This is a genomic window from Rheinheimera baltica DSM 14885 (genome assembly GCF_000425345.1).
Taxonomy (GTDB): Bacteria; Pseudomonadota; Gammaproteobacteria; order Enterobacterales; family Alteromonadaceae; genus Alishewanella; species Alishewanella baltica.
The window spans coordinates 1-56,526 of the sequence record NZ_AUDG01000026.1 but is presented as its reverse complement, the minus strand read 5'-3'; the positions used below and the strand labels follow the sequence as shown (position 1 = coordinate 56,526).

The 56,526-nt window shown below is 43.8% G+C and carries 59 protein-coding genes, 1 tRNA gene and 1 riboswitch; of the genes, 33 read left to right on the top strand and 27 right to left on the bottom strand.

From position 1 onward, the window contains the following. The first annotated feature begins 157 nt into the window (after positions 1-157). The 4 genes from H595_RS0110430 (at position 158) to H595_RS0110415 (ending at position 4,246) form a co-directional block, all read left to right on the top strand. The gene (locus H595_RS0110430; RefSeq protein ID WP_027671169.1) at positions 158-523 is read left to right on the top strand and encodes a glyoxalase superfamily protein; all 366 of its coding nucleotides are present in this window, start codon (positions 158-160) and stop codon (positions 521-523) included. Between the two features lie 107 nt (positions 524-630). Continuing rightward, complete coding sequence (locus tag H595_RS22055) at positions 631-2,001, top strand: serine hydrolase domain-containing protein (RefSeq protein WP_051219832.1); 1,371 nt, start codon at positions 631-633, stop codon at positions 1,999-2,001. 161 nt (positions 2,002-2,162) lie between these two features. Further along, positions 2,163-2,393 (top strand): RNA polymerase sigma factor, encoded by a 231-nt coding sequence (locus H595_RS0110420; RefSeq protein ID WP_027671168.1) that lies wholly within the window; start codon positions 2,163-2,165, stop codon positions 2,391-2,393. Positions 2,394-2,785: 392 nt separating this feature from the next. Continuing rightward, positions 2,786-4,246 (top strand): carbon starvation CstA family protein, encoded by a 1,461-nt coding sequence (locus H595_RS0110415; protein ID WP_027671167.1) that lies wholly within the window; start codon positions 2,786-2,788, stop codon positions 4,244-4,246. A 68-nt stretch (positions 4,247-4,314) separates the two neighbouring features. On the opposite strand, the gene H595_RS0110410 is transcribed toward H595_RS0110415, so the two are convergent. From H595_RS0110410 to H595_RS0110385, 6 genes are all read right to left on the bottom strand, one after another. After that, positions 4,315-6,264, bottom strand: coding sequence for a tetratricopeptide repeat-containing diguanylate cyclase (locus tag H595_RS0110410; RefSeq protein WP_027671166.1), 1,950 nt, complete (start codon positions 6,262-6,264; stop codon positions 4,315-4,317). Positions 6,265-6,273: 9 nt separating this feature from the next. Further along, a complete protein-coding gene (locus tag H595_RS0110405) occupies positions 6,274-6,627 on the bottom strand; it encodes a YdbL family probable chaperone protein (RefSeq protein ID WP_027671165.1) in 354 nt (117 codons plus the stop codon). Between the two features lie 10 nt (positions 6,628-6,637). Next, positions 6,638-6,826 carry a YnbE family lipoprotein gene (locus H595_RS0110400; RefSeq protein WP_027671164.1) on the bottom strand — a complete coding sequence of 63 codons (189 nt, stop codon included), beginning with the start codon at positions 6,824-6,826 and terminating at the stop codon, positions 6,638-6,640. Next, the gene (locus H595_RS0110395; protein WP_027671163.1) at positions 6,823-9,381 is read right to left on the bottom strand and encodes an intermembrane phospholipid transport YdbH family protein; all 2,559 of its coding nucleotides are present in this window, start codon (positions 9,379-9,381) and stop codon (positions 6,823-6,825) included. The genes H595_RS0110400 and H595_RS0110395 overlap by 4 nt, the downstream gene beginning before the upstream one ends. 171 nt (positions 9,382-9,552) lie before the next feature. After that, positions 9,553-11,271 (bottom strand): M28 family metallopeptidase, encoded by a 1,719-nt coding sequence (locus H595_RS0110390; RefSeq protein ID WP_027671162.1) that lies wholly within the window; start codon positions 11,269-11,271, stop codon positions 9,553-9,555. A 121-nt stretch (positions 11,272-11,392) separates the two neighbouring features. Continuing rightward, positions 11,393-11,995 (bottom strand): hypothetical protein, encoded by a 603-nt coding sequence (locus H595_RS0110385; RefSeq protein WP_027671161.1) that lies wholly within the window; start codon positions 11,993-11,995, stop codon positions 11,393-11,395. 97 nt (positions 11,996-12,092) lie between these two features. On the opposite strand from H595_RS0110385, the gene H595_RS0110380 reads away from it, so the two are divergent. Then, complete coding sequence (locus H595_RS0110380) at positions 12,093-12,362, top strand: DUF3081 family protein (RefSeq protein ID WP_027671160.1); 270 nt, start codon at positions 12,093-12,095, stop codon at positions 12,360-12,362. Positions 12,363-12,539: 177 nt separating this feature from the next. Further along, a riboswitch (Lysine riboswitch) is annotated at positions 12,540-12,712 on the top strand. A 105-nt stretch (positions 12,713-12,817) separates the two neighbouring features. Next, positions 12,818-14,170: a lysine-sensitive aspartokinase 3 gene (lysC, locus tag H595_RS0110375; protein ID WP_027671159.1), complete on the top strand. Its 1,353-nt coding sequence runs from the start codon at positions 12,818-12,820 to the stop codon at positions 14,168-14,170. A gap of 172 nt (positions 14,171-14,342) precedes the next feature. Here the strand turns inward: lysC and queC are convergent, their stop codons facing one another. Then, complete coding sequence (gene queC, locus H595_RS0110370; RefSeq protein ID WP_027671158.1) at positions 14,343-14,999, bottom strand: 7-cyano-7-deazaguanine synthase QueC; 657 nt, start codon at positions 14,997-14,999, stop codon at positions 14,343-14,345. A 115-nt stretch (positions 15,000-15,114) separates the two neighbouring features. On the opposite strand from queC, the gene queE reads away from it, so the two are divergent. Further along, positions 15,115-15,780 (top strand): 7-carboxy-7-deazaguanine synthase QueE, encoded by a 666-nt coding sequence (gene queE / locus H595_RS0110365; protein ID WP_027671157.1) that lies wholly within the window; start codon positions 15,115-15,117, stop codon positions 15,778-15,780. Further along, positions 15,781-16,188, top strand: coding sequence for a hypothetical protein (locus H595_RS0110360; RefSeq protein WP_027671156.1), 408 nt, complete (start codon positions 15,781-15,783; stop codon positions 16,186-16,188). Here the strand turns inward: H595_RS0110360 and H595_RS0110355 are convergent. Beyond that, positions 16,185-16,793, bottom strand: coding sequence for an LON peptidase substrate-binding domain-containing protein (locus H595_RS0110355; protein ID WP_240474872.1), 609 nt, complete (start codon positions 16,791-16,793; stop codon positions 16,185-16,187). The two genes, H595_RS0110360 and H595_RS0110355, sit on opposite strands and share 4 nt — an antisense overlap. A gap of 46 nt (positions 16,794-16,839) precedes the next feature. On the opposite strand from H595_RS0110355, the gene H595_RS0110350 reads away from it, so the two are divergent. Next, positions 16,840-18,039, top strand: a complete 1,200-nt coding sequence (locus H595_RS0110350) for a DNA recombination protein RmuC (protein ID WP_027671154.1) — start codon at positions 16,840-16,842, stop codon at positions 18,037-18,039. Positions 18,040-18,083: 44 nt separating this feature from the next. After that, the gene (locus tag H595_RS0110345; RefSeq protein WP_037054408.1) at positions 18,084-18,848 is read left to right on the top strand and encodes a substrate-binding periplasmic protein; all 765 of its coding nucleotides are present in this window, start codon (positions 18,084-18,086) and stop codon (positions 18,846-18,848) included. A gap of 4 nt (positions 18,849-18,852) precedes the next feature. Here H595_RS0110345 and H595_RS0110340 read toward each other — a convergent pair whose 3' ends face one another. The 4 genes from H595_RS0110340 to bepA are packed head-to-tail and all read right to left on the bottom strand — an operon-like array spanning position 18,853 to position 21,680. After that, positions 18,853-19,272 (bottom strand): DUF2069 domain-containing protein, encoded by a 420-nt coding sequence (locus H595_RS0110340; protein WP_027671152.1) that lies wholly within the window; start codon positions 19,270-19,272, stop codon positions 18,853-18,855. A gap of 2 nt (positions 19,273-19,274) precedes the next feature. Next, the gene (gene wrbA / locus H595_RS0110335; RefSeq protein WP_027671151.1) at positions 19,275-19,853 is read right to left on the bottom strand and encodes an NAD(P)H:quinone oxidoreductase; all 579 of its coding nucleotides are present in this window, start codon (positions 19,851-19,853) and stop codon (positions 19,275-19,277) included. Then, positions 19,850-20,197, bottom strand: coding sequence for an arsenate reductase (glutaredoxin) (gene arsC, locus H595_RS0110330; RefSeq protein ID WP_027671150.1), 348 nt, complete (start codon positions 20,195-20,197; stop codon positions 19,850-19,852). Before arsC ends, wrbA begins: the two co-directional genes overlap by 4 nt. Positions 20,198-20,231: 34 nt before the next feature. Further along, positions 20,232-21,680, bottom strand: a complete 1,449-nt coding sequence (gene bepA, locus H595_RS0110325; RefSeq protein ID WP_027671149.1) for a beta-barrel assembly-enhancing protease — start codon at positions 21,678-21,680, stop codon at positions 20,232-20,234. A gap of 212 nt (positions 21,681-21,892) precedes the next feature. Here bepA and H595_RS0110320 point away from each other — a divergent pair, with 212 nt between their 5' ends. After that, complete coding sequence (locus H595_RS0110320; RefSeq protein WP_027671148.1) at positions 21,893-22,966, top strand: AI-2E family transporter; 1,074 nt, start codon at positions 21,893-21,895, stop codon at positions 22,964-22,966. A 71-nt stretch (positions 22,967-23,037) separates the two neighbouring features. Here H595_RS0110320 and H595_RS0110315 read toward each other — a convergent pair whose 3' ends face one another. The 3 genes from H595_RS0110315 to H595_RS0110305 form a co-directional block, all read right to left on the bottom strand. Then, positions 23,038-24,147 (bottom strand): PQQ-dependent sugar dehydrogenase, encoded by a 1,110-nt coding sequence (locus H595_RS0110315; RefSeq protein WP_027671147.1) that lies wholly within the window; start codon positions 24,145-24,147, stop codon positions 23,038-23,040. Between the two features lie 108 nt (positions 24,148-24,255). Further along, the gene (gene bcp / locus H595_RS0110310; RefSeq protein WP_027671146.1) at positions 24,256-24,720 is read right to left on the bottom strand and encodes a thioredoxin-dependent thiol peroxidase; all 465 of its coding nucleotides are present in this window, start codon (positions 24,718-24,720) and stop codon (positions 24,256-24,258) included. A gap of 12 nt (positions 24,721-24,732) precedes the next feature. Beyond that, positions 24,733-25,257, bottom strand: coding sequence for a glycine cleavage system transcriptional repressor (locus H595_RS0110305; RefSeq protein WP_027671145.1), 525 nt, complete (start codon positions 25,255-25,257; stop codon positions 24,733-24,735). A 183-nt stretch (positions 25,258-25,440) separates the two neighbouring features. On the opposite strand from H595_RS0110305, the gene dapA reads away from it, so the two are divergent. The 14 genes from dapA to H595_RS0110230 all read left to right on the top strand — a co-directional run bounded on the left by dapA (position 25,441) and on the right by H595_RS0110230 (position 40,063). After that, positions 25,441-26,322 carry a 4-hydroxy-tetrahydrodipicolinate synthase gene (gene dapA / locus H595_RS0110300; protein ID WP_027671144.1) on the top strand — a complete coding sequence of 294 codons (882 nt, stop codon included), beginning with the start codon at positions 25,441-25,443 and terminating at the stop codon, positions 26,320-26,322. 41 nt (positions 26,323-26,363) lie between these two features. After that, on the top strand, positions 26,364-27,419 hold the full coding sequence (gene bamC, locus H595_RS0110295) for an outer membrane protein assembly factor BamC (RefSeq protein WP_027671143.1): 1,056 nt from the start codon (positions 26,364-26,366) through the stop codon (positions 27,417-27,419). A 222-nt stretch (positions 27,420-27,641) separates the two neighbouring features. Then, complete coding sequence (locus H595_RS0110285; RefSeq protein ID WP_027671142.1) at positions 27,642-28,274, top strand: YchE family NAAT transporter; 633 nt, start codon at positions 27,642-27,644, stop codon at positions 28,272-28,274. A gap of 8 nt (positions 28,275-28,282) precedes the next feature. Beyond that, complete coding sequence (locus tag H595_RS22050) at positions 28,283-29,353, top strand: DUF2066 domain-containing protein (protein ID WP_051219831.1); 1,071 nt, start codon at positions 28,283-28,285, stop codon at positions 29,351-29,353. Continuing rightward, positions 29,353-30,048 carry a DnaA regulatory inactivator Hda gene (hda, locus tag H595_RS0110275; protein ID WP_027671141.1) on the top strand — a complete coding sequence of 232 codons (696 nt, stop codon included), beginning with the start codon at positions 29,353-29,355 and terminating at the stop codon, positions 30,046-30,048. The genes H595_RS22050 and hda overlap by 1 nt, the downstream gene beginning before the upstream one ends. A 110-nt stretch (positions 30,049-30,158) precedes the next feature. Continuing rightward, the gene (gene pheS / locus H595_RS0110270; RefSeq protein ID WP_037054404.1) at positions 30,159-31,139 is read left to right on the top strand and encodes a phenylalanine--tRNA ligase subunit alpha; all 981 of its coding nucleotides are present in this window, start codon (positions 30,159-30,161) and stop codon (positions 31,137-31,139) included. Positions 31,140-31,154: 15 nt separating this feature from the next. Beyond that, positions 31,155-33,542 carry a phenylalanine--tRNA ligase subunit beta gene (gene pheT / locus H595_RS0110265; protein ID WP_027671139.1) on the top strand — a complete coding sequence of 796 codons (2,388 nt, stop codon included), beginning with the start codon at positions 31,155-31,157 and terminating at the stop codon, positions 33,540-33,542. 2 nt (positions 33,543-33,544) lie between these two features. Continuing rightward, a complete protein-coding gene (locus H595_RS0110260) occupies positions 33,545-33,841 on the top strand; it encodes an integration host factor subunit alpha (protein WP_027671138.1) in 297 nt (98 codons plus the stop codon). A 145-nt stretch (positions 33,842-33,986) separates the two neighbouring features. Then, the gene (locus H595_RS0110255) at positions 33,987-34,928 is read left to right on the top strand and encodes a YbgA family protein (protein WP_027671137.1); all 942 of its coding nucleotides are present in this window, start codon (positions 33,987-33,989) and stop codon (positions 34,926-34,928) included. Between the two features lies 1 nt (position 34,929). After that, the gene (gene phrB / locus H595_RS0110250; protein WP_027671136.1) at positions 34,930-36,351 is read left to right on the top strand and encodes a deoxyribodipyrimidine photo-lyase; all 1,422 of its coding nucleotides are present in this window, start codon (positions 34,930-34,932) and stop codon (positions 36,349-36,351) included. Next, the gene (locus tag H595_RS0110245) at positions 36,348-36,788 is read left to right on the top strand and encodes a nuclear transport factor 2 family protein (protein ID WP_027671135.1); all 441 of its coding nucleotides are present in this window, start codon (positions 36,348-36,350) and stop codon (positions 36,786-36,788) included. Before phrB ends, H595_RS0110245 begins: the two co-directional genes overlap by 4 nt. A gap of 28 nt (positions 36,789-36,816) precedes the next feature. After that, positions 36,817-38,073, top strand: coding sequence for an NAD(P)/FAD-dependent oxidoreductase (locus H595_RS0110240; protein WP_027671134.1), 1,257 nt, complete (start codon positions 36,817-36,819; stop codon positions 38,071-38,073). After that, entirely contained in the window at positions 38,073-38,822 is a 750-nt protein-coding gene (locus tag H595_RS0110235; RefSeq protein ID WP_027671133.1) for a DUF1365 domain-containing protein, read from the top strand. Before H595_RS0110240 ends, H595_RS0110235 begins: the two co-directional genes overlap by 1 nt. Next, positions 38,819-40,063 (top strand): SAM-dependent methyltransferase, encoded by a 1,245-nt coding sequence (locus tag H595_RS0110230; RefSeq protein ID WP_027671132.1) that lies wholly within the window; start codon positions 38,819-38,821, stop codon positions 40,061-40,063. The genes H595_RS0110235 and H595_RS0110230 overlap by 4 nt, the downstream gene beginning before the upstream one ends. Before the next feature lie 146 nt (positions 40,064-40,209). On the opposite strand, the gene H595_RS0110225 is transcribed toward H595_RS0110230, so the two are convergent. Further along, complete coding sequence (locus tag H595_RS0110225; protein ID WP_027671131.1) at positions 40,210-41,046, bottom strand: CvfB family protein; 837 nt, start codon at positions 41,044-41,046, stop codon at positions 40,210-40,212. 135 nt (positions 41,047-41,181) lie between these two features. Between H595_RS0110225 and rlmF the strand changes: the two genes are divergently transcribed. Then, positions 41,182-42,123, top strand: coding sequence for a 23S rRNA (adenine(1618)-N(6))-methyltransferase RlmF (rlmF, locus tag H595_RS0110220; RefSeq protein WP_027671130.1), 942 nt, complete (start codon positions 41,182-41,184; stop codon positions 42,121-42,123). 191 nt (positions 42,124-42,314) lie between these two features. After that, entirely contained in the window at positions 42,315-42,602 is a 288-nt protein-coding gene (locus tag H595_RS0110215) for a hypothetical protein (protein ID WP_027671129.1), read from the top strand. Positions 42,603-42,637: 35 nt separating this feature from the next. On the opposite strand, the gene H595_RS0110210 is transcribed toward H595_RS0110215, so the two are convergent. Both H595_RS0110210 and H595_RS0110205 read right to left on the bottom strand, forming a co-directional pair. Further along, positions 42,638-44,119, bottom strand: coding sequence for a DUF3413 domain-containing protein (locus tag H595_RS0110210; RefSeq protein ID WP_240474871.1), 1,482 nt, complete (start codon positions 44,117-44,119; stop codon positions 42,638-42,640). A 42-nt stretch (positions 44,120-44,161) separates the two neighbouring features. Beyond that, positions 44,162-44,386, bottom strand: a complete 225-nt coding sequence (locus H595_RS0110205) for a YejL family protein (protein WP_027671127.1) — start codon at positions 44,384-44,386, stop codon at positions 44,162-44,164. A gap of 70 nt (positions 44,387-44,456) precedes the next feature. Here H595_RS0110205 and yejK point away from each other — a divergent pair, with 70 nt between their 5' ends. After that, positions 44,457-45,503 (top strand): nucleoid-associated protein YejK, encoded by a 1,047-nt coding sequence (yejK, locus tag H595_RS0110200; protein WP_027671126.1) that lies wholly within the window; start codon positions 44,457-44,459, stop codon positions 45,501-45,503. Positions 45,504-45,506: 3 nt separating this feature from the next. On the opposite strand, the gene H595_RS0110195 is transcribed toward yejK, so the two are convergent. From H595_RS0110195 to H595_RS0110180, 4 genes are read right to left on the bottom strand one after another with little or no spacing between them, the layout of a single operon-like run. Beyond that, positions 45,507-46,184 carry a M15 family metallopeptidase gene (locus H595_RS0110195; RefSeq protein WP_027671125.1) on the bottom strand — a complete coding sequence of 226 codons (678 nt, stop codon included), beginning with the start codon at positions 46,182-46,184 and terminating at the stop codon, positions 45,507-45,509. After that, positions 46,181-47,323, bottom strand: a complete 1,143-nt coding sequence (gene dapE, locus H595_RS0110190; RefSeq protein ID WP_037054401.1) for a succinyl-diaminopimelate desuccinylase — start codon at positions 47,321-47,323, stop codon at positions 46,181-46,183. Before dapE ends, H595_RS0110195 begins: the two co-directional genes overlap by 4 nt. A gap of 2 nt (positions 47,324-47,325) precedes the next feature. Then, complete coding sequence (locus H595_RS0110185) at positions 47,326-47,673, bottom strand: ArsC family reductase (protein WP_027671123.1); 348 nt, start codon at positions 47,671-47,673, stop codon at positions 47,326-47,328. Continuing rightward, positions 47,670-48,170 (bottom strand): PTS glucose transporter subunit IIA, encoded by a 501-nt coding sequence (locus H595_RS0110180; RefSeq protein WP_027671122.1) that lies wholly within the window; start codon positions 48,168-48,170, stop codon positions 47,670-47,672. Before H595_RS0110180 ends, H595_RS0110185 begins: the two co-directional genes overlap by 4 nt. Before the next feature lie 581 nt (positions 48,171-48,751). Here H595_RS0110180 and yfbV point away from each other — a divergent pair. Further along, positions 48,752-49,198 carry a terminus macrodomain insulation protein YfbV gene (gene yfbV / locus H595_RS0110175; RefSeq protein ID WP_027671121.1) on the top strand — a complete coding sequence of 149 codons (447 nt, stop codon included), beginning with the start codon at positions 48,752-48,754 and terminating at the stop codon, positions 49,196-49,198. Between the two features lie 26 nt (positions 49,199-49,224). Here yfbV and xthA read toward each other — a convergent pair whose 3' ends face one another. Beyond that, on the bottom strand, positions 49,225-50,031 hold the full coding sequence (gene xthA, locus H595_RS0110170; protein ID WP_027671120.1) for an exodeoxyribonuclease III: 807 nt from the start codon (positions 50,029-50,031) through the stop codon (positions 49,225-49,227). A gap of 122 nt (positions 50,032-50,153) precedes the next feature. On the opposite strand from xthA, the gene H595_RS0110165 reads away from it, so the two are divergent. Together H595_RS0110165 and deoC are read left to right on the top strand one after the other, a co-directional pair. After that, entirely contained in the window at positions 50,154-50,861 is a 708-nt protein-coding gene (locus tag H595_RS0110165; RefSeq protein ID WP_169338551.1) for a M48 family metallopeptidase, read from the top strand. 242 nt (positions 50,862-51,103) lie between these two features. Further along, positions 51,104-51,829 carry a deoxyribose-phosphate aldolase gene (deoC, locus tag H595_RS0110160; protein ID WP_027671118.1) on the top strand — a complete coding sequence of 242 codons (726 nt, stop codon included), beginning with the start codon at positions 51,104-51,106 and terminating at the stop codon, positions 51,827-51,829. Here deoC and H595_RS0110155 read toward each other — a convergent pair whose 3' ends face one another. After that, on the bottom strand, positions 51,830-53,461 hold the full coding sequence (locus H595_RS0110155) for a tetratricopeptide repeat-containing response regulator (RefSeq protein ID WP_027671117.1): 1,632 nt from the start codon (positions 53,459-53,461) through the stop codon (positions 51,830-51,832). Between the two features lie 116 nt (positions 53,462-53,577). Then, positions 53,578-53,662 (bottom strand) — tRNA-Tyr (locus H595_RS0110150). A gap of 124 nt (positions 53,663-53,786) precedes the next feature. Between H595_RS0110150 and H595_RS0110145 the strand changes: the two genes are divergently transcribed. Continuing rightward, a complete protein-coding gene (locus tag H595_RS0110145; protein WP_027671116.1) occupies positions 53,787-54,254 on the top strand; it encodes a VC2046/SO_2500 family protein in 468 nt (155 codons plus the stop codon). A gap of 14 nt (positions 54,255-54,268) precedes the next feature. Here the strand turns inward: H595_RS0110145 and H595_RS23825 are convergent, their stop codons facing one another. Then, entirely contained in the window at positions 54,269-54,658 is a 390-nt protein-coding gene (locus H595_RS23825) for a YchJ family metal-binding protein (protein ID WP_240474870.1), read from the bottom strand. Between the two features lie 164 nt (positions 54,659-54,822). After that, complete coding sequence (locus H595_RS0110140; RefSeq protein ID WP_156885958.1) at positions 54,823-55,269, bottom strand: hypothetical protein; 447 nt, start codon at positions 55,267-55,269, stop codon at positions 54,823-54,825. A 165-nt stretch (positions 55,270-55,434) separates the two neighbouring features. Here H595_RS0110140 and H595_RS0110135 point away from each other — a divergent pair, with 165 nt between their 5' ends. Beyond that, complete coding sequence (locus tag H595_RS0110135) at positions 55,435-56,133, top strand: DUF3581 family protein (RefSeq protein WP_027671114.1); 699 nt, start codon at positions 55,435-55,437, stop codon at positions 56,131-56,133. Positions 56,134-56,526: the final 393 nt, after the last annotated feature.

The following is a 56,526-nucleotide window of genomic DNA, read 5'->3' as shown; positions in this document are numbered from 1 at the left end:
AAGCGAATTATCCATGTTGACTGGTATTAAGGGCGTGTTTTACACGAGTGAATATATAACTGAAGAGCCGGATGCGGTAATTCCGCACGTCCGGATCTGTGTGGGGGCGGCTCAGTAATGGGTCGTTCTACCACGATTGTGTAATGGAGTAGATGGCATGGAGTTTCAGACGATCCCGATTATGCGAATTTTCGACGAAGATAAAGCCAAAGAGTTTTACCTTGGCTTTCTCGGTATGGAGTTAGATTGGGAGCATCGCTTTGAGGATGGCTACCCAATTTACATGCAAGTATCGCTTGGCGATTTCGTTCTACACCTAAGTGAGCATTCTGGAGACTGCACGCCAGGCAGTAAAGTTTTCGTCAATGTAAGCGATCTTGATAAACTCTTTGTTCAAATTACTACTAAGCCATATAAATACAATAAGCTAAGCATTGAGAATGCACCTTGGGGAGCAAGATGTTTCACAGTAACAGATCCGTTTTCAAACAGGATATTGTTTAATGACTCAGCAGACTCATAACAATCAAACTTTACCGTCAGCAACAAGCGCTGGCTAGGATGTCAAATCGCTTTACCAAGTGACTAAGCACTAAGCACAAGGCCAAGTGACCTAATACAAGGATCGTTATGAAAAAAGCTCTCGTATTTATGCTGCTCTTAAGCTCATATTTGTCGTTCGTAAAGGCTGAATCAAATACAGCCTTTGATGAGCTTGTGGCGCAGTATCAGCAAAAGAGTGATTTCTCCGGTTCTGTGCTAGTGCTAAAAAATGGCAAACCCATTTTGGCAAAGGCGGTAGGGTATGCTGATGAGTCAACGTTAAAGCCTGTATCACTGTTAACACGTTTTGACATTGGGTCTATCCAAAAAAATCTCACTGCGGTTTTAGTGCTGCAGGCTTATGACAATGATCTTATACAACTCAATGACACGCTTGATAAATTTGCATTGGGGTTTACAGACCCACAGACAAAAGACATTACCATCCAACAATTATTAGAACATCGCTCTGGTTTCGCTGACATATTTACTGCGGAATACCGCAATAATCCGGCCCAATATACAAATATCGCTGAAAAACTGGCTATTTTGCAGAATCAGCCGCTGTTATTTACGCCAGGTAGCGATCGAAAATACTCAAACTATGGCTATGTAGTTTTGGGTGCCATTCTCGAGAAAATCACCAAACAGAACTACTGGGAGTTGTTAGAAAAAAATGTATTGAAGCCCTCTCGAGCTGTGCTTATAGCAGAGCAATTAGGTCATGATACTGTGGCATTGCCTTATCATTTTAATTACGAAGGAAAACGGTCGCCAATCGATCCAACCAGGCTCGAGTTCAAATCTCCAGGAGGCGGTGGGGAAATGACCGTATTTGAGCTATACGCTGTTTATCATCAATTATTTGAACAGAAAAAATTACTCTCTGGTCGCAGTTTAAACATATTCAAAAGGCTACAGAAAGATCAGCAACAGTGGCTGGCTTTCGGTGGTGGGGTTGGGGTAAGCACCGCTGTTGAGCTGGATTTTGCTAATGATACCTGGGTGATTGTTTTGGCAAATACAGATAGGCTGGTAGCGGAAGAGCTGTCCACAAGGCTAAGAAGCCTGGCGGTTTCTGGCCAATACTCAGCTGTTAAGTTGCCTGCCACATTATTTGCTTATCAACAGTATCTGCAGCTTGGGGAAAACGTATTTAATGCGCAATTTGAAGCGGTCTACCAACAAGCTGGTTATCAAACATTTATAGGCAAAACGCTGACCGATCTTGCCCGAGAACTCGTTGCGGCGGGTAAAGCAGAGAATGCCATCTACTTTTTTAAATATCTGACTGATAAATATCCACAACATGCTGAAGTATATGATGGCTTAGCATATGGCTATTTCAGTGCCGGACGCGCTGAAGAAGCCAAAGCAGCGTTTGCCAAAGCAAAAGCATTAAATGCCGGTTACAACAGCCAGTTTAATGCATTGAATTATGACGCCACAAACCAGTAAGTTGCGCAATTTAACCAACAAAGGCAGCGGTACTTCCCCTAAAGAATTAAAGTTTAGCGTTATTTAATAAATATTTAGCTTTCAGCGGTTTTTTTAGATATTCCTGTCACCTTTTGTGCCAGCTTTGGCACTTATTGGTTCAGAAGCAGAGAGTAAGAACCATGAACATTTTTAAAAAACGTATGGAAATAGTAGATTACAACGATGCCGCTTTGGTAATGGCGTCATTGGGAGGCAATCGTGCGGCCTTTAGTGAAATTGTTACACGCTATCAAAACTTGCTGTGTTCGTTAGCCTATTCGTCAGTAGGTGACTTAAAACACAGTGAGGACATAGCGCAAGAAGCGTTTGTCGAAGCTTGGAAAAAGCTCGACACCCTTTTCTTTCGCTAAACAGATAAACAATGACCAGACGGCTGACATCGCTAACCTCAGACTGATGGGCCAAAGTTATCTGTGGATTTTAGCCGCGATTGTCATCCTTGTTGTCGTGCCTGCGGCGTGGCATTCGAACAAAGTGCGCCAAAAAATGCGCAACAAATAGTTTCAGGTAACTGCCACAAAGGTGGCATTATTCTTCATTTAACTGAGTAACATATTGAAGCGGAAGCATAATTTTGTTAGGCCACTTGTAAACCGGCTGGTGGGCCTGTTAAACCGTTCTTCGACTATTGGCTAGTATGTGACTTTGAAATAAGCGTGCTAATCTTGCAGGTTAGAATTCTCTTTATTGCAATACTGCGCAGGTATTGCGATTACTGCACTAAACATCAGGAATTTGCGTTATGCTAATTTTCTTTATCTGTATTGCCATACTCATACTCGGTTATAAGTTTTACAGCCCCTTTGTTGAAAAACAAGCCGGGATAGATGCTAAGGCAAAAACGCCGCAAGCGCGCTTAAATGATGGCGTTGATTACGTGGCAATAAGCCCGGTAAAGGCGTTTCTCATTCAGTTTTTAAATGTGGCAGGTGTAGGCCCTATATTTGGTCCTATCCTGGGTGCGGTATATGGCCCGGTTGCCCTGGTTTGGATAGTGATTGGCAATGTGGTTGGCGGCGCGGTGCATGACTATTTTTCTGGCGTTATGAGCTTAAAAGAAGACGGTAAAAGTTTACCAGAGATAGCGGGGCATTATTACAACATTGTATTTAAAGGTGTTATGTTAGTGTTTACCGCCATGCTGCTGTTTTTTGTTGGTGTGGTATTTATTATGAGCCCGGCGGGGCTGTTAAGTAATTTGTCTTTTTTTGAAGGTACATTTTTAGCCGGCAACACGTTTTGGGTGCTGGTTATACTGGCCTATTATTTTTTAGCAACCCTGCTGCCGATAGATAAAATCATTACCAAGTTATACCCGTTTTTTGGCTTGTTGATGATCGTTATGACGTCATTAATTGCCATTGCCTTGTTAATTGAAGCACCGCATTTGCCGCAGATAAACGACATATTTGCTTACTTTGATGGCCATCATCATGACGACTTTTTAGTACCAAACCCAGACGGCGCTCCGGTGTGGCCCTTGCTGTTTTTAACGATTACTTGCGGCGCCATCAGTGGCTTTCACTCAACCCAATCACCGATGATTGCCCGCTGCCTTACCAATGAAAAATATGCCCGGCCAGTATTTTATGGTGCCATGATGTGCGAAGGTATTGTGGCTTGTGTCTGGGCGCTGGCGGGTATTGCTGCTTTTCCTGGCGGCTATGTAGAGCTAAAAATGATGCTGGCACAAGGTGGCCCGGGGTTGGTCGTTAATCACATTGCAACCAGCTATCTGGGTATTTTTGGTGGGGTAATGGCAATTCTTGCGGTTGCTATTTTCCCTATAACCTCTGGTGATACTGCCTTTCGTTCTTTGCGCTTAACCATTATGGATGCGTTTAGTATTTCTCAAACCACCAAGCATCGCCTGGCGTTGGCCGCGCCTTTACTGGGCGTTGCCTACCTTATGACCTTCCTTGATTTCTCAGTGATTTGGCGTTATTTCGCGTTCTCAAATATGTTGTTATCAACCAGCGTGTTGTGGTTAGCGACTAAGTATCTGTTTGACCGTGGCACCTTCCACTGGATTGTTAGTATTCCTGCGGTGATCGGGACTGCAATTACCTTATCTTATATTGCCACTGCAGGCATTGGGCTGAATTTGCCCATGGACTACAGCAAGCCTATTGGTATTGTTATCGCGGTTGTCGGGCTTATTGGCGTAGTGCTTGCGCATCAAAAACGCACTGTTGCGGCGTAGTATTGGTAAGGCTATATCTATAAAACGCAGCCCGTTGACGTAAGTCCGGGCTGTTTTTTATGGTTGGGTTAACCTTCTACAACCTGATTTCTGCCGTTTGCTTTAGCTTGGTATAACGCTTTGTCTGCCCGGCTAATGCTGGCATTAAGTAATTCTTTGGGCTTGGCTTGGGTTAAACCTATGCTGCAGCTTACCTGCAAGTTTAATTGTATTAGGCTTAGGTTTATTGCCGCAACGGAACGGCGAACCCGCTCAGCAATAGGCTGGGCCTGGTTTATATCAGTATTGGGCAGTATGATTAAAAATTCTTCGCCGCCGGTGCGGCCAAAGTGATCTTGCTGGCGCAGTACACTACTAATAGTTAAACAGACCTGCTGTAACACGATATCACCGGCATCATGGCCATGATTATCGTTAATTTTTTTGAAATGATCTAAGTCAATAATAAGCAGGCAGATGGGCGACGATGTTTCCGTTGCTTTTACACGTTCTTGCTCTGCAAGCATCATAATACGACGCCTGTTGGCGATACCGGTTAATTCATCTGTCATGGCCAGACGGTGCAGTTTTCGATTTCGTTTTTTCAGTGAAACGGCAAAAGACACCAGAATGAACAGCATTAGCACTATTGCGATGATCGCAACATACTGCCAGCGCTGTGCCAGTTGTAATGTGCTGATGTATTGTTCAGCGGCGAGTTTTTCAGCGGCTAATTGATCGTTCTTTTCTTGTTGGCGGGTAAAATCGAATTGAAATCGTAATAAGTTAGCTTGTTGCTCTCGGGCGTTAGCTTGTTGGCGATTATTCAGCTCAACATATTGTCCCAACTTTGTATAGGCCAGCGAATATTGTCCGGCCTGCGCCAGCGCATCGGCGTAGTGTAAGTGCAACTGCAGCATATAACGCGGTACCGCTTGCTCTGACAGTAACTGGTCTGCTAACGCTAAGCTTTCTAAGGCGGTGTTAACTTGCTTATCTGCCAATAAAGCTTCGCCCTTATATAATGCTAGTAAGGCTTGGTAGGTTTGAGAGTTCGCAATGTTAGCTATGTTACCACTGCTGAGCATGCTTTCGGCTTCGGCGGCAATATTAAGCGCATTATCGAATTGACCGAGTAAATTATATATCCACACCAGGTTTACGTTGGTGTAGGCTATCCATTCGGGTACAGCGAGTTCGTTATAGACGTCGATAGACTGTTTAAAAAGTGCTAATGCCTGTTCAGGTTGGCCAATCTCGGCGTAAGAGAACGCTTTTTCATGCATGATCATGGCGTGTCGAAAACGTTCTTCTGGTGCATTAAATTCTTTTTCAGCTTCGTCAATGTAGGTAATGGCTTTATCGTATAGCCCCATGCGCCGATATGCCGACGCTATAGATAACACCAGATCGCTAATATAAGGCTTATAACCAAGCTGCTGGAAACGTTGATAGGCACTGAGATAATGGTTTAACGCATCAGCGTAATCGCCTTGATAAGATGATATGTTGCCAAGTTCGGTCTCGCTAAGGGCAATAGACAGCGGGTCTTCACTATATTCGGCGGCGCTATGCGCCAGCTTTGCACTTTCGACTGCCTGTTTGTTTTCACCCAGCATGTAGTAAAGGTGATAACGACAGGTATGATAATCATATTGTGCTGGAAAATCGTTAGCAGATTGCGCCTGGTTTAATTTTGTTTTACTAAAGGCGATTCCTGCTGCTGGATCATCAAAATAAGCCAACAGGCAGCGATGTCTGTCCAATATACTGGCGCGTTCGGCATCGTTTTGCGGTAACGCATTTTCAAGTTCAGCTAATGTTTGACGAAAATCCTCAGGCTTAAAAAAATACCGCTCACCACTGCTAATTTCCTCAATTAAACGATCGAATTGCTGTTGCTTCGTTATCTCGGCAACAGTGGCAAAACTGAAAAATAACAGTGTGACAAACGTAAAGGCTTTCAAACAGCTGATCCCAATAAAGAATGTGCTGATATAGCATAGCTGAAACGCCAATAAATGGCGTCTCAGCGTCATATATTTAGCCTAAGGTTTTTTAACCCAATTACCGTCTAACAAGATAAAATGCCCGGCGCTGGTGCGTTCCAGCGCTTTTTTGCCCGCCATAGCTTCTACATCGGCAACCGCAATATTATTTTGCTGCGCTAAGCGGCTATATTCTGCACGGCGTGCATCGTTTATTAACTTTACAATGTCGGCTGTATTAGCATCGTTTTGTACCGCACCCAAATAACCATTAGCTTGCTCGCCAACGAGACCTTGGGCTTTAGCCTGGCCCAGTGCCGCCATTGCTTGTTGTAAATTCATCGCCAGTACCGGCAAGCTTAGCGCGAACAGGGCAGGTAACAGTAGCATTTTGATATGTTTAACCAGTTTCATGTTGTGCTCCTTAGAATAAACCGCTGTCGTCGCTGAACAGTTCGTCCAACTGTTTATCGACCTTGATATAAATTTCATGCTGAATTTTAACGTTCAGGTTAATGTTGATTGGCTCGGCTGGTAAAGCGACCTGCACCTTGGGGGTGCAAGCGGCCAGAACCAGCGTCAACACTGCCGCTGCGCTTAGTTGTTGTATCATGGTTTAACTCCATTGGTGTTTTTTATGCTTTGCTGTTGGATCCGTTGTTGTACCCGCTGTTTTATTTTGTCACTGATTTTGCTGCTTAGTTGCAAACTGGTAATAAGCGCGGGTAAATCTTCTTCCAGATTAATATTAAGATTGATGGCTCTGCCATTTTCTAGTGCCGGGTTGCTACCTTGTAATTTTAATGCGAGGCTCAGCTTGCCTTGCGTGTCATAGTTGACGTCGCTGGAAAGAACGGAATAGTGAAAATCATCCAATGCTTGCAGTACCACTTTCATCCCTGCGTTTCCCGCCGCCATATTTTGGGCTCCGGCAGGCCGGTATTGTAGTTCTCCGCCAGGGCTTTCTGCGGCAATAGCGCCGTTATTTACGGTAACGCCAGTGCGATTAATACGAAGCGGTACGGTGCCGGAGATAAGGCCACTGCCGGTTAAATCGGTCGTGGGATGTTGTTGTAACAGATTTGTTAGTGCAATTTGTTGTAGTTTTAGTACCACATCTTGCTGAGCCAATGCTAAATCCAGTTGTGTGGGTTGCAATTGGATTTGCCCTCCCATGGCATTAATTTGTAGCTGTTTGATATCCAGTTTTCCTGCACTGATAGCATCCATGTTGGCCCGGTAGTCAGCATTAAGTAGCAAAGGACCGGCAATCAGGCCGTGGTTAATTTCTGCCAGGCGTGCTTCTGGTGCATGGATTTGAATTTGCCCGTTATCGAATTCCAGTTGTATGGTGCTTGCTAAGTCTTTAAACAGGCTGCGATCATAAATACCGCTGACGCCGGACAAGCTAAGCGCTGCTGTGGCGTTTATTGCAGGTAACAAGCTTGCTTCGCCGCTTGCACCAAGCCGTCCTCGGTTAAGTTCTAACAGCGCTGGCCAACTGGTCAATGTTGCCGCCAGCGGATTACCCGCAAGTAAAAATATGTCGTCCAGTTGCCAGCTAACGGTAAGGGCGTCGTTAACATAGCGCAGTTGATGTGCAACACCCAGGCTGGCGCTGTTTGTCAGTTGTCCGGCCACGCTTAGCTCGCGTAAATTGCCGCTAAGTTCCGCCTGCCATTGCCAGCTAAGGGGTTTTAATTGTGCTTGTTTTAGCTGGCCAATGTTAACGCCAACTGCGGCTTGCAACGTGGTGTTGTTAAACAACGTATCGCCACTAAAACGGCTGTTTTTTGTGGTGATATTACCCTTGAGTAGCTGAATGTCTGTTGTATTAAGTGAAGCAAAATCGGCAGTGGTATTTTGCAGATCCAGTTGCCACTGGTCGGCCAGCCAATACGCATTAAACTGAGTTTGCAGCGCAAGCTTCTGCAAAAGAACGTCTGGGGCCGGCTTTAATTGCTGCTGCAATAGGCCAAGCTTGCCATTATGTATTTGTGCGCTAAAAGGGGGGGTGAGGTTGAACGTTGCATCACCCGTAATATCAACCTCGGTGGCGCCTTTGGAACTTAGTGCCAGTTTTAATGGCAGCGCAGTAAGCTGTGGCAGAGTGTGTCCGTCGGCGGTGAGTGTGATATCGACGCTGTCGGCTTTAATGCCCTGCTGCAGTAAATCTTCGGATAATTCTGGTTGTAATAAGGTTAAATGGCTATTAAGTTGATATTGGCTGAGTTCGCCGTGTTGCAGGCCCAGTTTGGCCGTAACTCGGCCTTGTAACTGACCAATGCCTGGCAACACGACTGGCGAGGGGAGTTCAGCGTGTAATTGCCAGTGTCCGCTCGCTTCAGCGGCTATGTTTGCCAGCGAGGAGGTGCCGGGCAATTGGAATTGCCAGTCGCTACGAACTGACACGGGGGCCGTAAAGCGGTCGAGGGCTTCCTGCGGTACAGCGGCATGCCATAATTGCAGTTGTTGTATTATCCAGGGCGATGGGGGGGCAATATCTACGGTTAGTTCGCCAGTGACATCAATGCTGTTATGGCCACTTAATTTCTGGTGAAGTTGCAATTGCGTGTTGTTATCTAAATCCAGACGCAAATTTAACAGTGGTAGCTGCTGCACGGTAGTGTAATCGCCGCTAAGGGTTAAGCGGGGTGTATTCGGGGTGTTGGTGTCTGCTGCACTAAGCTGATATTGCAGTTGTTGTGCTACGTTATCTACAGCTGCAGACAGCTGGTAGCTGCAGTCTCCTTCGGAACAAGGCAGATGCAGTACCAACTGGTTAATGTTTATCTGTTCAGGAAGGTTTGCTGGCAGTTGCCAATCTGCAGGCAAAGAGTCTGCGGTTGTAGGCGTGTTGTTATCAGCTGTTTGCGGCCACTGTAATAAACGGATATCACCGCTGCCAAGTTGTACTTTGGTTAACCTGGGGTCGAACAGCTGCCAACTTAGGTTAATATCGTTGAGTTGTACCTCTAATTCCGGGTTATCAAGGCTGAAACTAACGCTGCTAAGGTGTAACTGACGCAGGCTAAGGCTGCTAATCTGGTAGTGCAGGTTTTGCAACGGCAGGGCAGCGAGCGTTTTTTGCAGATACCAATATGCGCTTGCTGTTAACAGCAGTAACAGTGCTAAAGCTATAAGCAGCGTTTTTTGCCACCTGCGCATAACGGGATCCTTTAAGTTGTTAAGCTGAGACTAAAGCGAATCTACTGAATAGATAATGAATATATCACGTTGTTTATCACGTTGTTTAACAAGGTGTTGCAGTGACATAAAAAAGGGCAGCTAGAGCTGCCCTGATATTAAGCAATACTGTTAACTCAAACCATTCACAGGTTACTCTTTACGAGCCGCTGCTGAGGCATCACGCAGGGCGCGGAATTCGTTGCCTTCATTCCAGTTTGGCCAGTTGCGACTGTTTGCCAGCTCGTTACCTACCTGATAAAACAAGAATAAATCCTGTTGCGCACCGCGTAAGTCCCAGTTGTCGTTATATTCGTCGCCTACCTTGTGATAGCAACATTTGTTATACTCGGCACGCTGCGCCTTGCCCCATGCGTCGCCATTTTCAAAATGGTCGTTACCACCTTTTGCATACAGTATGGGTACGCCTTTTTTCGATAAATTAAAGTGATCTGAGCGATAAGCAATACCCGCTTCCGGATTGTGCTCGCGCACGGCATAGCGGCCTTGTTGTTCGGTATATTTGATTAAAATATCTTCAGCATTATTGTTACCCAAACCGACAATCACCATGTCTTTCATTGGGCCATATACGTTCATTACGTCCATATTAATGCCGACCACGGTTTTTTCCAGCGGGAATACCGGGTTGGCGGCATACCAGGCTGACCCTAATAAACCACGTTCTTCGGCGGTGACTGCAACAAAAGCGATGGAGCGTTCAGGTTGCTGTTGCTGAGTAAAATACTCGGCCAGAGCCAGTAAGCCACCGGTTCCGGACGCATTGTCCTGCGCGCCGTTAAACACCTTGTTATTGGGGTTAGAAAAATCCATACCCAGATGGTCCCAGTGTGCCATATACAACACAAACTCATCCGGGTATTTGCTGCCTTCGATATAGCCAACAACATTGCTGGAGGTAAGCTCACGCAAGTTGTTTTTTACGCTAACCGAGGCGGTAGCATTTAGCGGTACCGCTTTAAAGTCTTTTTCCAGCGCTTTTTTATGCATAGTAGCTAAGTCGGTACCAATATTGGCAAACAGCTTTTCAGCTGATTCAGTAGTCACCCAACCTTCTACTTTTGCCAGATCGGCATTTTTATTTTCATTGATTAAATCAAATTTAATCGGTGAGCCATGTGCCACCACGCCCCAGCCGTAGCTGGCAGCATCGGTTTCATGAATGATTAATGCCATAGCGGCGCCCTGACGGGCAGCTTCTTCATATTTGTAAGTCCAGCGGCCGTAGTAGGTCATGGCATTGCCATTAAACAGTGCGGGATCTTGCGTAGCAAACCCTGGGTCATTAACAAACATCACCACGGTTTTGCCTTTTACATCGAGGCCTTCATAGTCGTTCCAGTTATATTCTGGTGCGACAATACCGTAGCCAACAAACACCATTTCACTGTCAGTCACGTCAACCTGTTCCGTAACCTGCTTGGTCCACGCGGTCATGTCGTCACGGTAATTAAATTGGGCTGGCAGGTTGTCGCCTTTTAAGGTTATAGCTGAGACGTTTTTCGGATCTATCTGTACCAGTGATACCGGTTGCTTGTAGCTGTCACCGTCTATAGGTTTTAAACCGATACGACGAAAGTTATCTTCCAAAAAAGCTACTGTTAACTCTTCACCTTTGGTCGCAGGGGCGCGGCCCTGAAACTCATCTGACGACAGCGTTTTAATATATTCACCTAAACGCGGGTTAACGTCGGCAAATTTCAATTCGGGGGTCTTGGTGGCCGTATCAGCCAGCTCTGCTGGTTTTACATCAGCGGTTTTTACATCAGCATGTTGCTCTGAGCAAGCGCTTAGCAAGGTGCCGGCAGCTAATGCTCCGGCTAGTAGCGTAAACCTGGAAAGGGTAATCATAGTCACTCCGTGGTTTTTATCGTTATATGTCGCTGTAGTCTCAGCGTTTAGTGTTAAAAGCAACTTATCTTAACGTATCTAAAAATCTGCGACCAGTATAGTGGTCGCAGCTGCAACGCGCTTAGTCTTTATAGCCCCATGGTGTGGGCGGTAAGGCCACCGGTTTGGTAAGGTCAAAGTCAACGCGAAACTCCCGGCCTTCCCGGATCAGGCGGTAAGTAAAGGTTTGCGGGTAGATATACATTTGCCAGATATTGGTATTTGACTGTGGGTTACCCAGTCGAGAGAATAGCTCTTTTGAGTACTGATCGGCCGGAAAGCTTTGCACGTTTGCCCAACCCGCATCCGTGGTATGGCCGCCATACATGGTAGAGACGTCATGGCTACCGTCTTTGTTACGGTGATCATGCTTTAAACTCAGGCCAGATCCGGTTTTTGTGATGATCCAGGTGCGTGAATGATTGTCGCCAACATGGAACGGGATCTGTAATTGGCTGTCTGAACATTTACGTACATGCATAATTAAGCTGCCGTCAAAGCCATCGCTTTTTGGGGTGTCCATTACCACTTTGCCCTCAAAAGCTTTACCGCAGTGCGCGCGCAGGTTATCAAAGTAGGCGTCGTGACTGGCAATGGACACCAGAGGTGCTGGTTGCACAATGTCAGCGGTGGCAATGGCGGAAAAGCTCAGGGCGATAATGGTTGTAAACAGAGTTCTGTGCATATATCTCTCCTAAATAACACGGCCGGACTATAACCTTTGCGCGTAATGGCTGCAAACCGGTGTTACTCTAAAACGAATGATGACAGGAGCTTTGAAAATGCAAAATGAATTAGATGGCAAATTTTTACTCAGCGTGTTTGGCAAAGTGGAAAAAAATGGTACTGATGTTAACAATGCCTTAGGTGCTGGTTTTGAACTGGACGGCATCACGGTGAATTCTGGCTTTGACGGTTACGAAGTGTATTTCAGCGATGGCAAGGTACAGTTAACACTGGGCTTCCATAATAAATGGCACAGCGATGCTGCCAATGAAGCCGATATGGACGCCTTTGTGTCACAGCTTAAAAAAATTAACCATAACTACTAATTTATTTCATCCTTGCTAAGGATTTGTTCAGGTTAAAACGCTACCATAGCGCACAAATATAAGCGCTGGCAGAGACTACAGCGGGCTTTATCTGAATAAATAGCTGTTTGGACGGCTAAAAGGCTATTGCTTGAAAGGCCAAAACAGGATAAGGTGTCGCCCGTCAATCATATCTGATAGACCAGAAGAGGTGCGTTAGCCAGGTAGTTCAGGACAGATGTCTATACATCGTAGCCTGAATAAGGGGGACTAACGCCGAGGGAAATGCGGTTATAGAGCTGTATCTCCCGGTCGTTAAGGCTGAATCCTTACGACTGTCACCTGAATTTCGGTGGAGAGCTTCTGGCCTTTGTTAAGTACAGTTTTCAGAATTTACAGAAGCTCTCTGTTTCATTCTCGTTTTGCTGTTAGCAAATGCCATGCTCTGCTTATTATGTTTTATAAGGAGAGACACCTTGTCCAATCTTATTGTTGCAAAATTCGGCGGCTCTAGTGTCGCAGACTTCGATGCGATGTCGCGCTGTACTGATATCATTCTGGCGGAACCGGCTATTCGTTTAGTGGTGGTTAGCGCCAGCTCCGGTGTCACTAACCTGCTGGTCGATATTACCAAACACACTGATGTTAGCGAGCGCTATGCTTGCTATCAGGGCATTGAACGCATTACGCTGGCGGTACTAAACCGGTTGCAGCAGCCTGATGTCATTGCGGCTGATATTGCGCAGTTGCTATCGGCACTAAAAACGCTGATAGAACAAAGTGGTGCGGTGTATAGCGCTGCTCACAAGGATGAGATCCAATCCTTCGGTGAGCGTTTAAGCTCAGTATTGTTTGCGCAGGTACTACGTGAACGTGGTGCGGCCGGTTTATGTTTTGACGCCCGTCGTGTTATGCGCACTGACAGTCGTTTTGGTAAAGGTGAGCCACAGATTACTCAAATTAGTGAGTTATGTGCCATACACTTGCAGCCTTTATTGGCGGATAACGTGGTGGTAACCCAGGGCTTTATTGGTGCGGATGACGTTGGGCAAACCACCACGCTTGGTCGCGGCGGTTCAGATTACAGCGCTGCACTGCTTGGCGAAGCGTTAAGTGCATCTGTGGTACAAATATGGACTGATGTAGTGGGTATTTTTACCACTGACCCACGTTTAACCGAGCAGGCGCGCTGCATTAAAGAAATTAGCTTTGACGAAGCGGCTGAGATGGCTACTTTTGGCGCCAAAGTACTGCATCCTGCTACCTTGATACCTGCGATGCGCTGCAATATAGGGGTGTTTGTTGGCTCCAGTCGCGAACCACAAGCCGGCGGCACCTGGATAGCCAAAGACGTAAAAGAACGCCCGCCGTACCGAGCTATTGCACTTAGAAAATCTCAAACGCTGATTACGGTAAAAAGCCCGGCCATGTTACACGCCGCCGGTTTTTTAACCCGGGTGTTTGATATTTTAAGCCGGCATCAAATCTCGGTAGATTTAGTGACCACGTCTGAAATCAGCGTAGCACTAACGTTGGACGAAGGCGGCATGACTAGCGCATTTAATGTATCTGTCGAACCCGCACTGGCGGAGCTGAGAAGTTTTTGCGAAGTGTCAGTGGAGCAGGGCTTAAGTTTAGTGGCCGTTATTGGCAACCATCTGCATAGCAGCAAAGGTATTACTGGTGATCTGTTCAATACCTTAGAGCGCATTAATATGCGGCTAATTTGTCATGGCGCGTCTAAACATAACCTGTGCTTTCTAGTGCAGGATGCCGATGCTCCCGCTGTCGTTAAACAGCTGCACCAGAATCTGTTTAGTGCTGCCTGAAAACAAATAGCTGATTAATTGCACAGATAGTTAAGTGAGAATCGATTTGCTCTAAGCCAACCGTTGAGGCCCCGGACGGGCTGAGACTAGCCCCCACGGATGGATTTACGGCGTGTTGGTGTGAGCAAACCGGTTCGTTTTAAACGACCGGTCTGATTATTTGTTAGTGAGTCTATTCGTAAGGTAGCGGGTCAGTGGTGTTATTCAGCGTAAAAGCCTCTAATCGCTCCTGACAAGAGCCACATTTACCACAGGCTTTCTCGCGGCCGTTATAGCAGGTCCAGGTTTTGCCGTAGTCTAGCCCCATAGCAAGGCCGTCGGCCAGAATTTCAATTTTAGTTTGCGCCAGATAAGGGCTGATAATATCCACCGGCTCGTAGTTGGCTATCTGACAAACGTCATGCATTTTTTGCACAAATTCCGGCCGGCAGTCAGGATAAATAAAGTGATCGCCAGAATGTGCGCCGTAATAAACCTGTGAGGCGCCCAGTGAGACGGCATACCCTACTGCCAGTGACAACAGAATCATATTACGATTAGGTACCACGGTAGATTTCATATTTTCGGCAGCGTAGTGACCTTCCGGAATATCAATATTGTCGGTTAATGAAGAGCCTGCAAGTAGTTGATTAATTGCTGATATATCAACAATTTTATGGTTAATCCCTAGCTCCTGGCATACCTGTGCTGCACATTCCAACTCTTTGACATGGCGCTGGCCATAGTTAAATGACAATGCGTATACTTCGTGGCCTGCCAGTACCGCTTTATGTAACACGGTAAATGAATCCATTCCTCCGGAGTAAATCACTACAACTTTGTTCGGCATAACAGGCTCTCTCTTGTATAATACATAGTAATTTTTTTGCGAACGTCGCCGACAGTATCGTCGGGGGCGCGCATTGTACAGTAATTCAGCTGACGGCTAAAGGGCTAAGCACAGAGTGTATAAAGTTAATGAGGTTTTTGAAACCATACAGGGCGAAGGCAGTTTTACCGGCGCAGCAGCCATTTTTATCCGCTTGCAGGGGTGTCCGGTTGGCTGTAGCTGGTGTGATACTAAGCACACCTGGGAAGTGAACGACGAGCAGCGCCTACCGCTTGGTGACATCGTGATTAAAACTGCTGAGACAGAGCATTGGGCCGGTGTTAGTGTCGAAGAAATCCTGGCGTTGTTTGTCAAGGAGGGCTATCAGGCCAAACATGTGGTGATCACCGGTGGTGAACCCTGTATGTACGATCTAAATCCGCTGTGTGAAGCGCTGCACAGTAAAGGTTACAGCACACAAATTGAAACCAGTGGTACCTTTGAGATTAAAGCCCCGGCAAAAACCTGGGTAACGGTTTCACCGAAAGTGAATATGGCCGGTGGTTATAAAGTACTGCAAAGTGCACTAGATCGTGCTAACGAAATTAAGCATCCGGTAGCGATGGAGAAGCATATTGATGAGTTGTTGCGGTTATTACAACAAACCGATATAACCGCTAAGCTCGTCTATTTGCAGCCCATCAGCCAGCAACGCCGTGCCACTGAGCTGGCGATTGCTATGTGCAAAAAATACAATTGGCGACTGAGTGTACAGGTACATAAATACTTAGGGATTAGCTAGATGCAAACGGTAAATGATTTTTTCCAGCACTACAGCACTGCCTATGTTAACAACGAGCTTGATGCTTTTGAGCAGCTGATATCACTGCCGAGTATGTTGTTATCAGGTGACCGTAAAGTGCTATTAGTTGATAGAGACAGCCTGCGTGAACATTTACTTGCACAGGTGACTAAGTATCGCCAGCTAGGGGTGGTAACAGCCGATTTTGTGTTGCAGCACCAATTGCGTTTATCTGATCAATTGCAGTTCGCCAGCCTTTATTGGCGTTTTTATGACGCGTCCGCAAAGATAATTTTTACTTGCCATACTTCTTATACGTTGCAATATCAGCAAGACGTTTGGCAGGTTGTTGCCATTATTCTGGATGATGAGCAGGCGGCGTATAATAGGGCGGCTAATCGCGCTTAGGCTTGCGGTGCCAACCATGACTGCAAGCTATTAAGGCAAGGTGTTGGGCTGGTTTCTAATGCCAGTTGTTGTTTTAGCGCCGGCTGCATCGGTAACAACTCCAAATAGCGTGATGCAAGCCAGGCAGCATCGGTATATCTGGGCTGGGGGTAGAGTGCTTTAAGTGTAGGGTACTGTTGAAGCAATTTTTCTAGTTGTTGGCTAAGTGGTTGATATTCATTTTCAATTTCAATGCCTGTCCAACTATCAAGTGTTTGTACCTGTGCGATGTTAAGTGTATCAGCCTCCTGCCAACGTGAAATAATTTTCACCTTCTCAATGCCGGCTATTGTTACGCCCAAAAGTCCATCTTCTAATTGCTCAAAATCCTCAATGCGTACTTTGGTTGCCAGCGGTAGAATTCGGTCCGGGTGATGTTGGCTGACATAGGGATTCACTTGTGCCACGGCAAAGTCGCGCTTGCCTGCGCTGGCTTCGCTTATCAGCCGCACATAACGGCGCTCGAATACGCGTAAGCGCATACGACCTTCTGGTAAAATAAAACTGTTTAGCGCAAATAATGCCAGTTCGTTCATAATGCCGCTGATAAAGTTGTATAGTTTCAACTTATACGCAGCACTAACGATAGTGGTTTGCCCAAATTGAGGATTTATGAGTACGACGCATTGGATGTATATACTGGTTGGCGTAGGCTGTCTGAACTTGCTAGTGCTAGTGGCACTGTTTTTAAGGCGTGGGCCGCATCACGGTATTGCTGAACAGTTAGCGAATAATAGGCTGGAGTTAGTGCAGCAACAGGCCCAATTTCAACAGCAGCTGTTAGAGCAATTACATCTACAGCGCCAGCAGTTGCAGCAACAGCAGCAAGATAACCTGTTGCAGGTACTACATAAAATTACAGAAACGCAGCAAGCGGCCCGGTTTGAGCTAAGTAAAAATTTACAACATCAAGCTTCGACGCTGGCAGATCAAGTGAAGCAACTAACACAAAGTATTGATCAACGTTTAAAAGACATTGCCGGTCAGGTTGAAAAGCGTTTAAGTGACGGGTTTGAAAAAACCAACCAAACGTTTACCGACATAGTGAAGCGCCTCGCATTGATTGATGACGCGCAGAAAAAAATAACTGAGTTGTCCAGCAATGTCGTGAGTTTGCAAGAGGTGTTGGCTGACAAGCGCTCACGTGGTGCCTTTGGTGAGGTGCAATTAACTGCACTGATTAGAAATGTTGTACCCGAGCAGCATTTCTCTTTGCAGCACACGCTAAGCAACGGCCGTATTGTCGACTGTATGTTATTTTTACCCAAACCCAGTGGTGATATCGCAATAGATGCGAAGTTTCCGTTGGAAAGCTACAAAAAAATGACCGATCCTCAGATGACGCAGGAAGAGCGCAAATTAGCTCAACGCCAGTTTAAAGTAGACATCAAAAAACACATCAGTGATATTGCTGACAAGTATATCATCGCTAATGAAACCGCTGATGGCGCCATTATGTTTTTACCCGCTGAGGCGATATTCGCTGAATTGCATGCATATCATCCGGATATTGTAGAGGAAGCCTATCGGCGGCGTGTGTGGTTAACCTCACCAACCACGCTTATGGCCGTGTTAACAACTGCCAGAAGTGTATTGAAAGATGATGCCACTCGCCGCCAAATTCATTTGATACAAGAGCATCTCATTAAGCTGGCGGATGATTTTTCGCGTTTCCGTGGGCGTTTTGATAACCTGGCAAAACATATTGATCAAGCTGCAGTAGATGTAAAACAAATTCATACATCCGCACATAAAATAAGCAGTCGTTTTAGCCAGATAGAGAAGGTTGAATGGCTGGAAGAAAGTGATTAGTCTAATATTAGTACTAATTGATGTATTGTTTGAACAGGTGGTCAATGAAAACGTTAGCACGAAGGGTATATCTGTTATTGCTGTGTTTAGCGTTGCCTTTGGTTGCTCATGCCTCTCAGGTCTCTCATGTACTCAGGGCAATTGTTAGTGATTCAAACACCGCGCCCTATGCCATTTTCAATGCTGATAATCAATTACAAGCGGGCTTGAGCAAAGACATCATTGATGAGTTGGCAAGATATCTTGAGCTGCCCGTGGTTTATATTAACCTGCCCAGGGCACGTGTAGAGCCTTGGTTGTTGCAAGGTGAGGCAGATCTAGCGTGCTTTTTAAACCCCGATTGGGTTGAACAACCAGATGACTTGTTGTGGACGGATGCGTTATTTACAACTCAGCAGTTGTTAGTGCGCCGACGCGAGGCGAAGCCGGTTACCGGCATCCAACATTTAGCAGGCAAGCGGGTAGGCACTAGTCGTGGCTTTACTTATCCAGAGCTAGAGCAAGTTTTTCGTTCAGGCGATGTTATTCGTGATGATGCTCATTCGCTGGAGAGTAATTTGCTGCGGTTAAAGCAAGGCCGATTAGATGTGGTGATGACTGTAGATTTGTCCTATCACTTCTATGTTCAGACGTCAGCAGATCAGAGTTTTTCAGCTGATCCGCTTTGGTCAGAACCACCCGGCGTATATTGCGGTTTGAGCCGTTTCTCGCCACGCCGGGCGCAACAGATTAAAACGGCGCTAAACGAGATAGTGAACAGCGGATTTATTCAACAGAGACTGAAGTTTTATACCAAACTACAGCGCTAATCCCTTATCTGCGTGGGTCGTCTTTTAGTTTCGGTATCTTTAACCCTAGTTCCTGTCCCCGGTAACGTGCATAGTAAGTGCAACCTATAAACATCATCGTAGCAAGAGCAAACTCTACAAATGACAAAAATTGATGTAAGCCTGTGCTTACCCACATATTCGTCAGGCTGTGAAGAAAATATATCATGACAATAAAATTAGCCCATGCCAATGTGTACGCATGCCCCTTAACTATGCCGTAAAACGGTAACCACAAAGGTAACCAAAGCAGCGCCAGTAGGACATAGCGATTACCTAGTTGCGGCGGTGCTAATAATAAAATCCAAAGCGGTTGCAGTAACCAAAGCCCGGCAAAACCCAATCTTCCCAATAATAAATAACGCGATGTTTTGTCAGACATCGGCACAAAACTGGTTTGTTGCATAGTTAACACCTGTTTGATTTAAGTTTCTGGCTCAACTTAGCCAGACGTTTACCAAATGCTTGGGCAAGCCGTTGCTCATCGACACTAAGCTTGGATCCACCATGGTGACCACTGACGTGAGATGGGCCATAGGGTGTCCCACCAGTTTGAGTTTGATGCAGCTCTGGTTCACTGTAAGGAATGCCGGTGAGCAGCATACCATGATGTAATAACGGCAGGCTCATACTTAACAGGGTTGCTTCGTTTCCGCCATGCATACTGCCGGAGGACGTAAATACTCCTGCAGGTTTATCGATGAGTTCGCCTTTAAGCCAAATACTGGTTGTTGTATCCCAAAACGCCTTTGCATCGGCCACCATATTACCAAAGCGTACGGGACTACCAAATGCCAGCCCGTCACACTGGCGTAGTTCATCTTGGCTGACAATGGCGTGACGGCTTGCAGTATCTGGATCCAGTGGTGGTATGCAGCGCACTATGGCTTCAGAGCCACCTTGTGCTACACCAATAGCAATTTTGTCAGCTAATGCGGCAACAGCGCCATGGCGTGAATAATACAGCACCAAAATACGAGTCGTCATGATAGCAAATTCAGCACGTTGCTAGGTGGCCGGCCAATTGCCGCTTTATCACCATGAACAACGATAGGGCGTTCGATGAGTTTGGGGTGTATAGCCATCGCTTCTATTAACTGTTGGTCGGTTAGCGAACTGTCTGCCAAGCCAAGTTGTTTGTACTCATCTTCTTTATTGCGCAATAATTGACGTGCACTAAGTCCCAACAGTTTTAATAAATGTGCCAGTTCCTCAGCTGTTGGCGGTGTTTTAAGGTATTCAATAATGTCTATTTTGTCAGTGTGTTGTTCTAATAAACTCAGGGTTTCACGGCTCTTGGAACAGCGTGGATTATGGTAAATTTTTAACATTAAAGGTCCTGTTAAAGGTAAATTTGACCGCAAGTTACATGCGACGTACCCGGTCAAACTCGGTTTGTAATTGGTTTTTCTTAGCTTCAAGGCGTCGGTTTTCAAGTTTCTCTTCCGATTTCAGATAGTTTAACGCCTCATTTAAATCATCTATAGCACGCGGATAGTCCGCTTGCTGATATCTTAGATCTGCTCGCGCTTCATAGTATTTAGCAAAATCACCACTAGCTTTGTAAGCATCTGCCAACATGCCATAGGCTAAAATATTGTCATTTTTATAAAACAACAGACTTTTTAAAAGGTGAATAGCCAGCCGATGAGCGCCAGATGAAAGTGCCACATTGGCATAATTGAGTGTAACAACCTGATTATTTGGGCGTAGCAAATATTGTTGCTCAAGCATGTTTAGGCAAAGCTGGTATTCTTTTTGTGCCAAAAGTATATCGGTGTAAACGTCAATGTAATACAGGTTGTGTTCGTCATTTTCCAGTAAGTTCTCAATGACCTTTCGTGCGGCATCCAGTTTTGCATTATCTAATAATGCGATGGCAAGACCGTACTGATTGGCTTTGGTATTGCCGCCTGGATCACTTAGTTTTTTTCTGAAAACGGTTTCTGCATCGTCTTTGCCATACTGATATCTAGCTAAAACGCGTGCCTGACTTAGCGTAAAGTCCTGGCTATCTGCGACGAAACGCATGGGATATTGCTCAGCTCGCAGTCGGGTGTCGCTGACTCTGCTTTGTGATAAAGGGTGAGTTTGTAAAAAAGACAACTGCTGGTTTAAAAAGCGGCTTTGCTCGGTTAATTTACGAAAAAAATTAGGAACCGCGTACGGATCAAAACCTGCATCCGCCAATATTTGCATGCCAATGCGGTCTGACTCTTGCTCATTTTTACGCGTAAAATTTATCGCCGCTTGTTGTGATGCCCCCTGTGTGGCCATCATTGCGGCCATACCTGCTTCTGGGTTAACAGTAGCCAGAACAATAGCACCAAGTATCCCCGCTAGCGTCAACGGCGCTTTTTGGCTTTGTGCTTCAAAGAAACGGGCGATGTGGCGCTGTGTAACGTGAGCAATTTCATGTGCTAGCACCGATGCAAACTCACTTTCGCTTTCTGCAACCGCTAAGGTGGCGGTGTGAGACGTGATATTACCGCCAAGTGTGGCAAAAGCATTGATGTTTTTGTTGTCTACCCAATAAAACTTAAACGGAAAATTTACATCGTTCGCACGGGCCACGAGGCGATTGCCAAGCGAATTAATATACTCGTCCAGCAGCGGATCATACACCATAGGCAAGCTACCACGTGTTTGCCGCATCATAACATCGCCCAATTGTTTTTCTTTATCGGGCGTTATAGTACTAAAGGCATTACCGCCTAAATCAGGTAAGTTTGCTTGAGCATCAATTGTCACAACTTGCGCTAATGCTACCAGCACACAGATAAAAACAGGTTTGGTTACGACGGAGAAATTCATTGGAAAAACACCTGCCCCTGTTAGGTCATGTTGTTCTAAGGATGATGTTGGCTTTGTCTGGTGAAATAGCGTTAAGTTCAAATCAGACAGGTTGTTAATTTACCATATATTTGTATTCATCTGGCAGTTAAGCGCCAAATTTTACATTATCTTCGGTATACTGCTACGAGTTTCGGCACTTTTGCCCGTATGTCAGATGTTGGAGTCTTAATATGCTGGATTGGTTGAAAAAATGGTATGCCAATAAGTTCTCAGATCCTCAGGTTGTGACATTATTCTTGTTGTTATTATTTGGCTTTATGGCCATTTATTGGCTGAGTGGCATTTTAGCGCCAGTGATGGTGGCGATTGTTTTTGCTTACTTGCTGGAGTGGCCGGTAATTCATCTTAGTCGACTGGGTTTATCCCGAAGTGCGAGTACGGTGATGGTGGTTGCCGGTTTTGTTGGCCTGGCCACGCTAACATTAATGTGGATTATTCCTATAGTGTGGTACCAGGGGCGAAATTTATTACGTGATTTGCCGCAGATGATCGACCAGGGAAAAAACTACTTACTGGCCCTTCCTGAGTCATTTCCCGGCGTCGTGAGTGTTGAGCAAATTACCATTTTGATGCACTCGGTAGATGAAAGACTGATGGCATTTGGCCGTGATATGTTACAGATGTCACTGGCTTCTATTGTTGATTTAGTCGCGCTGCTGATTTATTTGGTACTGGTGCCACTGATGGTGTTTTTTATGTTGAAAGACAAAGCTCAGCTAACATCCAGCTTTGTACAAATATTGCCTGCAGAACGGCGGCTTATTAGCCAGGTTTGGCATGAAATGAATGCGCAGATCATGAATTATATTCGTGGCAAAATTCTTGAAATTTTAATTGTTGGTGCCTTAAGTTATGCCGTTTTTGCCATTTTCGGCTTGAATTATCCGCTGTTATTAGGGGTTTTGGTGGGTTTATCTGTATTGATACCTTACATTGGGGCGGCGGTAGTAACACTGCCTGTGGCACTGGTCGCGTTTTTTCAATGGGGGCCTACCGCAGACTTTGGTTATCTGATGTTAGCTTATGGCGTGATACAGGCCTTGGATGGTAATTTGCTTGTCCCATTGTTATTTTCGGAAGCGGTTGATTTAAATCCGGTTTTTATTATTATTGCTGTATTGTTTTTTGGTGGGTTATTTGGGTTTTGGGGGATATTTTTTGCCATTCCATTGGCATCGTTGGTAAAAGCAACGGTAAAAGCCTGGTCAGCAAGAGCACATCCGCAGAGCGGGAATGTAGACTAATCTAAAATAATATTAATGTGATGCAAAGCGAAGTGCTGTGCATCACATAATTTACACTAGCTAAATAGTGTTTACTCCGTTGCTGGCATTATGCGCAGTAGTTGGCCGTCGGAGCTGTCTGTAAGAAGGTACACTGCGCCATCGGGTCCTTGTTCTACGTCACGAACACGTTGACCAATCATAATACGTTCTTCATGGCTTACCTTATCGCCAGTGAGCTCTAGCCGAACAAGTTGTCCAAACTTAAGTGAACCAACGAAGAGATTGTTCTGCCATTCTGGAAATAGTTCAGCGTTATAAAAAAACATACCGCTGGGAGCAATTGATGGCACCCAATAATGCAGCGGTTGCTCTAAACCCTCCTGAGCGGTTTTACCGATAGCACCACCACCGTATTCCTCACCATAAGTAATCAATGGCCAGCCATAATTTTTACCGGGTAGCACAATGTTAATCTCATCACCACCTTGCGGGCCATGTTCATGTGTCCACAATTGCCCGGTTTGAGGGTGCAATGCTGCCCCTTGTATATTGCGATGACCATAAGACCAGATTTCTTTTTTTGCGTTCGCCTGACTGACATAAGGGTTATCAGTGCTTGGTGTTCCGTCGGTATTAATGTGAATGACTTTGCCAATGTGGTTATCAAGCTTTTGCGCTTGTGTTCTTTCACTGCCTCGATCGCCTGTTGTAATAAACAATTTACCGTTATTGTCCATTACTAATCGGCTGCCGAAATGATGGCGGCTATCATACTTAGGCTGTTGACTGAAAATAATACTGACGTCCGTTAGGGTATCGTCAATTAATTTAGCTCGCGCTACGGCTGTGCTATTACCACCAGTACCGGGTTCACTAAAGCTGAAATACAGTGTTTTGCTTGTGGAAAAGTCGGCTGCAATAATGACATCTAACAAGCCGCCTTGACCTCTGGCATCAATTTGCGGTAAGCCATTAATGGCTTGTCGGGTTTTACCGTCAGCGCTGATATGCTGCAGTGTACCATTACGCTCTGTAACGAGTATTGAGCCATTGGGTAAAAATGTCATGCCCCAAGGGTGGTTTAAACCCGTGGCCATGGTTTCAATTTGCACTGCTGCTTTTTCTGTCAACAGTGGGTCGGCGTGTGCTGATAGCGTCAATGACGCTACTAAGCTGGTTAAAAGGAGAGGCTTTAACATGTAAAACTCCATAACTTAACAATTAGACCTGATGTGCTATCTCAGTAATTATGCAGCTTAGTTTACAAACTGCTGCCAAAGGAGGGTTTTTTCTATTTTGGTGAACACTTAACTAAGATAATCAAGCACGACCTGATGGTGATCTTTAGTTTTGAAGTTATCAAATACTTTTGCAACAGTACTATCTTGGTTAATGAGAAAACTAATGCGGTGCAAACCATCATATACTTTGCCCATAAACTTTTTTTCACCCCAGACACCAAAAGTGTCTGCAACTTTATGATCTTCATCAGAGAGTAAGGTAAAGTTAAGTTCATCCCGTTGTGTAAATTTAGCGAGTTTAGCCGGTGCATCAGTACTAATGCCAATAATGGTAATCCCTTTCGCGGTTAAATCCGCTTTAACATCACGTAGGGCACATGCCTGGACGGTACAACCAGGCGTCATGGCTTTGGGATAAAAATAAACTAGAACTTGGCCTTGTTGCAGTAAGTTACTTAATTTAACCGGGCTATTGTGCTGATCTTGTAAGGTAAAGTCTGGTACTATTTCACCAGCTGCTAAGTAAGACATTGCGAACTCCTGTTAAGTTTGGGCATGGAAACTGCCCGTTAAATTCATGCTGTGAACTAAAGCCATAACATCAGATTCAATTTGTTGTGCCGGTTCACCTTCTGGCAACTCAAGTGTCATCATGGTATGCATGACACTCTGACCATACTCATCTAGTTTGCTTTCAGATTGTAAAGAACCAATGTAAACCTGCCTGCTTGCTAATAAACCGGTAATAGTACCTAATGTGCCCACTCGGTCGGCGCCTTTGTATTCAAGAACATAATGTGCAGCAACGGCTTTGCGTTGATGGGCACTGGTACGTTTGGTCATTGTGGTCAGATCAAGTTCCAGCCCTAAGCCAGGTAACAAATGTTCAATACGGCTAATTGCCGCTAAGTCGCCTGAAAGAAGCATAATAAATGTAAACTCGCCACCAAAAATAGCCATTCGACTGTCGATGATGTTGCAATTACAGTCGGTAACCAAACGCGCCAGTTTGCTGACAATACCGGTACGATCCGTGCCGATGGCGGTTACTACAAGTTGTTGTGGCATAGAATAAAACCCTGATGGCAAACCGAAAAATTGTGAGTAAAAAAGCTGGCAATAAGTTTACCATACCGCCAGATTATGTCATCCGTTTGTCTTGAATAGCGTTAAGGTCAGAAGGATTCTTGTGTTTAGTGCATTGTCTCTTTAACATAGGCGCCCTTAGCAATTATTGAGGCAATAAACGACATGTTCAGAGGAAGTTGGGTTGCGTTGATTACCCCTATGACGGACGCGGGTGACATTGATTATGTTAGCTTGGCACGTCTGGTCGAATTTCATCTACAAAATGGTACTCAGGGTTTGGTCATAATGGGCACTACAGGTGAAGCCGCAACGATCAGCTTTAAAGAGCAACTGGATGTTATTGCTAGAGTTTGCACTCAAGTAAATGGACGTATCCCCGTTATTGCTGGGAACGGAGCTAATTCAACAGCTGAAGCCGTTGAACGTACACAGATGTTAAGTCAGTTGCCAATTGATGGTTTTCTTACGGTAACACCGTTTTACAACAAACCGATGCAAAAAGGCATGATATTGCACTTTAATGCTGTTGCTTCTGCGACAGATAAACCTGTATTGCTTTACAATGTGCCCGGCCGCACCGGAGTGGATTTGCTGCCTGAAACTGTAGCAGAGCTGGCCAACACGGCAAATATTGTTGGCATTAAAGAAGCGACAGGCTCCATGCCAAGGATTGTTAAACTTAAACAGTTTTGTCCTGACGATTTTATGCTACTAAGTGGCGACGATGCGTCGGCTTGCGAGTTTATGCTGCAAGGTGGCCATGGCGTAATTTCGGTGACGAGCAATGTCGCGCCTAAAGCCATGGCACAATTATGTCACTCGGCGTTGATTAATGAGCGCAGGCAGGCAGAGCAGATTGATGGCACACTGCAGGCGTTACATCATGACTTATTCATTGAAGCTAATCCGATACCGACTAAGTGGGCACTGCGTAGAATGGGATTGATAACATCAGATTTTATGCGATTGCCATTAACCCAACTTGAACCAATTCATGGCACTGTAATCGAACAAGCATTAACGCAGGCTGGTATTCAGCTTTAACCGCATATTTACCTCGCGGTACCACATTTAGGAGTAGTAAAGTGCAAGATTGGATTAAAGGTAGTGTAGTTGCCAGCGTGTTGCTGACAGGCTGTTCTTTATTACAAACTGATCAAACAGAAACGTCGAGTCAGTCAGCAAGTCTTACGTCTATCAAGGTTCCTGATAATTTACGCAAACCCGCTGCACCTGGTCAGTTTGATGTTCCGGAAATTGCAACAACTAGCACGCTAACTGATATTCGCTCGCCGGCGTTAGTGTTAGCAACGGCAGTGAGTAGCCGGGTAGAAGAAGGTGATAAATTATCTCGGGTTTGGTTTGATCGCACCGATTATACCGGCGATCTTGTGCCATTTTTACATAAAATGCTGCAAACGCAATTTTCAGAGCAAGGCATTGAGTTACAACAGGATAGCAGTGGGTTAACCTACACAACTGGTTGGATCGCACGGTCAGAAGAAGACGGTTTTTGGTTTTGGGCGTCGGAACAAAAACAGGAACAATCCCGCTTTAGTCTTGTCATCGAGCCTCGCTCACATGGCCGCTCTGCCAGTGTCACTGTTCAGATGCTTGAACATCAGTATTTTACCCCGTCTGGCGAGCTTGCTAGTAATGATAAGCAACGTCAGGAAATTGCACTACTTAACCAAATAATTGACCGTATTGGTAAAGAGGAAGTGACCATTGCAACGGCAAATAAATCTAAAATTCCTGATGTGGCTATGGAGCCCGGTATGGATGCAGCTGGAAATCCAGCATTGCTAACACCGCAGCCAATAGAGGTCACCTGGTCACAGCTTGAAACATTGTTCACCGCGCTTAACTTTACTGTTACAGATAAAAATCGTTCGATATATACCTATTACGTTGACTATGAGAAACCGCAACAAGGTCTATGGTCAAAATTATGGGGAAGTGAAAGTAAACCTGTGCTGCCAGTATCTAATGGTGCCTACCAATTGGTTCTAAGCCGTGTAGATAAACAGACTGCGATCAGCTTGAGAGACAAAGATGGGGCCCAGCTAGATGCTGAAACCGTGTTGTCTTTGTACGAGCCGTTTGCCCAAGCTGCGCGTTTGGCAAGAGTTGAGCTGTAAACGTTTTTCAGCTCTAACAAACCTGACGACGTTAATGAAGCGTCGTCGAAGACTACAGTTAACTATTTCGCGCTAAATTTGCATTAATTTGACGTCGATTGCTGCGCGTTTAACACTGTCTTTTTTTACAGAGCCACCCATAGGTGGCTTTATTTTATCGTTGTGCATTGAAACAAAGCCGCTTTTGTCATTACACTGCGCTGGCAATTACGGAGATAATCTATGCTTGAAATTCAGGACTATTTGAAAATTTTGATTGGTATTTTTGCCATTCTGAATCCACTTGGAGCTTTACCGCTTTACTTGTCTCTAACTCAAGGCCATAGCAAATCTGAACGTAGGCAAACAGCCGCTAGCGCAGCTAAAGCTGCAACAATCATATTACTTATTACTCTGTTTTTTGGTGAGTTTATTCTGAGCTTTTTCGGTATTTCAGTTAATTCATTTCGTGTCGGTGGTGGCATTCTGATCCTGCTAATGGCGATATCAATGCTATATGCCCAAACGAGTAATGCAAAAAATACAGATGCAGAACGCGAAGAAGCGGAGCATCGAAAATCTATTGCGGTTGTTCCTCTTGCAATGCCGATGTTGGCAGGGCCGGGCGCAATTAGCTCGATAATTCTTTATGCCAATCGCAGCGACGGGTGGCAACATTACGCTATTATGTCTGCCGAATTAATCGTTATTGGTTTGGTGCTTTGGGGGTTGATGCGTCTGGCTGATAAAATATCTGCCCGTTTGGGCCAGACAGGTATGAACATTATTACTCGTGTAATGGGGCTGATTCTGGCTGCTATTGCGGTAGAGTTTATCAGTGCGGGGTTAAAAGGGATCTTTCCGGTATTGGCCTGAGGTATTAGATGATGATGAAGATAGTCTTTTTTTGTAGTGCGCTCGTTAGCCTTTGTTTATTGCAGTCGGTAAGTGCTGGACAGATAAATGATTTGTATCAAGCTGATGTAGCTGCAGAGGGCGGCAATGATGTTTGGCAACAGCAAGCATTAATTCAAGTACTTATTCGGGTAAGTGGTAAAGCTGATATAGATTTAGTCCCTGAAATAAAAGAAGAATCAAAGCGTGCATCCGTATACATAAAACAGTTTAAGTCAGTACGGACAGCTGATGGCAATAGAATGCGTGTGTTACTTGATGCTTCAAAGGTTAATCAGCTACTACAACAACATAACATTGCCGTATGGGGAGCATTACGTCCAGATATACTTGTCTGGCAGATAAAGCAAAAAGAAGGTGAGCGTACCTTTGTTCGCCGGGCGGATCAGCCGCTGAATGTCGCTTTGCATCAAGCCTTTTTGTTTGCTGGCTTGCCGTTGCTGCAGCCATTATATGACATGGATGATTTGCTTAATTTATCTGAAACGGACGTATGGGCTGGTTTTTGGCAGCAAATTAATCAAGCAAGTGTTCGCTATGGTGCCGATGTTATATTAGCCGTTACAGTTGATGAAGTTAGCGAAAATGATAAAACGTTATTGCGCCTAAGTTGGCAACGTCAGGATAGCGGCAGAACCTTCCGAGATACAGTTACCGCAGCTGATGAACAGAGTTTAATGCATAACTTTGCATCGGTATTGGCGTCTCAGTTAGCAGAGCGTTATGCAACGCTCATGTCTGAGCAACACAGTGCAGATATTGAGTTAGTCATACAAAACGTAACAAATTTAACTGATTTAGTTAGAGTGCAACAGCTTTTGCAGCAAATGGTTGGAGTAACAAATGTCACCATTTCCCGTTTTGAAACGGATCAAGCTTATTATCGTCTGCAAACCAATATTGGTGCAGAAGGGCTGATGAGCGCACTAAAGTTTAATCCGCAATTTAAGCTCAAAGATATGACAACGATGCTGGATAATGCAGCGCTTAATACGGCCTTGCAACCTGTGCTGGCTTCATTTGAGTATATAAAACCCTGATGCAGCCGCTGCAATATACCCTGGCAGTTACACTACCAGAAGATGAAACACTTGATAGTTTCTACGCTGCGGGTCAAACGGCAGCTGTGTCGTTTTTAAAGACTTATTTACACCAGCCTGTGCAGCAAAATCCGGTGTATTTGTTTGGCGCCAGTGGTAGTGGTAAATCACATTTACTCTATGCCGCTTGTGTGCAAGCTCAAGAGCAAGGTTTAGTCAGTCAATTGCTGACGATGGATGAATGTCGCCTGTTAAGCCCGCGCTTGCTGGATGATTTAGAACAACTCGATTTAGTGTGTCTGGATAACATTCAGGCTATAGCGGGTGAACTTAGCTGGCAGACTGCGGTATTTGATTTGTACAACCGGATGTTGGAACAAGGCAAAGCATTGATTATTGTTGGCAACGAAGCACCTCATAAACTGGGGTTTCAGTTGGCAGACTTGGTGTCCCGGCTACAGGCGTGTACGGCATTTCAGCTGCGTTTGCTAACTGACGATGATAAACAAAAACTACTGCAACAAAAAGCCCGCTTGCGTGGTATCGATTTGCCTGATGAGGTTGCGCGTTATTTATTGAATCACCAAGACCGTGATATCCGAGCATTAGTAGCTATGCTAGACAAACTCGATAAAGCTACTTTGGTGCATCAACGAAAGCTTACCATTCCATTTGTTAAAGATATTCTTAATTAATACCACTAACTTAGTAGAAAAATTGCCTTAACAGCCTGCGTTTAGTTGCAATTCTGGTGTATCATTGGCGGCTTTGACACGACTAAACCCTAGCTGCTTTGAGGACACGCATGAACCTAACAGCAATATTGGAAAACGCCTTGCAGGCCGTTGCCGCCGCCGCAGATATTCCGGCTCTGGAGACTATCCGGGTCGAGTTTCTTGGCAAAAAAGGCAGTATTACTGAACTACTGAAATCTTTGGGCGCGATGGATCCTGAGCAGCGTAAGCAGGCCGGTGCTGAAATTAATGAATTAAAGCAAAAGGTACAAGACGCGCTAAATACCCGTCGTGACTTGTTGCAACATGCTCAATTAGCGGCAAAACTGGCGCAGGAACAAATTGATGTTACCTTGCCAGGTCGGTCTTTAGAGCAGGGTGGTTTGCATCCGGTAACCCGCACCATTGAACGTATTTCAGCATTTTTTGCTGAACTGGGTTTTGAGGTAAAACACGGCCCTGAAATTGAAGATGACTTCCATAACTTCGATGCATTGAACATACCTGAACATCACCCGGCACGGGCAGATCATGACACCTTCTATTTTAATCCTAAGTTAATGCTGCGTACTCAGACGTCTGGTGTGCAAATTCGCACGATGGAGCAGCAGCAACCCCCTCTGCGTATTATTTCGCCTGGGCGGGTTTATCGTAATGACTACGACCAAACACATACACCGATGTTTCATCAGGTGGAAGGGTTGATGGTTGATACTGACGTAAGTTTTACCGAACTGAAAGGCATACTGCACGATTTTCTGCATAACTTTTTTGAAGAAGACTTGCAAATTCGCTTTCGGCCATCGTTTTTCCCGTTCACTGAGCCTTCAGCCGAAGTTGATGTAATGGGTAAAAACGGCAAATGGTTGGAAGTGTTAGGTTGCGGTATGGTGCATCCTAATGTGTTGCGTTCCGTTGGTATCGATCCTGAAGTCTACAGTGGTTTTGCTTTTGGTATGGGCGTCGAGCGTCTTACCATGCTGCGATATGGTGTAACCGATTTACGTGCCTTCTTCGAAAATGATTTACGTTTCTTAAAACAGTTCAGATAAGCGGAGTTAATTTAAATGAAATTCAGTGAAGCCTGGTTACGCGAGTGGGTAAACCCAGCTATTGACACCAACACCTTATCTGAACAATTGTCTATGGCTGGCCTTGAAGTCGATGGTATCGAGCCAGTTGCAGGCGAGTTTACTGGTGTTGTTGTAGGTGAAGTTGTTGAGTGTGGACCACACCCTGATGCAGACAAGTTACAGGTAACCAAAGTTAACGTCGGTGGTGAGGCGCTGTTAGATATCGTCTGTGGTGCAAAAAACTGCCGGGTTGGACTAAAAGTCGCTGTAGCAACAGTTGGCGCAGTGTTACCTGGTGATTTTGTTATTAAGAAAGCTAAACTTCGCGGTCAACCGTCTCATGGCATGTTGTGCTCTTTTTCTGAGTTGGGTATGGCAGATGATTCTGACGGCATTCTTGAGCTACCAAAAGACGCCCCTATTGGCCAAAATGTGCGTGACTATTTGCAGCTTGATGATCGGATCATTGAAGTCGATTTAACGCCTAATCGGGCTGATTGCCTTGGTATCAAAGGGCTGGCGCGTGAAGTCGGCGTGCTTAATAAATTGCAAGTTTGTGAGCCCGTTATTTCGCCAGTTAGTCCGGTTATTGCCGATACCAAAGGCATTACGTTAAGTGCACCTGATGCTTGCCCGCGTTATTTAGGCAGGGTAGTACGCAATATTAATGTAAAAGCTGCTAGTCCATTGTGGCTTACTGAAAAATTACGTCGTTGCGGTGTTCGCAGTATTGATGCTGTGGTTGATATTACCAATTATGTGTTGCTGGAGATGGGCCATCCAATGCATGCCTTTGATTTAGCGAAGCTTGATGGTGATATCAATGTGCGTTTTGCCAATGAAGGCGAAAAGTTGGTGTTGCTTGATGAAACTGAAGTGGAATTAAAAGCGAATACTTTGCTTATTGCTGACAACAACAAACCCTTAGCTATGGCCGGTATTTTTGGTGGTTTGTACAGCGGTGTTACCGCAGAAACAACTGATGTGTTTTTAGAAAGTGCATTTTTCTCACCGCTGGCCATAGCGGGCAAGGCGCGCCAATATGGTTTGCATACCGATGCATCACATCGTTATGAGCGCGGTGTTGATCCTCAGCTGCAACATAGCGCTATGGAACGTGCGACAGCATTGCTTATTGAAATTTGTGGTGGCGAGGCTGGCCCTGTGGTTGAGGCGGTATCAGAAACGCATTTACCGACGGTACCCGATATTACGTTGACCGAGGGTAAATTAGCGCGAATTTTAGGTGTTAGCCTGATAAAAGCCGATGTTACCGCTATATTTAATCGTTTAGGTTTAACCGTGTTAGAGACTAATGATGGCTGGCAGGTTTCGGTGCCCGGATATCGTTTTGATATCCGTATCGCAGAAGATTTAATTGAAGAAGTTGCACGGGTTCACGGCTACAACAATATTCCGAATATTGCACCACAGGCCAGTTTGAAAATGCGTACTTTCCGTGAAGCTGAATTGAACATACAGCGTTTGCGTACTGTGTTAGTCGATCGCGGTTACCAAGAAGCGATTACTTATAGTTTTGTTGACCCTAAAGTTCAACAGCAATTGTTTCCAGAGCAGCAGGCATTAGTACTGCCAAACCCAATTTCAACAGACATGTCTGCTATGCGATTAAATTTGTGGCCTGGTTTGCTGCAAACGGTGCAATACAATCAGAACCGGCAGCAAAGCAGAATTCGTTTGTTTGAATATGGATTAACGTTTGTTCCTGATACTGCTGCTGAAGGTGGTGTACGTCAGGTGCCAGTAATTGGCGGTGTTATTGTCGGTTCCATGCATAATGAGCATTGGAATATGGAAAACCGGGCCGCCGACTTCTATGATATAAAAGGTGATGTTGAAGCGTTGTTGGCACAAACGTCAGCGGTGGAACAATTTCACTTTAAGACAGGTGAGCATAGCGCACTGCACCCGGGCCAAACTGCAGTCATTTATCGTGATGACGTGCAAGTGGGGCATCTGGGAGCACTTCATCCGGAAGCTGAGCGTAAGTTGGGTATTAAAGGCAAAGCGTACTTGTTTGAACTTGATGTTACCGCGCTTGGGTTGCGTGATATTGTGCAAGCGAGCGAGCTGTCAAAGTACCCGGCTAACCGGCGCGATTTAGCTGTAGTTGTAAAATCAGAGGTGCGTTTTGCTGATATTGCTGCTACTATAAAAAAAGTTGGCGGAAATCAATTAGTTGACCTAAAATTGTTTGACGTATACACAGGGGCAGGTGTGGCAGAGGGTTATAAATCACTGGCCATTGCTTTGACCCTGCAGGATTTAGCGCGTACCCTGGAAGATAAAGATATCCAACAGTTGGTAAATCAAGTAGTTAGCGCGCTTGGGAAAGAGTTCAACGCAACGTTGAGGGATTAAGAATGGCGCTTACCAAAGCCGATTTAGCAGAACGTCTGTTTACAAAGTTTGGCGTTAGTAAACGCGATGCCAAACTCATAGTGGAAGCTTTTTTTGAAGAGATCCGCACAGCTCTGGAGGCGGGCGATCAGGTAAAGTTATCGGGCTTTGGCAATTTTGACCTGCGGGTGAAAAATGAACGTCCAGGCCGTAATCCAAAAACCGGAGAGGATATTCCAATATCAGCTCGCTGTGTTGTGACGTTTCGACCGGGACAAAAGTTAAAGTCTCGTGTAAAAGTAGGCACTAGCAAAAAATAAGTTGTTGCTATCAAATATATAAACGGCAAGTTGCGAAGGCATCTTGCCGTTTTTTTATGCATTTGATTTGGCAGCGCTACATTTTTCCGATCTGAAAGGCGCTAAGATAAGTATACAGTATCAATAAATAGGATATGAGTTGGTTATGTCAGTTAAAGTAGGTATCAGTGCTTGTGTTTTAGGTGAAAAAGTTCGTTATGATGGTGGACACAAGGCATCAACTTTTTGTCTGCAGCAGCTCGCTCCGCTTGTAGAGTATGTGCCGGTATGTCCGGAAATGGCGATTGGTATGACCGCACCACGCCCGGCAATACGCTTACAACTAGATGATGAACATAACGTTCACTTGGTACAAAGCAATAATACTTCTATCGATCATACTGACAAGATGCTTGCCTTTAGCCAGAAAAAATTACCTCAGTTGGCTCATCTCTCCGGATATGTCGTTTGCGCAAAGTCGCCCAGTTGCGGTATGGAAAGGGTAAAAATGTTTAATGCTAATGGCGATAGTCTTGGCAAAGTTGGTGTGGGTATATTTACGCGACAAATAATGCAAGTGTATCCATGGTTACCGGTAGAAGAAGATGGCCGGTTATTTGATCCGGCGTTAAAAGAGAATTTTATTTGTCGGGTGTTCAGTTGCCATGATTTTCAACAGGCTATGTGTGATGGTTTTAGCGTAGGCAAGCTCGTTGCTTTTCACAGTCGCTATAAGTTTTTAGTAATGGCGCATAGCCCTGTAGCATATCGTCAACTTGGTCGTTTGGTAGCGCAAGCAAAATTGTTTTCACCGGAAGAACTGCAACAACGCTACTTGCTTGAGCTAATGCAGGCGCTAAAAAATATCGCCAGTCGCAAACTGCACAGTAATGTACTGCAGCATTTGCAGGGATTTATGAAAAATCTGCTAACGGCAAAAGCAAAACAAGAATTATCTGAGCTAATTCATCGATATCGGCAGGGGTTTGTGCCACTTTTAGCGCCAATTACGTTACTGCAACACCATTTGTCTGAGCATCCCAACGAGTATGTAAGTGCGCAACGTTATTTTTCACCTTACCCTGAAAACCTGGGATTGAGAGCCTGATATGCAGCAACTTAACGTAGTGTGGTTTCGTAATGATTTGCGTGCCTATGATAATGCAGTGTTAGATAGCGCAGTAGAGCATTCAACCCGAAACGGCTCCCCGCTTGTTGCACTTTTTATTGCCACTCCTGATAGCTGGCAGCAGCATGATATGGCATTAATTAAGCAGGATTTAATTCGTCGGCGTGTTATGCAACTAAAAACAGAGTTAGCGGTTCTTAATATTCCGTTAATTGCAGTTGAAGGCAATGATTATAAACAGGTAGGCGAAGTGTTTGTCCAGCTTGTTAAGCATTATAAGCTGTCTGTATTTGTTCAGCGTGAATATGAACTTCGTGAGCAGCTTCGTGACAAGCAAGTCGAGACAATTCTGGTCGACAGTGGCGGTCAGTATATTGAGTTTGACACCCAGTGCATCATGCCGGCAGGCTCCGTAAGAACTCAGCAAGGCGACATATACAAAGTATTTACCCCTTTTAAGCGAAATTGGCTGGCGGCCCTCAAACAGCATGGCATGCGTTGTTACCCAAAGCCTAAGCCATTAGCTATTAATACCATTGTGCTACCTGAGTTTGATGAAATGCAGTCAGGTGATAACAGCTCAGCTGCATGGTCTGTAGATGAAGTGGAGGTGTTGGGTAAGATGCGGCAGTTTTGTCAGGAAAAGGTCGGAGCTTATCACACTGCTCGTGATTTTCCTGCTATAGATGGCACTTCACTATTATCAGCTTATCTCGCCATTGGCGTTATTTCACCAGCACAATGTGTTGCCCGTTTGCAAATAGAGGCCAAAGATAGCTGGCAAAGCGATAAATCGGGTGCTGAAATATGGCTTTCAGAGCTTATTTGGCGTGAATTTTATAAACACATATTAGTGGCTTACCCAAACCTGATAAAGCACAAACCTTTTCAGTCAGAAACTGACGGCATTCGCTGGAGCAATAACGAAGCATTGTTTAAAGCGTGGTGTGAAGGTCAAACCGGCTTCCCTATTGTTGACGCCGCGATGAGACAACTTAATAAAACCGGCTGGATGCATAACCGTTTAAGGATGATTACCGCAAGTTTCCTTGTTAAAGACCTGCATATAGATTGGCGCTGGGGCGAGCGATATTTTATGTCAAAGTTAATTGATGGCGACTTTGCTGCAAACAACGGTGGCTGGCAATGGGCGGCCTCTACCGGTACTGATGCTGCGCCATATTTTCGTATTTTTAACCCAGTAAGCCAAAGTGAAAAGTTTGATCCGCAAGGCGAGTTTATTCGTTTGTATGTGCCAGAGCTAAGCAAACTGCAAGGTAAGGCTATACACTGGCCGCATTCGTTAGGTGGGGTAAAAAGTTATTTCTCGCCTGTTGTCGACCATGCAACTGCACGCAAGCATACTTTAGAGATTTTTGCAGAGGTCAAGAAAAACGCATGAATATAGTAGCGGCACCACGCATTGAAAATTTTTTGTCCTTTTATAACGGGTTATCCAGTCAAAATATGCAGCGTTTGACTGAGGTGTATCACCCTGACGTGGTGTTTATCGACCCTGTGCATGAAATACATGGCTTGCACTCATTAAGTCACTATTTTGAGCATGCTTATGCAAGATTAAAATACAGTGAGTTTGTTGGGCTGGATAAAATGGAGCAGGGTGAGCAGGGTTTTTTAAGTTGGAAAATGCGCTTTTCACATCCGGCTATTGGTAAAGGCAAAATTATTGAAGTAGACGGTTGTTCAGTGCTGCGTTGGCAAGACGGCGTTATTATTTATCATCGTGATTATTATGATTTAGATGAAATGGTGTACCAACATTTACCGGGGTTAGGTTGGGTTACCAATAAAGTTAAACAACGAATGGCAAGTTCTTAATGATAAGAGGTCAGCAAAAGGAAGCAGTATGCGAATAGCAGTAGTTGGCGGTGGCATTTCAGGCATGATGTCATGGTATTTGTTGCAACAAAAATATGATGTAACATTGCTCGAAGCGAATAATTATCTTGGTGGACATACCGCAACAAAGGACGTTGAAGTAGAAGGTAAACGCTATGCTGTGGATACTGGCTTTATTGTGTTTAACAATTGGACATACCCTATTTTTAACCGTTTTATTGCCGAGTTGGGTGTAGAATTCAAGCACACCACAATGAGTTTCTCGGTAAAGAATCCGGCTAAAAACTTAGAATACAATGGCAATACTTTAACAAGTTTGTTTGCTCAGCGCCGTAATTTACTTCGTCCCTCGTTTTGGTTAATGTTGCGTGACATTGTGCGCTTTAATGCACTAGGTAAACGATTGTTGCAAGAAGATGCAGCTGATCTTGAACTTTCTTTAGGGGAGTTTCTGCAAAAGCACCGTTTTGGCAAAGCGATAAAAGAGAATTATCTTCTACCCATGGGCGCTGCTATTTGGTCGGCAGGTTTGGTTGATATGCCGGCATTTCCTGTACGGTTTTTTCTACGTTTTTTCCAAAACCATGGTTTGCTTAATGTAACAGACAGGCCGCAGTGGGCAGTAATTAAAGGCGGTTCAAAAACTTATGTTGATGCGTTGTTAGCGAAACTGGGCAGCGACAGCGTTAAACTCAATCAACAAATCATTGCAATTGAGCGAAGCCAAAACGGTGTTACCATTCGTTTTGACGATGGTCGTGAAGAGCAGTATGACAAAGTGGTATTAGCATGCCATAGTGACGAAGCATTAGCGTTACTAGGTGATAATGCAACCAACGAAGAACGTGCAGTATTGGGCGATATTGCTTACCAACAAAATGAGGTGGTTTTGCATACGGATACTCGCCTGTTACCAAAACGTAAGCGCGCTTGGGCGGCTTGGAATTATAACTTGGATGCCAGTGAAACGCAGCGGGCAACCCTGACTTACAATATGAATTTATTGCAAGGTATTACCGCACCCGTTACGTTTTGTATAACGTTAAACCACAGTGAAGCTATTGCGAAAGATAAAATTTTAGGTGTTTACCATTACTCACATCCTGTATATAACGACACGACATTAGCAGCTCAGGCCAAGCGCAATAGCATCAGTGGGCAAAATAATACCTTTTTTGCCGGCGCTTACTGGTATAACGGTTTTCATGAGGATGGTGCAAAAAGCGCTGTTGATGTAGCAGCGCAGTTAGGAGTTCAATTTTAATGCAGTCTGGCCATGCAGTGTATCAAGGCGAGGTAGGTCATCTTCGATTGTTACCTCGCGAGCACGGCTTTTCCTATCCTTTAGCCTACTATTGGTTGGATAGTGCGGCATTAACGCGTACTGCCTTAGCGCACAATGGCATTCAGTTGGAGAGATTTGGTGCATTAAGTTATCGGCGAAAAGACTATCTTACCGGCGCTAGCAATATTGCAGACGCTGTTAGGGACAAAGTAAAACTGCTTGGTGGTGAGAAACTTATAAGCCAGATTTATTTGCTGACCCCATTGGCTAACTGGGGGCTTTATTTTAGCCCTATAACACTGTACTACTGTTACGACGCACAAAATAACTTTTGTTACTTACTCGCTGAAGTAACAAATACGCCTTGGAATGAGCGTCACTACTATTTGCAAAAAATTCAACCTGAACAGCAGCATTACCAGCATCAAAAAGCATTTCATGTGTCGCCATTTAATCCAATGGACATGCAGTATCATTGGCAAATTTCATCGCCTGACGATAGTTTGCTCTGCAGTATTCGTAATACCCAAGCGGATAAGCACATTTTTAGTGCTTGGATCACGTTAAAAAGACACAGTTTGACTAAGCAATGGCGTAAACGTTGGTTGATCCGGCAACCATGGCAAAACGTACAGGTTTTATTACGTATATATTGGCACGCACTTAAACTATTGGTAAAACGTATACCAGTGCATGCCCACCCAAAGACAAAGGATACCAATGCATGACAATAAGCCTGACAGAAGCCTCTCAATTTACGAACCTTACCTGGTTTGATCGATTGTGTCGTAAGTTTGCGTTGGACTTTTTTAGTAAACTTAAGTTTGGTGATATCACCGTAATCGAAGGTAATCAACGGCTTAGATTTGGTGATGAACACGCTAGCTTAAAAACAGTGATCACTGTTGTAGATCCTGGTTTTTATAAGAAGCTTGTTATGGCAGGCTCGGTTGGGGGCGGTGAAGCATACATTATGGGCTGGTGGCGATGTGATAATCTTACGGCGTTGGTACGCATTTTTGCATTAAACCTTGAGACATTAGACAAGCTTGATTCTGCGATTACCCGGTTGGGACGACCATTGCTTAAAATGATGGATTGGCGCAACCGTAATTCTAAGGCTCAGGCAAAGAAAAATATTGCGGCGCACTACGATTTAGGTAATGACATGTATCGGTTGTTTTTGGATGACAGCATGATGTATTCCAGTGCTGTCTACCCTGACGCTAATACCGATCTGGCAAAAGCACAGCAGCATAAGCTGCAACTAATTTGTGAAAAGCTACAGCTGAAATCGTCAGATCATTTATTGGAAATTGGCACGGGTTGGGGCAGCATGGCAATTTACGCCGCACAACATTTTGGCTGTAAGGTAACCACTACGACTATTTCGCAACAGCAGTTTGATTATGCAAAAGCCCGTGTAGAACAGTTAGGCTTACAAGATAGTATTACCATATTGTTTAATGATTATCGTGACCTGAGTGGCCAATTCGATAAATTAGTGTCGATTGAGATGATAGAAGCGGTCGGAGAGGATTACTTAGATACCTATTTTGAGAAATGCGCAAACTTGCTAAAACCTGATGGCATAATGGTATTGCAAGCCATAACCATAGTAGATCAACGGTATCAGCAATATGTTCGCGAAGTCGACTTCATCAAACGCTATGTCTTTCCCGGTGGATGTTTGCCATCTGTTAGCCGAATGACTGACGCCATTGGCAGAAAGACAGACCTCGTAGTAAGGCACCTGCAGGACATTGGATTTGATTATGCCAGAACACTAAAAGATTGGTGTGATAATTTTATGCATGCCCGCGATAAGGTACATCATCTGGGTTACGATGATAACTTTGTTCGTTTATGGCATTTTTATTTGTGTTATTGCGAGGGCGGGTTTCTGGAGCGTGCGACCAGTGCGGTACATGTTGTCCTGTCGAAACCACAGAATCGTAACGTTATTTAAGCGTACTATTTGCACGATAAGGTAGTGCTGTGAGTTATGCGTTGCCTTAACACGTTTTCACTTTCACACTTACCCTCCTAATTTTGTTAGTTTAGGAGGGTAAGAAGTTAACGCTACTTTTGCTTAAGAAGATATCTAGCCTAGCGTTAGGTCGTTGGAACCAAAATAATACCATGTTCAGCAATAACAATTTTCTTATCTTTGTATAAACTGCCAATCGCCTGTTTGTAGGCTTTCTTGCTCACACCGAAGGCTGCATAGATAAGTTCTGGTGAACTTTTATCCGTTAGTGCCAGTTTGCCGTCATTTTGTTGCAGCTTGTATAAGATACGGTCGGTCAGCTCTTGTGCTTGTTTAAACGTTGATGCGTTGAGTCTTATATCAATTTTGCCATCATCACGCACTTTAACAATGTAAGCCTGCATTTTGTCGCCACGTCTTAGCGGTTTAAACACTTCGTTTTTATACAAGACACCCCAGTGTTGATGATTCACTACTGCTTTGTAGCCAATGTCAGTTTGTTCACTGATCATAATGCTAACCTTGTCGCCGGCATTATAAGAGGGAGGCGTTTTATGCAGGTGACGGTCTAGTTTAGTTGACGCGACTATGCGATTACTATTATCAACATAGCAATACAATAAGTACTTTTGGCCTTCTTTTAATGGGATTTGTTGCTCACTGAAAGGAACAAGTAAGTCTTTCTTTAAGCCCCAATTTACAAAAGCACCTACTTTTGTTGTAGCAACAACATCTAGTTGTGCCACTTCGCCTACTTTGATTTTAGGCCGTTCAGTCGTCGCGATAAGTTGGTCTTCTGAATCCAGATAGAGAAATACATCAAGCTCACTGCCAATCTCCAGCCCAGCGGGACTGACGTTATTAGGCAGTAAAATTTCTCCCCAACTTAATCCATCGAGATAAAAGCCAAATTTAACCTGTTTTTTTACCGTCAAACGGTTAATTTTTCCAAGTGCCAGCATGCAGATTCCAAAAGTTAGCCCGTTAAGGCGAAGTATAATGCCGGCTATTGTAGCGGTTTTTTTGTCACGCTGCTGTATATTAGCCTGAGCATGATAAACTAAGCGTCATTTTAATTTATATAGGCTTATGCTTAGGTGTCTATACCGCAGTTACTTCACCCACGCAACGTGCATCAGGGACGATATGATTTTAACGCACTATGCGCAGCTGTACCCAAGTTGGCAGCCTTTGTTTCCAAGAACCCAAACGGCGAAGCAACAATAGATTTTGCTGATAAAGAGGCTGTATTACTGCTAAACCAAGCGTTGTTGGCTAAATACTATCATGTGAAATTTTGGTTATTACCCGCCGGCTATCTTTGTCCTCCAATCCCAGGCCGGGCTGACTACGTGCATTATTTAGCCGACTTGCTAGGTAGAATTTTTTCACAGCTACCTAAAGGAAAACAGATTAAATTGCTGGATATAGGCACCGGAGCAAATTGTATTTACCCTATTATTGCAAACCAAAGTTATGGCTGGCACGTAACAGGATCAGATATTGATGTTGTGGCAGTGAGAGCTGCTGCAACTATTGTTGCGGCTAACACGGCTCTTAAATCATCAATTCAAATTATTGAGCAGCCAGATACTAATGCTATTTTCAGTGGCGTGATTGGCGAAGGTCAGCAATTTCATTTAACAATGTGTAATCCGCCATTTTTTGCTTCGCAAGCCGAAGCTGACGCCGCAAATGAGCGTAAATGGGCCAACCTTGGTAAGGCGGCGGAAGGCAAAGGGCGTAACTTTGCTGGTAAACAGCACGAGTTATGGTGTGATGGCGGCGAGCTAGCCTTTATTCGAAAAATGATTACAGAAAGTCAGCTATTTAAACCACAGGTGTGTTGGTTTAGTAGCTTGGTTTCACAGCAAAAGCATTTGCCACCATTGCAAAAATTGTTGCGATCAGTTGGCGTGGTACAATCTGAAGTGATTGAAATGCGGCAGGGCAACAAAATTAGTCGGATTCTCGCTTGGAGTTTTTTAACTGTAGAACAACAACGGCAACGTTTTGGTGCCACTGATAATGATAGCTAACATACCCATCACTTTGGATAGTTAATTTCGCTGCTATTATTTTTGCCCAAATCTTTTCATCCACAATGTAACCGAAAGTTTTTACTGCCGGATCTATTATGGTAATAAGACTGCCAAGGGCAATACATGATGTTTAGCGTCATCGTGATTATTAATTATCATCTTGATACGATGCTGTTCAGGAGGCGAGGATGGACTGGCGACAGTGGCTTGACGTAAAACAATATGAGTTTTTATTACACTGGTTTATGCGGCGTCAGCGTGAGCTTAAACTGGCGGAGTTAAATGAACCGTTAGCTTATGATGGCTTTAGTCTTTATGATCAACTTTGCCAGCAAATGTTGAAGGAGGCCGAAATCGCTTATATTGAACGCTTCTCTCAAACAGTTGCACCCATTGCACTGACAAATATGCTGCATTTAGCTGAGCTTGAATTATCTGGACGTCCGCATAAAGCACCGGTTCGGAGTGTGCATTGAAGCATGTTATAAGATCATGCACTAAAGCAGACACACTATTTTTGTGACTGCTCAATTCGCTTTAATGCGTCTGTTAACATGGCAAGATCAAGCTTATCATTCAACGGTAGCAAAGTTCCTGCTGACCAAACGCCATAGCTACCATCGGCACGAAGGATCACCATCTTGTCTTTTTTGAAGCTAATAATTTCCTGCCCACTGATTGTCAATTTAGGTAATGCTCTTGGCTTTAACAAGTTGTCACCTAACCAGCTCATGTGCGAGCTACAACCGGCCTGTGCTAACAGTGTCGGTAGCCAGTCTAGCTGCTGAGTCACTTGATGCGGCTGAAGTTTACGCAACGCAGCCCAGTTGGACCAAACCTCTGCAGGAGCCAGATTAAAATTGTCATGCTGCCCGGTTAAACTCAGTAACACAATATTGCTATATTGTTGATACAGCGCCCAGTGTTGTAGCGGTTTATTATCGAATACTATAGCGAAAGCGCTATTATTAGTATGTTCTAACCAAGGTACACCCGTAATTTTAGTATCTTCATGCCGGCTGATGCTAACCCGTCCGTTACCGAGTTGGTTTAGCCAGCCTGGTGCATTTTCCAGCCACTGCTGCGCATTATCATCAACGCTGAACTTACCATACAAAAGATGTAACAACGCTTCATTTGTATTGCGTGGAGCAAAGTGCTGCTCCAGGGGGTGTAACCCTTTTGCGGCTAATAAATTTGATGTCGCAGCCGGCAGTGTGTCACTAACGAGCAGTAAGGTTGGCTTACCTGCATCGTCGTCATTGCACACAAGTGTTTGGCCAATGGAAAGCTTGCTGGGATAGCTTAGTTTGTCTAACTGTAGTTGAGCCCGGCTATTCAAATCCACTAATTGGTAGCGGGCAAGAAAGGTTTTTGCGGTGGCAGGGTAGGACAGTGGTAAGACATTATCTTGTTTAGTTATATCCAGTTGCAAATTCGCATCAGCATAGATGTGTAGCAAATGGCTTAACATAAAACTACCAATAAACCCCATAAAAAGTGGCGTTGTCATGGAAGACTTTTTGAGACGTTCGATTTTCTTCCAGCAGTAATTGCTCACCGTCAGTTCCAGGGCAAACAGCAATGCGCCAACAGTAAGGACAATTAACACAAAATTGCGTAAATTAGTCACAATTTGTTGTCTAAGCAGCTCTGTGGCCTGATCAATAGATGCACTGCCAATGTGATAGCCTAAATTTGCGTATACATAGGCGTCGAATATCAGCACCACAAATGCGGTACTGGCAAGTATTGCAGCTAAACCGCGCACATGGCGTTGATAAGGGAAAATTAACGATATCGGAAATATCGTCAGGATAAAAAACATAAAACATAAAAATGCAGTATGTCCAACCCAGTTGACCAGTAAATATAGCCAGCCAATTGCTGTGATAGGAGCCGGTTCTGATAGCCAATACACCGACGTTACGGCCAGTGCCAGTAAAATATTAAAAAAGCTAAACCAATGCCCCCAGTTAAGTAAGCGATTCACTTTTTTTACCAGCGACAGGCTATTTTCAAGCACCATAATTGCCTAGCTAACTTTGCTATTTACGGCATCAGCTAATGCCTGATTAAAATGTGCGACGACAGCTTCACGTTGAGCGGCAGGCACGCTGCTATTTACAACGTGACTAATGGCATTGCCAAGACACATTAGGCTTAACTCAGTCGTAGCACTTTCAGTATGTAATACGTCCAGTAATTGATTTACCAGTTTTTCAATTTGTGCAGTGGAATACTTTGATACAATTGGCATGAATTATCCGCAAGTCATGTGGTTTAAACAGGTAGAATATTAACAGAATTCATTTTAAACAGGAAAAGTTATGTCAGTAGATGTACAGCAGTTGGCAATAAATTATCTTGAACTGGATGAGCAAGCCCGCAGCAAAGCGCATTATCGTCCCGCATTGGTTACGCCTACTGCGTCGGTAGCACATTTAGTTGAACAGTTACATCTGGCGTATAATGGTAAGCCCGCTAAAGGCTACGCAGCCTTCAATACAGCAAAAGATCAGCAGGTTGTTACAGTGCTACAGGATTGGCAAAAACAAAATAGTGACTTCATTGTTTTGGCTAATACTGCAACGTCAGTACTTGAGCAGCAGTTATTAGCGCATCAGATGCCGGAAAGTGGCTATCTGTTAGTGTGCCATTACCGCTATTTAGCGAGTGATTATTTATTGTTTTGCTTACTGGGTAGTAAAGATCATTTTTCATTAACTGAAGATCTTGAATTGTCCACTTCACGCCATCTTGACATTGCGCGAATGCAACTTGCTGCAAGGCTTGACCTTACTGAATATCAAAGTTCGCCAGAGCATGGTAAATATATTAGCTTTATTCGCGGGCGTGCAGGTCGTAAAGTTGCCGATTTCTTTTTAGATTTTTTAGGTTGTGAAGAAGGCACTGATGCTAAAGCCAATAGTAAAGTGGTGTTGTCTTCTGTTGAGGAATACTTTACGGCAGCTGACTTTGACAGCACGGAAAAAAACGACGCACGAAAACAAGTGTACAGTTACTGCGAAGAACGCGCCAAGGCCGGACAAGATGTAGTGTTGACCGAATTGTCTGCAGTGATCGACGAACAAGAACAGCAAGGCTTTTTACGCTACTGCCAGGAGCAGCAACTGGGGGTGGATTCGCAGTTTCCTGTTGAGGTTAAAGAGTTGAAAAAACTCATTAAATTTAGTGGTCAGGGGGCAGGGCTTTCACTCAGTTTTGAACAGAAATTACTTGGCGATAGAGTGCAGTATGATCCACACAGCGATACAATTTTGATTAAAGGTACACCGCCTAACTTACGTGATCAGCTACAGCGTTTTATTCAGGGCTATTCCGCGTTTGACCGTAACGAAAGCTCAACCGAATAGCATTTACTGACAAATATTACTGACATACTTACTGAAAATGCGGGGCAAGTGCTGTAAAACAAGCTCTTGTTCCGCAATAGGGTGTTTTATCAAAGTTTCACGCAGAATGTCGGGCGTTAATTTGGCGAGAAATAAGCTAGATATTGGCTTGTAGCTAATATGCCAAGGCTCATGAGCAACGCCGCCGTTATATGTTTGGTAAGGTAAAAAGAAATTGTAATCAGCAGCATGTTGAATTAACCATTGCTGTAACTTGTAAAACGGCCCTCCGGTTAGATACTCTGCTGGTTCTAACCGAGGTTGATAGTCAGCGCCTACCGCCGCGGCATCATACACGTCGAGTTCGGTTCCCCAATGATGACGGCTGCCACCTGGTAACGCAGAATAAAGCAAAATAGCATCTAGTCTTGCCATTGGGCTTAATGAATCCATGTTCACTTGTTGGCCAAGCGGATTGTATACTGGTCGCGCGCCAGAGAGTTTTGCCTGCCAGATAGAGGCCTGTCGTTGATATGAGCGAAATGCCGAGACAATTTTAATGTCTATTCCATCACCAGCAGCTGCTTGTTGCAACCTGTTAAACGGTTGCAGAGCTTGTTGGTGCAGCATAAAACCGTCGTCACGTTTAAACAGGTGTTTATCCGTTAATCCGGTGAGCATCTCGCTGTTAAAGGCAGTCATAGACTTAGCTCAAGCTGCTCCAGTATCGCTTCATACATTTTTGTCAGTTGTTCAAGATCGGTAACAGAAACACATTCATTGATTTTATGAATGGTTGCGTTACAAGGACCTAGCTCGACAACCTGCGCTCCAGTTGGCGCTATAAAACGCCCATCTGAAGTTCCTCCAGTTGTTTCAAGACGTGGCGAAAAGCCCTGAACCTGATTGATGGCTTTCACTGTGGCTTCGACTAAGTTACCTTGTTCTGTTAAAAAAGGCAGGCCATTTAGTATCCAATCTAGCTGATAATTCAGACCATGTTTATCTAGCAATGCAATAACGCGTTGCTGGAGTTCATTTGCAGTGCTTTGCGTGCTGTAACGGAAGTTAAACATTACATTTAGCTCACCAGGGATCACATTAGAAGCGCCTGTACCTGCATGGATGTTAGCTATTTGAAAACTGGTAGCAGGAAAGTACGCATTGCCATCATCCCATTGCTCAGCTGCAAGCTCAGCTAACGCTGCTGCAGCGCGGTGTACTGGATTGTCTGCTAAATGCGGATAGGCAACATGGCCTTGAATTCCCTTGACTAATAAATGCCCTGTTAACGAACCCCGACGGCCATTTTTGACCACATCACCGGCTTTTTGGCTGCTGGATGGCTCGCCGACAATACACCATTGTATTTTTTCGTTTCGTGCTTCCAATGTTTCAATGACCCTTTTGGTGCCATTGATGAAAGGCCCTTCCTCGTCACTGGTAATTAAATAAGCAATATCAAACTTAGGCTCAGGGAAGCGGCTTAAAAAGCGTTCGGTAGCAACAATCATTGCTGCCAAACTGCCTTTCATATCCGCAGCGCCGCGGCCATATAAAGTGTCGCCAATTACGGTGGGTTCAAATGGCGGTGTATGCCATTGCTCCACCGGGCCAGTTGGTACAACATCTGTATGACCTGCAAAACAAAAAACAGGCTTACCATTACCTCGTCTTGCCCACATATTTAACGTATCGTCATAGTGCAATACTTCAATATTAAAACCACATGCTAATAAACGCTTTGCCATTAGCTCTTGGCAGCCAGCATCTTCAGGTGTAACAGAGGGGAGAGAGATGAGCGCTTTTGTTAACTCAACTACAGCACTTGTTATAGTCATTTCTATAATCCAAAAATACGTTGATACTGATCTGGGGTAAACGCTAAATGGCAATGCCCTTCGTGTTCAAGCAATGGCCGTTTAATCATTGCTGGTTGGGCTAACATCAGTATTAACGCTTTTTCTTCAGTTAAATCTGCTTTATCAGCCTCATTGAGCTGGCGGTATGTGGTTCCCCGGGTATTGAGTAAATTTTGCCAGCCGCAGGCTTTGGCAAAAGTAGCAAGTTGTTCATGGCTAATGCCGTCAGTACGATAATCGACAAACTGATATGGCACATCATTCTGGCTTAGCCAGTTGCGCGCTTTTTTTATCGTATCGCAATTTTTTATGCCGTAAAGTGTAGTCATATTTTAGTGTTCTTTAATTGAATAACGAAAGCGTTGTCGTTGGAGGCTTCAACGAAATATTCTGAGCTATAAACCGCTGCTATGGCAGGATGTGGCAAAATGGACAGTACTGCCTTACATTCATCACTATTTTGTAAAAGTTGAAGATCGAGTCTCAAAACGGTTTGGCCTTGCTGCACAGCTTGTCCGGATCCCACCAATTGTTTAATTGCCATACCTGGAGATATATTCTGACTTACCATTAAATCTATCTGTAATGTTAGTCCGCTTTTATGTTTAAAGGTTAGTCTTCTACCGCCATGCAAGCTGTTCGTAAAATGACCTGAAAATGGTGAAACAAGTGTACCGTGCTGAAGGTCGATGCACAAAGCTTGTGGTAAGACATTTGCGTTATATAACAGATCCGAATGTGTTGTAACTGACTTAATTTGGCCGGTTGCAGGGCTTTTAATCGCTAAACCTAACGTTGCATCAAGGTATGGAAGCCACTGGATCATATGCTTAGTACCGAATAAGTTTGGGTATATATGCTACTGCAATGCAGTAGCCCGACTCAATACGTTCTTACTGATGACGTTACATTATTGCGTTAAAGATAGGATAACGTATATAAGATAATTTAAATTTATGGCTTTTTTGAGTTTAATCATGGAATCGTCGCAAAAGCTGCTAATTTATAGCTTTAATTTCGTGATTAAAGCACCTTACGCTTATGTTTAATGGCTTATTGTTGTCCACAGATTTTGTGGATAACTTTGTGTGTAACGGTGTTTAACTGGGTTATGTTATTGTAAATTAACAATATTATATATTGGCATATTTTTTGTTAGTTTTAATTAGCACATAATCTTCAGTTAAGCTGGTTAAAAAGTCACTTTTGTAGTGTTTATATGCAATTTGACGATGTTAAATTCAGTTTTGTGTAAGTTTTAACGTGAAATTATTCACTCTTCTTTATTATTTTGCAGGAGATACTGAACAAGCAAGTGCCGGCTGTTTGTAGACGAGCTAGCTATTAAGGTAAAGGTAAGTCTTTTATGCTATCGTTGCATAGTGACTTTATCAGTGGGAGCACGCAATGCAGTATCCGCTATATACGACAATGCTGGCTGGTCGAGAGTACAGTAAGCAGTGGCCTGCAAAAGCAGAGCTAAATAGTTTATTTGTTGAAAATAAAGTAATCTTGCTAACGTCAATTGCAGGTCGCTTTTTACCGTTGCTTGCACTCGTGTGTGCGGGGGTACAATATCATTTTTTAGGCGCAACGTTTTTGCCTCAAATCCTTACCATGTCTTTGTTTCTTGCTACTTTGCCTTTGCAAGGTTGGTATTGGCTAGGGGTGCGGGCCGCTACACCATTACCCCCATCAATCGCGAGCTGGTATCAGCAGATTAGAGAGAAAATGCAGCAGTGTGGTATTTCGTTGGCGCCGGCAAAACAGCCAGGATGTTACAAAGATCTTGCCGTATTGCTCCAACAAGCGTATCAGCAGTTGGACAGAACCTTTGTTAAACAATGGCTGTAACAGTGTGTTACAGCCATTGTATTTAGTTATTTAAAAACTGACCAAACTGGCGCATGATCTGATGGCCGTTCAATGCCGCGCAATTCATAGTCAATGCTGCTTTCTATGCAGCGCGCAGAAAGTGTTGCTGTTGCCAAAATAACATCTATTCGCAAACCCCGGTTGTCATTAAACCCCTTTGAACGGTAGTCAAACCAACTGTATTGCGCATCTGCTGTTGGGTGCAATGCTCTAAATGTGTCAATTAAGCCCCAATCCTTTAGCTGCTTAAGCCAAAGACGTTCTTCCGGAAGAAAGGATGTTTTTCCTTCGCGTAACCAGCGCTTTGCATTACTTTCTCCAATGCCAATATCTAAGTCTGTTGGTGAAATATTGATATCACCAATAACGGCAAGATTTTCTTCCGGTGAATGATGAGTTACCAAATAATGTTGTAGATCAGCATAAAACTTAGTTTTTGCCGGAAACTTGGTCGGATGTTCACGGTTTTCTCCCTGTGGAAAATACCCATTTAGAACTGTGAGTGGTTTACCATCATCCATTTGAAATTGTCCAATTAGCATACGGCGTTGGGCGTCAGCTTGATCGGTAGGAAAACCATACTGCATATGGATGGCTGGCAACTTACTAAGTATGGCTACGCCATAGTGTCCTTTCTGTCCGTAGTGATAGACGTGATAGCCCATTGCCTGGACATCGGCTAAAGGAAACTCATCATCATGAACTTTAATTTCCTGTAAGCCGACAATGTCAGGCTGATGTTTATCTAGTAGAGCTTTAAGTTGATGTAATCGAGCTCTGATCCCATTGATGTTAAAAGAGATAATTTTCATTAATTTGCTTAGCCTTACATTACTTAAAAACATATAAACATGACCTATGATAACACTTTACATTCTGCTATGGCACAATGCAGTAATGACAAGTCATGATTAATACATTACTGGGGTTTGTGTTGTCGCATTTGAAAATTGATACTGAAAGCTTTAGTTATCATGTGGTTTTTAGTGCAAAAAGACGAAGTATTGCTTTGCAAGTTAGACAAGGACACCTTGTTGTCAGAGCCCCTTTGGCGACTAATTTAGCCGACATAAAACGCGTTGTTGCTGAGCAGAGACTTTGGGTTGTTAAACATCTCCAACAATCTAAAGTATTAGTGAATAAGCCTGATTACTTGGAGCTTGGGCTGCTTCCCCTGCAGAATGTTAAGTTGCCACTAACATTTAAACGCATGACAAAATCATCAATTATCAGCGTTGACGGCGTGTTGAATATTACTGTATCCAATAGGGTCAAGCCTGATCGTTTCAATGCCAAAGTGATAGCTTTGTTGCAAGATTGGTATAAACAGCAAGCTTTTATCTGGTTTAGTGAACGGGTTAATTATTGGCATAAAGAGATGAAGGTGCAGCCTGGGCAGATTGTTATAGGTAATTGGAAGACTCGCTGGGGATATTGTAAGCAAAACTGTGAACTTGGCTTTAACTTGCGTCTAATGATGGCGCCAGATTGGGTAGCTGATTACGTGGTCGTTCATGAACTCGCTCATCTTATACATTTGAATCATTCTAGTGACTTTTGGTCGTTGGTTAGCGATTATTACCCACAAATGGAAGAGGCTAAAAATTGGCTGAAACGTTATCAACATACCTTAGACCTATAAAAAAACGCCGGCGGTTAGGCCGGCGAAAATACTAGGACATGAAAACAGGAGAGAACGGATACTACTTAACAACTACTAATTATTAAGACGCCGCTTATTGGAAATAATTCAAAATATTTTTAGCTTTTTTTTACGTCACTATTTTTGCAATTTCGCCAACACTTGGTTTAAGCTCCACGCCATCAATAGAGTGTTTATTAGTAGATTGCCTCAACGGCAGCAATGTTATTGGAAAAACCACTATGACAAATCGATTACGCCTTCAGCAACTCGCAAAATTATTGGACATCACCCGATTACAAGATAACGAAACGCCGGCTACGTTTTTGCAATGGCTTAAAGATATACCAACTATGCCCGCTGCTGCTTACTGCGTTTATCCAGAGTTTATGGCGTCACTAATAAATTGGTCAGAGCGTCAGCTAACCATGGCTATTGCTACCGTAGTTAATTTTCCAAAAGGTGAGGCGAATGCTGATATCGTTTGTGAACAAATTCAACGCAGTATTTTAGGCGGTGCGACTGAAATTGATTGTGTCTTGCCATATAAAGCGTTGTTAAGGGGGGAATATGGTGCGGTTAAGCATTTTCTATATGATGTTCGCCAGGCAAGTAAAAATACCGTACTAAAAATTATTATTGAGTCTGGTGAGCTAGTGACTGCGCAACAAGTGGCTAAGGCAAGTGAGTTAGCCATCGAAGGTGGTGCAGATTTTGTTAAAACCTCTACGGGTAAAGTAGCTGTAGGTGTTACCGAAGAAGCTGCCCGTATTATGCTAACAGTAATTGCTGCTTCAGGAAAAAATGTTGGTTTTAAAGCCTCAGGTGGGGTTCGAAGTGTAGAGCAAGCCGTCGGTTTAGTACAACTCTTTGAAGATATTACTGGGAAAACTGCACTCAATTCAAACATGCGAATTGGTGCAAGTGCATTAGCTTATGATGTTGCCAACCAACTCAAAGCCAGCTGATTACCGACGAAATTCTTCTCGCAGCTTTTCAAACTGTTGTAAAAGATCTGTATAGCGTGAACGATGGTGATCAGGGAGTGGCATATTGTCTACAACCCTAAAGGTTTTTTTACAACGTTCAAACAACTCGGTAGATTTTCTTTTTTGCTGACGGTTAAGTAATTGAATAGATGCTTGAATAAGGTTAAGTGCAGCGCCAGTGTTCATTGGCGCCAAGTCTAATGCTGATTCAAATTGCTGAACCGCCTGAGTAAAATTACCTTGCTTGTAACTTTGTATACCGGCTTTATTCAACTCACCAAACTGCATTTGTTTATGATCAACGTGGTGTTGTTGATCACTAAACAGTGTTTTCAATAACGGGTTGCTCATCAGCTCTTCCGGTACGAGCTTTGTTAGACTGCTTGCTTGTTCAAATTCACCGATTTGGTTCAGTAAAAACACGGCATCAGGCAATATTTGATGCTGCTCGACTAGCTGTTCAGCTACCGATGCATACACTTTTTTTGCTTGATATTGTGCGCCACTTAGAGATTCAAGCCTGGCTTGGCATAAAAGTTCAAACAAACCAAAATCTATGTCGCGCATCATGCCCTCATCACGCTTAACCCGTTGCAGTGCTAGCGAAACTTCTTGTAGATAACGATTACGTTGTTGCGGATCATCTGCTCTTACGGCTGCGTCTATTATGGTGCGAATATAATTAAGTAGATGGACAACATCTTGTTTTATCGAACGGCGGGTTATCTCATATAGCTGCTTGCTGGCTTGTACTTGTTGTGGAATGTTATCGAGTTCACGTGCGATTTCGATCAGTAAATATTGTCTTGGCATATTAAAAGGGGCAATTTCGGCCGCAGCCTGAATGCTACTAAAAGCCTCATCTATTTCTCCAATTGCGAGGAAAGATTTAGCTTGAATGTCGTAAGCTTCTGCAAAATAACGATTATCTTCAATCGCTTCTTTGCATAATACCAAACTTTCAGCGTAGTTCTGTTTCAAGAAGCTCAGTTTAGCCATAAGTAACACGGCCCAACCGTTCCGTCGTTGCGAAAGGGTGTTTTCAAGTATTAGCGCTGCTTCATCATAGCGTTCAGTTGCTAGTAGGTTTTCTACCAGCACGCGCTTACAAAACTGTTGGTATCGTCCTTCTTTCAATATTTCTTGCTGGCACAAGTCTATAACTAATTCAGGTTGCTCATCAAACAATGCTTGATAAAGTGTAGCTAATTGCGTTTTTTTTCTTTGTATTCGTTGAATACGGCTGCGTAGAACACTTTGTGAAAATGGTTTAACAACGTAGTCGTCAGGTTCAAGCTCAACTGCGCTCATTACCATGGGGACTGTATTTTCGCCAGTAACGAGCATAAAAATACTATGCGGTGCGAGTAACTTTTTCTCTCGTAAATCTTCCAATAGTTGTTTGCCATTTTTGCCTACGCCTAAATGGTAATCGACGAATAGGATGTCATAACTACCATTCGCACACTTAGCTAACGCTTGTTCTCCGGTGGGGGCAAAAGCCACATTTGTTGCGCCCATAGAATACAATATACCCTTAAACATAAGCTGAAAGGCTCGTTGATCATCAACAATTAATACTCGTTGATTCTCAAGCGTTTTAATATTCATCGACACCACTATAGAGAAAATAAATAAGTTTTAAGTGTCGGAAATTACATAAGATTAAGCAAGAAGATTTATAAAAATGAGGTAATTAGGCTGTAGAATTACAAAATATAGGAAAATGGTGGAGGGGGAAGGATTCGAACCTTCGAAGGCAGTGCCGGCAGATTTACAGTCTGATCCCTTTGGCCACTCGGGAACCCCTCCACGAGTGGACCGCATAGTATCAAAAACACTTTTTATGTAAAGTCATTTACTCAATTTTTTTTGCTGACTGCCGATAAATGAAACAATAAGGGCAAAATTGCTCAAAATTTAACGGTAGCACAACATGATTATTAATGAATGGCAACTAAACTCAGAACTGAATACAGCATTACAGCATTCACACAGAGCAGATTTTTCTCTCTATTTATCTCTGCTTTCAACTGCAATTGAAGAGTCTGCAGAGTTTAATACTCCATCAGCTGATACAAACAAAACTGTTACAGACATATATAAACAGTTTAGTGTTGAAAAAGAGCGACACTATGCGCTTAATGAGGCGGATATAGGCTTGTTAAACAGGCATTGCCAGGCAATACAAACAGATGGCTTGGTGCAGCTTAAACTTGCTATTTACTTAAATCCTCCTCCGTTATCTCAGTTTGACGACAAAAATAGACTTAACTCAGATATTTGGCAGAATCTTAGTTTACATAGCCGCAGACGTCTGCAGCAACAAAACATGACAAGACAAGAAACTAATCCCGCCGCACTTTATGAAGTTTTGCAACAGTTAAACAACGTAGCTGCCTAATTGCGGGTTTGCATCTAGCTTATGCCACTACCAGATGGTACGTGTATAATGCATTGTTTAAACTTTTTACCACTATTACATGGACAAAGGTCGTTACGACTTATCTTATTTGGCGTACTATCTTTTAAAACACCATCGACATAATACCAACCTTTATCAAATACAAATCGAGATCGCTCCATAAATCCGCACAAAAAATTATCCTGAATGTAAATGAGCTCAAAAGTGACATAACCTTCATGAACGCTTTGCTCTGTTGATATCACATCAAGTCGGACAAAATGCACACTATTAGCAAAAGCTTCTATTTCCTGGATAGTATTATTAGGGAGTACTGATGAATGGTATGTTTGATAGACGTAGTTAATGTCTTTATGGCAATAAGCGCTATAACGAGATCGCATTAATTGCTCACAATTTCGCGCTAGTAAGTTGCCAGATAAATATGGTTGGCAGCACACACTAAACTCTTTTTCAGAACCGCAATAACATCGCATAGTCAGATGCCTGTTTAATAGAGCCACGATTTTAACGTACCTTAACTTAGTTGTCTTAAAGAAGTTAGTGGTCAATGCGTAAGTTGATTAGCTTCAATATGCTCATACTGATAAAAACAGGTATTATTTTTAATTGCCAGCAAACTGAAATTTTCTAGCTGCTGCTTGTCTAAATGTGGGGCAAAGTTAATGACAACTTTGCAACTAGTAGATTCAAGAGCTCGCTGAACAGTTTGAGTCAAACTCTTTATTTGTTTTTCGTGAATGATTAACACGTGTTGCATCGATAATTGATACTGCTCAGCCCATAACTTATTTGGTATGCAAGTAGGAGCAATTAATAGAATCCACCCCAGTTTATCTTGATGCTGATGTATTAACTGAAGCAAACTTAGTTTTGTGGCATCTTGTACGTTATTTCCGTCATTGTTAATCGGATGGGGCCTAAATAACCTAGTATCGTTAAGAACGGTATTTGAACGTTTTGACGTAAGAAGATTCATTGAGCGATTATACATAGCAGCCCTATATGTTTATATATACAGTGTATGGATATACAGTATAGTTGGATAGGTCAAAAAGCAAGCGTGTTTTGTAAATTTATGTCCCGAGACTGGCTAGACCATTCAGTGTGTTATAGTCCGGTAGAATAGTGCGTAATTATAGATAAGAGTTAGTAGTCAATGTTGTTAGAAAAGTATGTTCAACAAAGTAGTGAAGGTTTCTCGTTTAGTCGCAAACAAGCTAGTGAGTTCGCTAAACAAGTGGCAACGGATTTTAATCCAATTCATGACGAAGATGCTAAGCGTTTTTGTGTACCGGGTGATTTGCTGTTTTCTCACTTACTTACCCGGTATGGCATTTTTGAACAGCTAAGCTGTGAATTTGCAGGTATGGTTGGAGCTGATGTTGTTCTGCAGTGTAATGAGCAAGACAATGTCATAACTATTAGTGATAGTCAGGGCAAAGTGTATTTGTCGTTAAAGCATAATGGTAAATGTCAACATGACTTAACAGTAATAGAACCGCTGATTCGGGACTATGTAAGTTTTTCAGGTCAAAATTTCCCTCATATTTTGCAACCATTAATGCAACAACATCAAGTGATGATTAATCCTCAGCGGCCTTTAGTGATATATCAAAGCATGGCCCTAAGTTTTGAATGCTTACCAACAGATAAAGTGGAGCTAGTGTTGACGAAGTCCTCCTTGCAAGTAGAAGGCAAAAGAGGCAATGTAATTTTAGCGTTCTCATTAACTCAAAATGGCAAAGCTATTGGCACAGGAGAGAAGCGTATGATCCTGAGCAATTTAATGACATATGAAGAAGAAGGTATGCAGCAGATGATTGCGGAATATAATAGACGCAAAGAATTTGCTTAAGCGGCATACATAAATGCTTAATTGTTCAAACTATCAGCAGTTAGGCGCTTTTATTCATTTTACCCCTTGCACGAGTTTCAAAACGCCCTATAATGCGCGCCATGCCACGGGGTGCTGCAGTAAGGGTGCTTCGGGTGAGTTAAGACGGTTTGCAAAAATCTTTAAAAAAGACGCTTGACAGACTGGCTTAAATCACTAAAATGGCGCCCTCGCTTCACGGTGGTGTTTAACACGGTGAAACAGGAAAGAAAGTCAGGTGTGACGAATGTTTTTAAAAAAGAATAATCGTCACGCTTGACTTAAAAACTGGGAAGTGTAACATAAGCCTCCCGCTTCTAAGCGAAGCACGCTCTTTAACAATTAGCAATCAATCATCTGTGTGGGCACTTATGA

What these genes read in the sequence shown, in the direction of transcription:
- H595_RS0110430 (WP_027671169.1), top strand. Translation starts at nt 158, where the DNA reads ATGGAGTTTCAGACGATCCCGATTATGCGAATTTTCGACGAAGATAAA.
- H595_RS22055 (WP_051219832.1), top strand. Translation starts at nt 631, where the DNA reads ATGAAAAAAGCTCTCGTATTTATGCTGCTCTTAAGCTCATATTTGTCG.
- H595_RS0110420 (WP_027671168.1), top strand. Translation starts at nt 2,163, where the DNA reads ATGAACATTTTTAAAAAACGTATGGAAATAGTAGATTACAACGATGCC.
- H595_RS0110415 (WP_027671167.1), top strand. Translation starts at nt 2,786, where the DNA reads ATGCTAATTTTCTTTATCTGTATTGCCATACTCATACTCGGTTATAAG.
- H595_RS0110410 (WP_027671166.1), bottom strand. Translation starts at nt 6,264, where the DNA reads ATGACGCTGAGACGCCATTTATTGGCGTTTCAGCTATGCTATATCAGC.
- H595_RS0110405 (WP_027671165.1), bottom strand. Translation starts at nt 6,627, where the DNA reads ATGAAACTGGTTAAACATATCAAAATGCTACTGTTACCTGCCCTGTTC.
- H595_RS0110400 (WP_027671164.1), bottom strand. Translation starts at nt 6,826, where the DNA reads ATGATACAACAACTAAGCGCAGCGGCAGTGTTGACGCTGGTTCTGGCC.
- H595_RS0110395 (WP_027671163.1), bottom strand. Translation starts at nt 9,381, where the DNA reads ATGCGCAGGTGGCAAAAAACGCTGCTTATAGCTTTAGCACTGTTACTG.
- H595_RS0110390 (WP_027671162.1), bottom strand. Translation starts at nt 11,271, where the DNA reads ATGATTACCCTTTCCAGGTTTACGCTACTAGCCGGAGCATTAGCTGCC.
- H595_RS0110385 (WP_027671161.1), bottom strand. Translation starts at nt 11,995, where the DNA reads ATGCACAGAACTCTGTTTACAACCATTATCGCCCTGAGCTTTTCCGCC.
- H595_RS0110380 (WP_027671160.1), top strand. Translation starts at nt 12,093, where the DNA reads ATGCAAAATGAATTAGATGGCAAATTTTTACTCAGCGTGTTTGGCAAA.
- queC (WP_027671158.1), bottom strand. Translation starts at nt 14,999, where the DNA reads ATGCCGAACAAAGTTGTAGTGATTTACTCCGGAGGAATGGATTCATTT.
- H595_RS0110360 (WP_027671156.1), top strand. Translation starts at nt 15,781, where the DNA reads ATGCAAACGGTAAATGATTTTTTCCAGCACTACAGCACTGCCTATGTT.
- H595_RS0110350 (WP_027671154.1), top strand. Translation starts at nt 16,840, where the DNA reads ATGAGTACGACGCATTGGATGTATATACTGGTTGGCGTAGGCTGTCTG.
- H595_RS0110345 (WP_037054408.1), top strand. Translation starts at nt 18,084, where the DNA reads ATGAAAACGTTAGCACGAAGGGTATATCTGTTATTGCTGTGTTTAGCG.
- H595_RS0110340 (WP_027671152.1), bottom strand. Translation starts at nt 19,272, where the DNA reads ATGCAACAAACCAGTTTTGTGCCGATGTCTGACAAAACATCGCGTTAT.
- wrbA (WP_027671151.1), bottom strand. Translation starts at nt 19,853, where the DNA reads ATGACGACTCGTATTTTGGTGCTGTATTATTCACGCCATGGCGCTGTT.
- arsC (WP_027671150.1), bottom strand. Translation starts at nt 20,197, where the DNA reads ATGTTAAAAATTTACCATAATCCACGCTGTTCCAAGAGCCGTGAAACC.
- bepA (WP_027671149.1), bottom strand. Translation starts at nt 21,680, where the DNA reads ATGAATTTCTCCGTCGTAACCAAACCTGTTTTTATCTGTGTGCTGGTA.
- H595_RS0110320 (WP_027671148.1), top strand. Translation starts at nt 21,893, where the DNA reads ATGCTGGATTGGTTGAAAAAATGGTATGCCAATAAGTTCTCAGATCCT.
- H595_RS0110315 (WP_027671147.1), bottom strand. Translation starts at nt 24,147, where the DNA reads ATGTTAAAGCCTCTCCTTTTAACCAGCTTAGTAGCGTCATTGACGCTA.
- bcp (WP_027671146.1), bottom strand. Translation starts at nt 24,720, where the DNA reads ATGTCTTACTTAGCAGCTGGTGAAATAGTACCAGACTTTACCTTACAA.
- H595_RS0110305 (WP_027671145.1), bottom strand. Translation starts at nt 25,257, where the DNA reads ATGCCACAACAACTTGTAGTAACCGCCATCGGCACGGATCGTACCGGT.
- dapA (WP_027671144.1), top strand. Translation starts at nt 25,441, where the DNA reads ATGTTCAGAGGAAGTTGGGTTGCGTTGATTACCCCTATGACGGACGCG.
- H595_RS0110285 (WP_027671142.1), top strand. Translation starts at nt 27,642, where the DNA reads ATGCTTGAAATTCAGGACTATTTGAAAATTTTGATTGGTATTTTTGCC.
- H595_RS22050 (WP_051219831.1), top strand. Translation starts at nt 28,283, where the DNA reads ATGATGATGAAGATAGTCTTTTTTTGTAGTGCGCTCGTTAGCCTTTGT.
- hda (WP_027671141.1), top strand. Translation starts at nt 29,353, where the DNA reads ATGCAGCCGCTGCAATATACCCTGGCAGTTACACTACCAGAAGATGAA.
- pheS (WP_037054404.1), top strand. Translation starts at nt 30,159, where the DNA reads ATGAACCTAACAGCAATATTGGAAAACGCCTTGCAGGCCGTTGCCGCC.
- pheT (WP_027671139.1), top strand. Translation starts at nt 31,155, where the DNA reads ATGAAATTCAGTGAAGCCTGGTTACGCGAGTGGGTAAACCCAGCTATT.
- H595_RS0110260 (WP_027671138.1), top strand. Translation starts at nt 33,545, where the DNA reads ATGGCGCTTACCAAAGCCGATTTAGCAGAACGTCTGTTTACAAAGTTT.
- H595_RS0110255 (WP_027671137.1), top strand. Translation starts at nt 33,987, where the DNA reads ATGTCAGTTAAAGTAGGTATCAGTGCTTGTGTTTTAGGTGAAAAAGTT.
- phrB (WP_027671136.1), top strand. Translation starts at nt 34,930, where the DNA reads ATGCAGCAACTTAACGTAGTGTGGTTTCGTAATGATTTGCGTGCCTAT.
- H595_RS0110245 (WP_027671135.1), top strand. Translation starts at nt 36,348, where the DNA reads ATGAATATAGTAGCGGCACCACGCATTGAAAATTTTTTGTCCTTTTAT.
- H595_RS0110240 (WP_027671134.1), top strand. Translation starts at nt 36,817, where the DNA reads ATGCGAATAGCAGTAGTTGGCGGTGGCATTTCAGGCATGATGTCATGG.
- H595_RS0110235 (WP_027671133.1), top strand. Translation starts at nt 38,073, where the DNA reads ATGCAGTCTGGCCATGCAGTGTATCAAGGCGAGGTAGGTCATCTTCGA.
- H595_RS0110230 (WP_027671132.1), top strand. Translation starts at nt 38,819, where the DNA reads ATGACAATAAGCCTGACAGAAGCCTCTCAATTTACGAACCTTACCTGG.
- H595_RS0110225 (WP_027671131.1), bottom strand. Translation starts at nt 41,046, where the DNA reads ATGCTGGCACTTGGAAAAATTAACCGTTTGACGGTAAAAAAACAGGTT.
- H595_RS0110215 (WP_027671129.1), top strand. Translation starts at nt 42,315, where the DNA reads ATGGACTGGCGACAGTGGCTTGACGTAAAACAATATGAGTTTTTATTA.
- H595_RS0110205 (WP_027671127.1), bottom strand. Translation starts at nt 44,386, where the DNA reads ATGCCAATTGTATCAAAGTATTCCACTGCACAAATTGAAAAACTGGTA.
- yejK (WP_027671126.1), top strand. Translation starts at nt 44,457, where the DNA reads ATGTCAGTAGATGTACAGCAGTTGGCAATAAATTATCTTGAACTGGAT.
- H595_RS0110195 (WP_027671125.1), bottom strand. Translation starts at nt 46,184, where the DNA reads ATGACTGCCTTTAACAGCGAGATGCTCACCGGATTAACGGATAAACAC.
- dapE (WP_037054401.1), bottom strand. Translation starts at nt 47,323, where the DNA reads ATGACTATAACAAGTGCTGTAGTTGAGTTAACAAAAGCGCTCATCTCT.
- H595_RS0110185 (WP_027671123.1), bottom strand. Translation starts at nt 47,673, where the DNA reads ATGACTACACTTTACGGCATAAAAAATTGCGATACGATAAAAAAAGCG.
- H595_RS0110180 (WP_027671122.1), bottom strand. Translation starts at nt 48,170, where the DNA reads ATGATCCAGTGGCTTCCATACCTTGATGCAACGTTAGGTTTAGCGATT.
- yfbV (WP_027671121.1), top strand. Translation starts at nt 48,752, where the DNA reads ATGCAGTATCCGCTATATACGACAATGCTGGCTGGTCGAGAGTACAGT.
- xthA (WP_027671120.1), bottom strand. Translation starts at nt 50,031, where the DNA reads ATGAAAATTATCTCTTTTAACATCAATGGGATCAGAGCTCGATTACAT.
- deoC (WP_027671118.1), top strand. Translation starts at nt 51,104, where the DNA reads ATGACAAATCGATTACGCCTTCAGCAACTCGCAAAATTATTGGACATC.
- H595_RS0110155 (WP_027671117.1), bottom strand. Translation starts at nt 53,461, where the DNA reads ATGAATATTAAAACGCTTGAGAATCAACGAGTATTAATTGTTGATGAT.
- H595_RS0110145 (WP_027671116.1), top strand. Translation starts at nt 53,787, where the DNA reads ATGATTATTAATGAATGGCAACTAAACTCAGAACTGAATACAGCATTA.
- H595_RS23825 (WP_240474870.1), bottom strand. Translation starts at nt 54,658, where the DNA reads ATGCGATCTCGTTATAGCGCTTATTGCCATAAAGACATTAACTACGTC.
- H595_RS0110140 (WP_156885958.1), bottom strand. Translation starts at nt 55,269, where the DNA reads ATGTATAATCGCTCAATGAATCTTCTTACGTCAAAACGTTCAAATACC.
- H595_RS0110135 (WP_027671114.1), top strand. Translation starts at nt 55,435, where the DNA reads ATGTTGTTAGAAAAGTATGTTCAACAAAGTAGTGAAGGTTTCTCGTTT.